At 44.0% G+C, this 42,204-nt stretch carries 38 protein-coding genes; 20 read left to right on the top strand and 18 right to left on the bottom strand.

Annotation, left to right across the window (positions count from 1 at the left end):
• Positions 1-1,542 (top strand): methyl-accepting chemotaxis protein (locus tag A142_RS02020; protein ID WP_029405603.1); only part of this gene is annotated, 1,542 nt, incomplete at its 5' end.
• Between the two features lie 141 nt (positions 1,543-1,683).
• Here A142_RS02020 and A142_RS02015 read toward each other — a convergent pair.
• Both A142_RS02015 and A142_RS02010 read right to left on the bottom strand, forming a co-directional pair.
• On the bottom strand, positions 1,684-2,571 hold the full coding sequence (locus A142_RS02015; RefSeq protein ID WP_019824648.1) for a mechanosensitive ion channel family protein: 888 nt from the start codon (positions 2,569-2,571) through the stop codon (positions 1,684-1,686).
• Position 2,572: 1 nt separating this feature from the next.
• Positions 2,573-4,918, bottom strand: coding sequence for an ATP-binding protein (locus A142_RS02010; RefSeq protein WP_019824647.1), 2,346 nt, complete (start codon positions 4,916-4,918; stop codon positions 2,573-2,575).
• A 451-nt stretch (positions 4,919-5,369) separates the two neighbouring features.
• On the opposite strand from A142_RS02010, the gene A142_RS02005 reads away from it, so the two are divergent.
• Positions 5,370-6,953 (top strand): ABC-F family ATPase, encoded by a 1,584-nt coding sequence (locus tag A142_RS02005; protein ID WP_029405602.1) that lies wholly within the window; start codon positions 5,370-5,372, stop codon positions 6,951-6,953.
• Between the two features lie 160 nt (positions 6,954-7,113).
• Here A142_RS02005 and A142_RS02000 read toward each other — a convergent pair whose 3' ends face one another.
• The gene (locus A142_RS02000; protein WP_019824645.1) at positions 7,114-7,959 is read right to left on the bottom strand and encodes a formate dehydrogenase accessory sulfurtransferase FdhD; all 846 of its coding nucleotides are present in this window, start codon (positions 7,957-7,959) and stop codon (positions 7,114-7,116) included.
• A 455-nt stretch (positions 7,960-8,414) separates the two neighbouring features.
• Here A142_RS02000 and A142_RS01995 point away from each other — a divergent pair, with 455 nt between their 5' ends.
• The 11 genes from A142_RS01995 (at position 8,415) to cobB (ending at position 20,032) form a co-directional block, all read left to right on the top strand.
• Complete coding sequence (locus tag A142_RS01995; RefSeq protein ID WP_019824644.1) at positions 8,415-8,879, top strand: DUF3305 domain-containing protein; 465 nt, start codon at positions 8,415-8,417, stop codon at positions 8,877-8,879.
• The gene (locus tag A142_RS01990) at positions 8,869-9,582 is read left to right on the top strand and encodes a DUF3306 domain-containing protein (RefSeq protein ID WP_019824643.1); all 714 of its coding nucleotides are present in this window, start codon (positions 8,869-8,871) and stop codon (positions 9,580-9,582) included. The genes A142_RS01995 and A142_RS01990 overlap by 11 nt, the downstream gene beginning before the upstream one ends.
• A gap of 299 nt (positions 9,583-9,881) precedes the next feature.
• A complete protein-coding gene (locus A142_RS01985; RefSeq protein ID WP_019824642.1) occupies positions 9,882-11,543 on the top strand; it encodes a 4Fe-4S dicluster domain-containing protein in 1,662 nt (553 codons plus the stop codon).
• 9 nt (positions 11,544-11,552) lie between these two features.
• Positions 11,553-12,191 carry a TorD/DmsD family molecular chaperone gene (locus A142_RS01980; protein WP_019824641.1) on the top strand — a complete coding sequence of 213 codons (639 nt, stop codon included), beginning with the start codon at positions 11,553-11,555 and terminating at the stop codon, positions 12,189-12,191.
• Between the two features lie 78 nt (positions 12,192-12,269).
• Positions 12,270-12,470, top strand: coding sequence for a twin-arginine translocation signal domain-containing protein (locus A142_RS01975; protein ID WP_029405601.1), 201 nt, complete (start codon positions 12,270-12,272; stop codon positions 12,468-12,470).
• Between the two features lie 10 nt (positions 12,471-12,480).
• Entirely contained in the window at positions 12,481-15,336 is a 2,856-nt protein-coding gene (locus A142_RS01970) for a formate dehydrogenase subunit alpha (protein ID WP_019824639.1), read from the top strand.
• A gap of 11 nt (positions 15,337-15,347) precedes the next feature.
• Entirely contained in the window at positions 15,348-15,956 is a 609-nt protein-coding gene (gene fdh3B / locus A142_RS01965; protein WP_004742271.1) for a formate dehydrogenase FDH3 subunit beta, read from the top strand.
• Between the two features lie 13 nt (positions 15,957-15,969).
• Positions 15,970-17,043: a formate dehydrogenase subunit gamma gene (locus A142_RS01960; RefSeq protein ID WP_019824638.1), complete on the top strand. Its 1,074-nt coding sequence runs from the start codon at positions 15,970-15,972 to the stop codon at positions 17,041-17,043.
• Positions 17,027-17,443 (top strand): hypothetical protein, encoded by a 417-nt coding sequence (locus A142_RS01955; protein WP_004742273.1) that lies wholly within the window; start codon positions 17,027-17,029, stop codon positions 17,441-17,443. Before A142_RS01960 ends, A142_RS01955 begins: the two co-directional genes overlap by 17 nt.
• 377 nt (positions 17,444-17,820) lie before the next feature.
• A complete protein-coding gene (locus A142_RS01950; protein WP_029405600.1) occupies positions 17,821-19,041 on the top strand; it encodes an ammonium transporter in 1,221 nt (406 codons plus the stop codon).
• Positions 19,042-19,297: 256 nt separating this feature from the next.
• Positions 19,298-20,032: a Sir2 family NAD+-dependent deacetylase gene (gene cobB, locus A142_RS01945; RefSeq protein WP_019824637.1), complete on the top strand. Its 735-nt coding sequence runs from the start codon at positions 19,298-19,300 to the stop codon at positions 20,030-20,032.
• Between the two features lie 95 nt (positions 20,033-20,127).
• On the opposite strand, the gene A142_RS01940 is transcribed toward cobB, so the two are convergent.
• The 5 genes from A142_RS01940 to potA all read right to left on the bottom strand — a co-directional run bounded on the left by A142_RS01940 (position 20,128) and on the right by potA (position 25,285).
• On the bottom strand, positions 20,128-21,165 hold the full coding sequence (locus tag A142_RS01940) for an extracellular solute-binding protein (RefSeq protein ID WP_029405599.1): 1,038 nt from the start codon (positions 21,163-21,165) through the stop codon (positions 20,128-20,130).
• Positions 21,166-21,376: 211 nt separating this feature from the next.
• A complete protein-coding gene (locus A142_RS01935) occupies positions 21,377-22,411 on the bottom strand; it encodes an extracellular solute-binding protein (RefSeq protein ID WP_017059628.1) in 1,035 nt (344 codons plus the stop codon).
• A 147-nt stretch (positions 22,412-22,558) separates the two neighbouring features.
• The gene (gene potC, locus A142_RS01930; protein WP_019824635.1) at positions 22,559-23,329 is read right to left on the bottom strand and encodes a spermidine/putrescine ABC transporter permease PotC; all 771 of its coding nucleotides are present in this window, start codon (positions 23,327-23,329) and stop codon (positions 22,559-22,561) included.
• Positions 23,329-24,186, bottom strand: a complete 858-nt coding sequence (gene potB, locus A142_RS01925; RefSeq protein WP_017632481.1) for a spermidine/putrescine ABC transporter permease PotB — start codon at positions 24,184-24,186, stop codon at positions 23,329-23,331. The genes potC and potB overlap by 1 nt, the downstream gene beginning before the upstream one ends.
• Positions 24,170-25,285 (bottom strand): spermidine/putrescine ABC transporter ATP-binding protein PotA, encoded by a 1,116-nt coding sequence (gene potA / locus A142_RS01920; RefSeq protein WP_019824634.1) that lies wholly within the window; start codon positions 25,283-25,285, stop codon positions 24,170-24,172. The genes potB and potA overlap by 17 nt, the downstream gene beginning before the upstream one ends.
• A gap of 329 nt (positions 25,286-25,614) precedes the next feature.
• Between potA and A142_RS01915 the strand changes: the two genes are divergently transcribed.
• From A142_RS01915 to ttcA, 4 genes are all read left to right on the top strand, one after another.
• Entirely contained in the window at positions 25,615-26,430 is an 816-nt protein-coding gene (locus A142_RS01915; protein ID WP_029405598.1) for a hypothetical protein, read from the top strand.
• Positions 26,423-27,274: a glucosaminidase domain-containing protein gene (locus tag A142_RS01910; protein WP_029405597.1), complete on the top strand. Its 852-nt coding sequence runs from the start codon at positions 26,423-26,425 to the stop codon at positions 27,272-27,274. The genes A142_RS01915 and A142_RS01910 overlap by 8 nt, the downstream gene beginning before the upstream one ends.
• 123 nt (positions 27,275-27,397) lie before the next feature.
• Entirely contained in the window at positions 27,398-28,048 is a 651-nt protein-coding gene (locus A142_RS01905) for a DUF2987 domain-containing protein (protein ID WP_019824631.1), read from the top strand.
• A 305-nt stretch (positions 28,049-28,353) separates the two neighbouring features.
• Positions 28,354-29,247: a tRNA 2-thiocytidine(32) synthetase TtcA gene (ttcA, locus tag A142_RS01900; RefSeq protein ID WP_017632476.1), complete on the top strand. Its 894-nt coding sequence runs from the start codon at positions 28,354-28,356 to the stop codon at positions 29,245-29,247.
• A gap of 122 nt (positions 29,248-29,369) precedes the next feature.
• Here the strand turns inward: ttcA and uspE are convergent, their stop codons facing one another.
• From uspE to ccoN, 10 genes are all read right to left on the bottom strand, one after another.
• Positions 29,370-30,320 (bottom strand): universal stress protein UspE, encoded by a 951-nt coding sequence (gene uspE, locus A142_RS01895; protein ID WP_019824629.1) that lies wholly within the window; start codon positions 30,318-30,320, stop codon positions 29,370-29,372.
• Positions 30,321-30,452: 132 nt separating this feature from the next.
• Positions 30,453-31,199, bottom strand: coding sequence for an FNR family transcription factor (locus A142_RS01890; RefSeq protein WP_017632474.1), 747 nt, complete (start codon positions 31,197-31,199; stop codon positions 30,453-30,455).
• 86 nt (positions 31,200-31,285) lie between these two features.
• Positions 31,286-31,960 carry a sulfite exporter TauE/SafE family protein gene (locus A142_RS01885; protein WP_019824628.1) on the bottom strand — a complete coding sequence of 225 codons (675 nt, stop codon included), beginning with the start codon at positions 31,958-31,960 and terminating at the stop codon, positions 31,286-31,288.
• Entirely contained in the window at positions 31,950-32,186 is a 237-nt protein-coding gene (gene ccoS, locus A142_RS01880; protein WP_019824627.1) for a cbb3-type cytochrome oxidase assembly protein CcoS, read from the bottom strand. The genes A142_RS01885 and ccoS overlap by 11 nt, the downstream gene beginning before the upstream one ends.
• Positions 32,186-34,558, bottom strand: coding sequence for a heavy metal translocating P-type ATPase (locus tag A142_RS01875; RefSeq protein WP_019824626.1), 2,373 nt, complete (start codon positions 34,556-34,558; stop codon positions 32,186-32,188). The genes ccoS and A142_RS01875 overlap by 1 nt, the downstream gene beginning before the upstream one ends.
• A gap of 5 nt (positions 34,559-34,563) precedes the next feature.
• Positions 34,564-35,043 (bottom strand): FixH family protein, encoded by a 480-nt coding sequence (locus A142_RS01870; protein ID WP_017059641.1) that lies wholly within the window; start codon positions 35,041-35,043, stop codon positions 34,564-34,566.
• Between the two features lie 108 nt (positions 35,044-35,151).
• Complete coding sequence (gene ccoP, locus A142_RS01865; RefSeq protein ID WP_017063857.1) at positions 35,152-36,126, bottom strand: cytochrome-c oxidase, cbb3-type subunit III; 975 nt, start codon at positions 36,124-36,126, stop codon at positions 35,152-35,154.
• A complete protein-coding gene (locus A142_RS01860) occupies positions 36,126-36,299 on the bottom strand; it encodes a CcoQ/FixQ family Cbb3-type cytochrome c oxidase assembly chaperone (RefSeq protein ID WP_004733679.1) in 174 nt (57 codons plus the stop codon). The genes ccoP and A142_RS01860 overlap by 1 nt, the downstream gene beginning before the upstream one ends.
• Positions 36,300-36,308: 9 nt before the next feature.
• Entirely contained in the window at positions 36,309-36,929 is a 621-nt protein-coding gene (ccoO, locus tag A142_RS01855; protein WP_017059643.1) for a cytochrome-c oxidase, cbb3-type subunit II, read from the bottom strand.
• Positions 36,930-36,940: 11 nt separating this feature from the next.
• Entirely contained in the window at positions 36,941-38,374 is a 1,434-nt protein-coding gene (gene ccoN, locus A142_RS01850) for a cytochrome-c oxidase, cbb3-type subunit I (RefSeq protein WP_009846707.1), read from the bottom strand.
• A 252-nt stretch (positions 38,375-38,626) separates the two neighbouring features.
• On the opposite strand from ccoN, the gene A142_RS01845 reads away from it, so the two are divergent.
• The 3 genes from A142_RS01845 (at position 38,627) to A142_RS01835 (ending at position 42,013) form a co-directional block, all read left to right on the top strand.
• The gene (locus tag A142_RS01845; RefSeq protein ID WP_019824625.1) at positions 38,627-38,992 is read left to right on the top strand and encodes a hypothetical protein; all 366 of its coding nucleotides are present in this window, start codon (positions 38,627-38,629) and stop codon (positions 38,990-38,992) included.
• 115 nt (positions 38,993-39,107) lie between these two features.
• Entirely contained in the window at positions 39,108-40,292 is a 1,185-nt protein-coding gene (locus A142_RS01840) for an FIST signal transduction protein (RefSeq protein ID WP_019824624.1), read from the top strand.
• A complete protein-coding gene (locus tag A142_RS01835) occupies positions 40,292-42,013 on the top strand; it encodes an ATP-binding protein (RefSeq protein ID WP_019824623.1) in 1,722 nt (573 codons plus the stop codon). The genes A142_RS01840 and A142_RS01835 overlap by 1 nt, the downstream gene beginning before the upstream one ends.
• Positions 42,014-42,204: the final 191 nt, after the last annotated feature.

The following is a 42,204-nucleotide window of genomic DNA, read 5'->3' as shown; positions in this document are numbered from 1 at the left end:
TCCACTTTTAATCTAATGCAACAGCGCGCTAGCTCCTTGGAAGAACGGCAAGATAAACTCAGTGCTCAAGTCGAAACAGCAGTAAGCTTAGCTCAACACTATTATGACCAACGAAATATCCTTGGCGAAGAGACAGCAAAGAAACAAGCACTTCAAGCCATTGAGACGCTTCGCTATGACAGCACCAACTATTTTTGGATCTTAAACCAACAACTCAACATTATTAGTCATCCCCTTAAGCCAGAACTCAATGGCAAGAATGCGGGTAACTTAAGAGACGGTGCGGGCAAGCACCACTGGCGTGAGATGGTGTCCATCTCTCAAACTGCACAACAGAAAGGCTTTCTTGACTACCAATGGAAGAGTCCGAATGGAGAGTTAAAAGATAAGATATCGTACGTACAACTTTTTCCTGAATGGAATTGGGTGCTAGGTTCTGGAATATTGGTCGCTGATATTCAAGATGCATTCTACGCGTTGGCGATTAAAGAAGGAATGGTTGCGGTTGTGTTGTCTGGCCTACTGTTTGCAATGGGCTACGCGATATCCAATAACATCCTTGTACCTCTTAATAAGCTTATCGATAACACCCATAAGATTGCCGATGGCGACCTTCGTGTACGTATGAACATGACGCGCAAAGATGAGCTGGGTGATATGAGCCAACAGATCGATACCATGCTTGATAAGCTGCAAAGTACACTACGTACCGCCAATGAATCTGCGGATCTATCGAGCAATATGGCAAGTCACATTGCTCAAGCGAGTGAAGAGGCGGCGACCAGTGTCAACTCGCAACATGCTCAGCTTGAATTATTGTCTACTGCGATGACAGAAATGAGCGCCACTATTTCAGATGTCGCGATCAATGCAGAGAGCACGGCGGCAAGTACCAATAAAGTCGTCGATCATGCCAACCAAAACGATGACAACATGCAGGTCACTTCTAAAACCATCTCTCAAGTTTCAGAGAACATCTCTACGGCTAACGAATTGGTAAGAGACCTACAATCCGGCGTAAGCGAGATAAGTCAAGTTGTGAGCGTCATTCGTGATGTGTCAGAACAAACGAACTTATTAGCACTTAACGCAGCAATAGAGGCGGCACGTGCAGGAGAGCAAGGAAGAGGGTTCGCGGTTGTCGCAGATGAAGTCCGTAATCTTGCTAGCCGGACTCAAAATTCAACGAACGAAGTTCAATCCACAATTGAAAAACTGACTCAACAAGCGGAACGCACCTTCAAAGCAATGCAAAGCAGCAATGAGAAGGTTGACCACAGTGTTGTCGCATCTAACGAGACTCGCCAACAACTTGATGTGATTGTGAATGAGCTTCACAACGCCAATGACATGGTCGCACAAATCGCAGCGGCTTCAGAACAGCAAAGTACGGTAGCCACCGAAATGAGTGAAAGTGTCACTGGGATTCACCTAGCTGCAAACGAAGTACTTCAGGCCTCACAATCGCTCGCAGAAGACAGCCAGAAAATGGCCAACACAACAGAGCACCTTACTGAACAGTTGAAATACTTTAAGGTATAAATCCAGCAGCGCTTACTCTTAGCGCAGACAAATCGAATAAAAAAACACCTCCGCACTCGAGATAAGTCCGGAGGTGTTTTCGTTTATTGGTATCTCGGGGATTAATCCAATCTCCGAACGTAGACCTTAAACCAGCTTCAATTAATGCGCTGCCACTGAAATCTTCGGTGGGTTGATGTTGTGCTTTTTGAACTCTTTCATCACACGCAAGGTAATGTCTGTTTCAAACAACTTTTCATAAGCTGTATCGACGACGTAAGCCTTACAAGTTAACTGTATCGCCAGGTAGTTATCCGTAATCGTCTGTTTAACCAGAACCGTAACAGGCTTAGGCAAGTGGATGTAGCGGCTTGAAGACGCAGCTTCTTGAATCAAGTCACGGGCTAGGGTGATGTCTTCATCCATTCCTACGTAAAACGGAATCACGACCTGCATATCCAATGCACCATAGTTACCGCTCGTCGTCACTTCATTTAAGAACTTGTTGTTCGGGATGGTAATGATGTCGTCATTCAAAGTTCTCATACGCACAGAACGCAAACCAATAGTGATAATGTCCCCGTAGTTACCTTCGAACGTGACGCGGTCACCTACTTGAAACGGTCTATCAATCATCACCGTAATACCCGCGATGAATGATGCCGCCAAATCTTTAAGCGCAAAACCAACGGATACAGCGAGGGTACCACCAATCAAAGCCAGTATTTGGTCGTTGATTCTAAAACTCATCATGAACACGATAAGACCGGTGCTCACGTAAATAAAGAACTGAGTAAACGACTGCAATTTCTGTAGCAACATTCGATATTGCACGAACTGACTACCAAAACTGGTCACCATCGAGTTGATGAACTTGAGCAATAACCACATTGCAGCAATAACAATCATGGAGAAGAACACGCCGCTCCAGCGCACAAGGCTAGCTATCTTTGAGATGTTTTCTACATTGGCTAACTCTTCTGTCGCAAAGCTCGGGAAACTGACAGCACTTGCCAAGCCAACAAATAGTAGGATAAATAACTTCTTCATTTTACTTCACCAGTAGATGTTGACGGTCGAGAACGTTCGTAATATGGCGGAACCAGTGCTCAGAAATCCGAGCCTTTTCTTCATGCCAACCAATATAACCACGGCTTTCAAAATAACGCAGAATACCCGTTATTTCTGCCGTGCTCAGTTGTGTACATTCAGACAACACTTCTGGCGAAGCGATTTCCAATTGCACGATAGAGCGTAATACAGCCAACATTGGTTTTGGCATATTCTCTAACTCCTGAGCTTCAGGAACATGGAAAAGGCGCACCACTGCTTGATCTGTCTCTTTATTTCGGTTCAAAGAGAGTCGGAAGAACCGCAGCGCAACGGTAGGGTTGCCATCAGAGTAGTGCCATAAAATTCGATAGAAACCTTGGCGTGCGCGTTCTTCTTCACTCATATCATCTTGGCCCCACTGTTTAGGGACTACTAAGCCATCAAAAGACAACGGCTTCTCAAGCTCCGTATTGATACGGCTATTTAGAAGTTCACCCACTTGTTTCTCAGTCCAACGCGGAAGGAAACACACCAAGTCAAACAGCAAACGTTCGCCACGCGCTCTATCAACAAACCGCCAGCTCGATTTGGCAATCGATATCACGACACGGTGGTTCTTTTTAGAGCGACGCAGAAGGTTGGTTAAACGAATCAAATCAGACAAGCCACCGACCATTGGTTTCACCAGTCGTTGTGCGTTATCAATCGCAATAAGGTAAGTCGTATTGCTCTTACGCAAATGCACCAAGATCTGAATCTCAGTGGCTTCTTCTTCCAAACCAATACTAACGGCAAGATGCGCTAAAAGTTCTTGGTAACCGGCATAAGGACAGCTCACATAAACGGGCTCTGCGTTAGAGACTTTGTGCAGTAAGGTATATAGCAGCGTTGTCGCGCCGACACCACGTTCGCCAGACACAATACAGATAGCCGGGCTGTCTGACATTAAGTAGCGTGATAACTGCTTAATTTCATCTCCCGCGTAATCTATCAACGTACTGTCGATGTTACCCGGAAGAATGTATTCATAGGTTTGATCGCCTTTGATTCGAACCAAGTTTTGCTGATTCTTATCAAGGTCAGACTGTTTAGCAACTTCAATTCTAAATAGATAAGCTAAGGCCTGGCTAAACAAAGTGTAATTGGATAGCAGGGCCATAATTCGATGTTGAAAGTTGTAAACACTCAACCACACGATGCCAATGACCGTCGCCAATATATTAAGTAAGAAGGTATCCTTGCGGTTTACTGCCCAATTCACCCAAACCGGACGATCAGAGATGTGTTGCAACGTATCGAAGACCTTCGCTCTCCATAGTCTGAGAACTGAGATCGTGACCAGCACAAACCAAAAAAACAGAGCGCTGTAAATCCAGCTGTAAATCGTACCTTTGCCTAGCGTAATACTTGATATCTGGAGAATCACACCCGCAACGATGAAGCTCCACACGTAACGACGAATAGTCGATAGGCGTAGTGCTATCACTTCTTGATTTGATGTACGACCTAAACGGTAGGCAAATTCCAAAATAAAGCTGATGGCAATCGAACCACCTAGAATCCACCAAGTGAAGATCTCCAGGAAAATCAAATGTTGAAGACTAGGGATACTAGAAAGCACTCTCAATGACAATGTGATGGCAATTAGCCAAGCAATCGCACGATCAGCGCGGCTGATATACCAAATCACGCGAACCAGAAAAGGAGGGTTCGTTTTCGCTTCAAGAAAGTTAATTCGAAACAGTTCAATCAAGCGGGTGCTGTTGGCAAGCCACCACACTAAACCGAAGTAGATGAATAACACTTTTAGTGAGGCACCAATCACTGGCACTGGCGAAATAAAGATGTCTTTAACAAGCGCTTTAAAGCTACGAATTTGGAAATAAACAAGATACTCAATATTGAGCTTGGTTAATTCCCACTCTTGCTTAAATTGGGTGACACCATAAGGGCCAAAACCGGTTAAGCGCTCTTTGTTTGCAGAGTTTGTCTGTTCTAAGAGGTGCTGCTTACTCACGTTCAAGCTATTCAAAGTGACGTAACTGGTTTGAACGGCAAACCATTGATCGACGTCGCTGTTATCTCGGTAAGCTTTTATCTGTTGCTCGAAGGTTTTGATCTCTTGCTTTTGGACTCGCAGAACTTCGGCAAGCAAAATGTTGACCTGACGTCTATCCGACGCTTCCATAAATAGAGGGTCGGGTAACGAATCAATTCGCTCATCAAGGGCAACAGCAGAATCGGATACCTGCGGCTGAGATTTTAAGTCATATTCCAAGTTGGCATGACTAGGCCAAGAGAGAATGGCCAAAGTGAGGATTAAGAAGCGCGATAGTGAACGCATAAAAGTCTCTTAGAATTATGAGGTTAGGATTACTATAGTTAGTTAATCTGACTTTGTGAAATCCAATCCGGTATTGGGGGCGAGTACTTTATTCCTGTTTCGACCGATTTTGTCATGAAATTGTCAGGGATTAGGCTAGTCTTGCCTATGTCTGCTGTTGCTTTGGTCAGGTTAGTTTCACTGCGACCAATCAGCATGCGATATATTCAATGGTTGGCATGATTTAGGGCGTTATATGCCGCCAATTACAGGGTATTGTTAGATATTTTGTTTTTCCTGAAAATCGATGGATTTTAGGCAGCAAATTGAAAATCAAAAGTGTGAGTTAGCTCAAACTATGATTTGGCTGGGTTATCACTCACTTAATAGCGGGTAAATGCAATCAATACTTGCAGTTAAAGCCCTGAACAAGTAACGTTGCGACGTTTTTCACATTAAGAAGGTAATGGCATTGATCTCCACAGCAAATATCACCCAACAATTCGGCGCTAAGCCACTTTTCGAAAATATTTCAGTTAAGTTCGGCGAAGGCAACCGCTACGGTTTAATCGGCGCGAATGGCTGTGGTAAATCGACGTTCATGAAGATCCTATCGGGTGAACTAGAGCCGACTTCTGGTAACGTAAGCTACGATCCAAACGAGCGCGTCGCTAAGCTAAACCAAGATCAATTTGCTTACGAAGAATTCACGGTAATTGATACGGTTATCATGGGGCACAAAGAGCTTTGGGCTATTAAGCAAGAGCGTGACCGCATTTACTCTTTGCCAGAAATGAGCGAAGAAGACGGCATGAAGGTGGCTGACCTTGAAGTTCAGTTCGCTGAAATGGACGGCTACATGGCAGAAGCTAAAGCGGGTGAGCTTCTTCTTGCTGTAGGTATTGAAGAGTCAATGCACTTCGGTTTGATGAGCGAAGTGGCACCGGGTTGGAAACTTCGTGTTCTATTGTCTCAAGTACTGTTTGCAGACCCGCATATCATGCTTCTTGACGAACCAACGAACAACCTGGACATGGACACCATCAAGTGGTTGGAAGATACGCTAAACCAACGTAACTGCACAATGATCATCATTTCGCACGACCGTCACTTCCTAAACTCGGTTTGTACACACATGGCTGACCTTGATTACGGCGAACTTCGTCTATTCCCAGGTAACTACGATGAGTACATGACGGCTGCGACTCAAGCTCGTGAACGTCTACTCTCTGACAACGCTAAGAAGAAAGCACAAATTGCTGAACTTCAAACGTTCGTTTCTCGTTTCTCTGCTAACGCATCTAAAGCGAAGCAAGCAACGTCTCGTGCTAAGCAAATCGACAAGATTCAACTAGACGAAGTTAAAGCGTCTAGCCGTCAAAACCCATTTATCCGTTTCGAACAGTCTAAAGAACTATTCCGTAACGCACTTGTGGTTGAAAACCTATCTCAAGGTTTTGAAGAAGATCTTTACAACAAGTTCGATGCCATCTTCGAAGTAGGTGAGCGTGTTGCTATCATCGGTGAAAACGGTGTAGGTAAAACAACACTACTTAACACACTAGCTGGCGCACTAGAACCTCGCACTGGTGAGTACAAGTGGTCTGAAAACTCAAACATCGGTTACTACGCTCAAGATCACGCACACGATTTCGAGACAGACATGAACCTGTTTGATTGGATGAGCCAATGGCGTCAAGAAGGTGAAGACGAGCAAGTTGTTCGTGGCTTCCTAGGTCGTATGCTATTTGGCCAAGACGACATCAAGAAATCTGTAAAGGTTATCTCTGGTGGTGAACAAGGTCGTATGCTTCTTGGCAAGATCATGATGCATAAACCAAACATCCTTCTAATGGATGAACCAACGAACCACATGGATATGGAATCTATCGAAGCGCTTAACTTGGCTCTTGAGAACTACAAAGGCACATTGTTCTTCGTATCTCACGACCGCGTATTCGTAGACTCTCTAGCAACTCGTATCCTTGAAATCAAAGATGGCAAGATCAACGACTTCCGCGGTACTTACGCTGAATTCTTGAAAGCTCGTGACTAAGCATTAAACGAGCCGTAGTTTCTAACTACATACGCTTGAATTAAAAAAACGCCGTCGTACTTTTAGTATGACGGCGTTTTTGTATTTATATGTTGTGAGCCACTAACTCTTCACATCAGAACTACATATTAAAAGCTGTTAGCGAATCACCAAATCGAACTCACGCTTTTTGTCCGGATGCTGATTGTTCACCTTTCACATCAAAATCGATCTTGTCTGCACCTGTGAACACTTGGAAGCGTAGACCTTTAGCACGAGCAATCGTGGTGATACCGAACTTCTGCGCCAAATCTAAGCCCATTTGGGTCACGCCAGAACGTGATAGAAGAACAGGGATACCCATCTGCGCAACCTTAATCACCATCTCAGAAGTCAAACGACCTGTAGTGTAAAAGATTTTGTCTTCACCTAACTCCTTGTTAAGCCACATCTCACCAGCCAATGTGTCAACGGCATTGTGACGGCCTACATCCTCCACAAACGACAATACTTGGTCGTCTTTGCAAACAGCACAACCGTGCACCGCGCCTGCTTTCTTGTAGGTATCGTTGTAATGAGTCAACGCTTCAAGCGCTGTGTAGATTTCAGATTGCTTAATCTTGTTTTGAGGCACCTGGTAATCTTCCAACTGCTTCATCACGTTGCCATACATGGTACCTTGACCGCAGCCAGAGGTTACTGTTTTCTTCTTAAGCGCTTGCTCAAGTTGGCTTGTATCTTCTTTGGTGATAACCGCTGCAGAGCTGGTTTCCCAATCGATGATAATAGATTCAACCGCTTCTGGGTCGGAAAGGAAGCTTTGGTTTTTCAAATAGCCTAATACTAATGACTCCGGACGAGAACCTAACGTCATTAAGGTTACGATCTCTTTCCAGTTCAACATCACGGTAAGAGGGCGCTCACACGCGATCTGTTTTGTTAGCTTTTCGCCATATTCATCAAACACTTCAACTTCGATTGTCTGAAGTGGGTTCTCACTGGTTTTTATTATGTTTGGTTTTACCACAGTCATTTCCTACTTAATGAGATAGCGATTTTATGAGATAAGAAGTCAACAAGAGCAATAAGGCTCTCATTCATCAATGCGCTAGTTTGTTGGTTCGCTATGGCCTAGGTTTCGATTATCGTTCTCGAACATGCCATAGATCTTTGAATACATAGCTCTGTGAATAACATTAGCGAATTAGCTAAAGCAAATCTTATTCCAAAATAACGGGGATTGATGGAAACATGAAGCATTAGATTAAAATAGCGCAAAATATGAGAGTTCACCGGGTGGAGTTGTCTGAAATAACCAGTATCGACTAACGTTATAGTGACAACTTGATAACGAACGCTATAGATACGCTCTCATAGGTAATCCGTATTGGCGTGTTTATTGCTTTATGGGGTGTATATGATTGCGCACAGTACAAAATGTCCTAAGTGCATTCAGACCAAAGAAAATCAATTGGGTGAAGTATGTCTGAGATAAAAGAATTCCAAGAACAATATGAAAAAACAGAAGCAGCTTGGCCAATCGGTGTCCAAAGAATAGAGAAAGAGATCAAAACAGGTATCTGGGTAACCACACAATGGGAATTGACGGGGTTTGAACTGTCGCCAGAAGACGATACTCAAGACGTTTGTTTACTTCAATTACATAAAGACGAGCGTACAGACTATCGTTTCAACCTTAGCTCTCAACAACCTAAGCTTTTCTTAGTGATGGATAACGTCGATTCTGGTGTTGAGCCAGTCATTCAGTTACTTACGGCATCACAAACGGTTGCTGGGCAATACATGGACGGTGACAACCAAGTCCTTTCATACGACATTCCTTTGCCTGTACAAGCTTGGATGGAAGCATTCATTGGCCGTCATGGCGAGTTACTAGAAGCAAGACGTAAGAAACGTAAAGGCGCGGGTCGATCAAATGGCAACTAACTTTTTTAGCCGTTGGTCTCAACGAAAGCTCGATGAATCGTCTGATGAACCATTAGAAGCGCAACAAACGCTTGAGGAAGCCGAGCTTATTTCTTCAGAGGCTTCGTCTGCTGCTTCATCTATAGGTGCAGAAACATCAGAGTCATTAGACCGTCAGATTTTAGAAAATAGAACTTTAGAAAATGGTTCTCCAGAAAGCAATGAAGAAACTCATGCTGTCGATTCTCAAGCTATTGACTCTCAGGAGATAGCATCAGAAACGACTGAAGACTTGTCTGTTGCTCAATTATTGGTGTCAGAAGCATCTGAGAGCGTAAAAAAAGCGGCCTTGCGTAAATTATTCCTCTCAGAAGAGTTCAACGTTCGTGATGGTTTAGATGATTACGACGACGATTACAGTAATTTGAAGTCTCTTTCTGAAGGGGTTGCGGAAACCTTGCGTGATTGGGTTAAAGACAAAACGGAAGACGAAACCACACCAGAAGAAGAGCAAGCCATTGATAATAAAGATGAAGGTGAGGTTTTAGGAAATTCTGAAAGCGATCTTGAGGTATCTGATAATGAACTTGAAACGTCAGAAATTGACGAAATAACAGAACAAGAAAATGAACTGTATAAAAATACAGTACCAGATATTGACGCTACAATGTCAGACGAAGCTGACCTGAAAAAGATGGGACAAAATATACCACACAAAGAATAGGTACATTTTGACTAAACACTCAATGAGCCGCTTGCGACAAAATGTCCCAAGCGGTTTTTTTATACGCACAATAAACGCTATAAATCATTAAACTACTGATATATTGGGATTATTAAACTGGCATGGCATTTGCTAAATAACGTTCATTATCAACTTTTTTGTAGATAGACGAGTTCATGGTCTGACGAACGGCACACTGGCTAAAGGGTTAGTTGTTAACGGATTACTCAGCAAGTTCTCTATCGCTTACTACAATGAAAGTTGAACAGATTATCCATGTCCAAAGATGGAACTGAGCAATGCTTAAACAATTATTAGAACAAGCAACTTCAAATAACGCTAAAGCAAGACTGTATGCATTTGAAAATACAGTTGAGTTAACAAATCTGATTCCACCTACTGTTAGCTACGAAAGCGGCGGTAATACTCTTGTTATTGGTCCAACTGCGATCATTGAAAGTGCTGCGGCGCAATTACCTCAATTGACGAGCCTAACCTTATTGTCGACAGACGGCGAAAAGGGCACAAACCCAGAACTGTATTTCGCGAATTCGGTTCAAGTCTCCGGTTTCCTTGGCACGTTTGAAGTTGTGATCGAAAGTAAAGGCACATCAAGCAACCTAGCGAAAGTCGCGATTAATCACGATTGTTTCGATGTTGTTCTAGACCTATGTCTGAATAGCTGCATGACAGAGGAAGTACCTGTACCAGGTTATTACCCAGTAGGTCGTGGCTATCCAAAACTGGCTGAAGCACTGGAAGAGATTCCAACGCTTATGGGCACCTTTGATAAACCTAAGTTCTTCCGTCTAGACACTGACCTTTGTGCGCACAGTTCTCGTGGCGTAAAAGGCTGTGAGCGTTGTGTCGATGCTTGTCCTGCTGGCGCACTATCAAGTGAAGGCTCGGATAAGACCGGTCATAAGATCGAGATTAACCCTTACCTATGTCAAGGCGTCGGAACTTGTGCGACAAGCTGTCCGACAGAAGCTATCTCTTACGCATTGCCTAATCCTGACGATACTCAAAAATTCATTGAACGTACGCTAGCGAATTACGAGCAAGCGGGCGGTCTTGATCCTATCGTGCTTATCTGTAGCTCACGTCATGAAACTTACAACGTGATGGCTCTTAAAGCGCTACCAGATAACGTGATTCCAATTGTCGTAGAAGAACTTCCATCTATTGGTATTGATACTTGGTTTGCTGCTTTAGTAAATGGCGCGACTCAAGTTCTGTTTGCAGCATCTCGCTTTATGCCAGAAACGATCATTCGTGTTCTGAATAACGAAGTAGGGATCGCTCAAGAGTTACTAGACCAAATCGGTATTCCAAAAGAAACCATCGATATTTTGTACTTAGAGTCTCTACGTGAAGGTCCTCCAACACTATGTGTGGATTCGTTCGACCTTGCACTTGGCGATCTTCAAGGTAATAAGCGCCAACGTCTATTCACAGCACTTGATGCAATGTCTTCAGCTCGTATTCCAGTTGAAAATATTGTTGAGCTTCCATCGAATGCGCCATATGGCACGGTTTCGTGTGAAAGCAAAGATTGTACTTTGTGTATGAGTTGTGTGGCTGTGTGTCCGACACGTGCACTTCATACCGACGGGGCTTCTCCATCACTTAAATTTGTAGAACAAGACTGTATTCAATGTGGCTTGTGTGAAAAGGCATGTCCTGAAAATGTTCTGACTCTTACGCCTCGTATGAACTGGGTAAAAGAAGAACGTCAGAAAGCGGTTGTGATTCATGAAGAGAAAGCTGCGGAATGTGTACGTTGCCATAAACCATTCGCACCTCAGTCTATGATCGACATGTTACAGAACAAGTTACGCGGTCACTCTCACTTTTCAGATGAAGCAGCGATCAATCGTATTGCTATGTGTGAGGACTGTCGTGTGGTGGATATGTTCGATTCAATGGCGCAAGACCCATTGAAACAATTGAAATACTAGGAGTTAGCCTTGGAAACTAATTTGGATCAGGCACAAGAACAGACACTAAGAACTGAGATCTATTTGGTCCTATCTGCACTGTTTCGTAGCGCACCTTCTGAAGAGGTGATCGACTTTCTAAAAACGCTAGATATTGAAGCGTCTGAAAGTGCAATGCAGAAAGCTTGGATTGCTATTCAACAAGCGGCAACAGAATCAAATCGCGAAGCGTTAGAAGACGAATATCAAGATCTGTTCATTGGCATTGGCCGTGGAGAAATTGTTCCATTTGGTTCTTGGCATCGCACTGGTGCCATGATGGAAAAACCATTGGCAGAGATTCGTCATGATTTAGAGCTTTTAGGCATTGAACGTGACGATCAAGTGAAAGAGCCAGAAGATCACATCGCAGCATTGTGTGAAGTGATGGCCATGCTAACGGCCGAAGAAGAAGCCCTGCAACAAGCGGTATTCAATAAGCACCTTGGCCCTTGGTTTAACTCTTTCACGCGTCAGCTTGAAGGGGCAGAAAGCGCGAACTTCTACAAATCGGCAGCTCAGCTGTGTGAAGCATTCCTAACGTTAGAACAAGTGCGTTTTAGCGTGAATACAAAAAGCAGTAAGCACAAATTAAAGATTGATGTGAAAAACGTCACTGATTACGAGTAATCGAGCAGTACGCGATTATATCGATAGAGGGGCATTAAGCCTCCAAAAAAAGATCTACCGTAAGGTAAGGAAGCAATGATGAAAGATAATAAAGATATAAATACAAGCCGTAGGGACTTACTCAAAGGCTTGACGACTGCAGCCGTAGCTGGTGCCGTTGTCGCTAGTACAACTAAAGTGGCAACCGCTTCAGAAACTGTTGAAATTTCGAAAGAAGACGTGAAGAAGACAGGGTATCGTGAAACGCAACATATTCGCGATTACTACGACACACTTTAGGAGATAACGGATGAAACTTGTCAAACGCTCCGATAGTGTGAGCAAAGAAACCAATCAACTGGGTGTGTCTCGACGTGCCTTCATGAAAAACACTTCATTAGCCGCTGGTGGCGCGGTAGTAGGCGCAAGTCTATTCGCACCGGGCATGATGAAGAAAGCACAGGCTAAATCAGTCGATCCAGAAGCGAAAACAGAAGTGAAACGTACTATCTGTTCTCACTGTTCTGTGGGTTGCGGTATCTACGCTGAAGTTCAAAACGGTGTTTGGACAGGTCAAGAGCCTGCATTTGATCACCCATTCAACGCTGGTGGACACTGTGCGAAAGGTGCAGCACTTCGTGAGCACGGCCACGGTGAGCGTCGCCTTAAGTACCCAATGAAATTGGAAGGCGGTAAGTGGAAGAAGCTTTCTTGGGAACAAGCGATTGAAGAGATCGGTAACAAAGCGCTAGAACTTCGTAAAGAGTCTGGCCCTGATTCGGTTTACTTCCTAGGTAGTGCGAAACACAGTAACGAGCAAGCTTACGCATTCCGTAAGATGGCGTCGCTTTGGGGCACGAACAACGTTGACCACCAAGCGCGTATTTGTCACTCAACCACAGTAGCCGGTGTTGCAAACACTTGGGGTTACGGCGCGATGACAAACTCGTTCAATGACATGCACAACTGTAAATCGATGCTGTTCATTGGTTCGAACCCTGCAGAAGCTCACCCAGTAGCGATGCAACACATCTTAATCGCGAAAGAGAAGAACAACTGTAAGATCGTTGTTGCGGATCCTCGTCGTACACGTACTGCTGCGAAATCTGATCACTACGTTTCTCTTCGCCCAGGTTCAGACGTTGCGTTTATCTGGGGTGTGTTATGGCATGTCTTTGCTAACAAATGGGAAGACCAAGAGTTCATCCGCCAACGTGTATTCGGCATGGACGAGATCCGTGAAGAAGTCGCGAAGTGGAGTCCAGCTGAAGTTGAGCGCGTTACTGGCGTAAGCGAACAAGACGTTTACCACACAGCAAAACTGCTTTCTGAAAACCGTCCGGGTTGTATCGTTTGGTGTATGGGTGGTACTCAACATACTACAGGCAACAACAACACACGTGCTTACTGTGTACTTGAGCTTGCGCTAGGTAACATCGGTAAGTCAGGTGGCGGTGCAAACATCTTCCGTGGTCACGATAACGTACAGGGCGCAACAGACCTTGGCGTACTGTCTGACACGCTTCCAGGTTACTACGGCTTGTCTGAAGGTTCTTGGCGCCACTGGTCGAAAGTTTGGGATATCGACTTTGATTGGATCAAAGGACGTTTCGACGACAACGCATACGGCGGTCAAAAACCAATGAACAGTGCAGGTATTCCTGTCTCTCGTTGGGTTGATGGTGTGCTTGAAGACAAAGACAAGATTCGTCAGCGCGAAAACATCCGTGCCATGTTCTACTGGGGTCACGCGGTGAACTCTCAGACTCGTGGTCCAGAGATGAAGAAGGCGATGCAGAAGCTGGATATGATGGTTATTGTTGACCCATACCCAACCGTTGCAGCGGTAATGAACGATCGTACTGACGGCGTTTACCTGCTTCCAGCAACGACTCAGTTTGAAACCTACGGCAGTGTAACGGCATCAAACCGTTCTCTACAGTGGCGTGACAAAGTTGTAGATCCTCTGTTCGAATCTAAGCCTGACCACGAAATCATGTACCTTCTTTCTAAGAAGCTTGGTTTCTCTGATCAGCTGTTCAAGAACATCCGTGTTGAGAACAACCAACCATTGATTGAAGACATTACTCGTGAATTCAACAAAGGTATGTGGACGATCGGTTACACAGGTCAAAGCCCAGAACGTTTGAAAGAGCACCAACAGAACTGGCATACATTCCACAAAACGTCTCTGGAAGCAGAGGGCGGGCCTGCAAATGGTGAGACTTACGGTCTTCCTTGGCCATGTTGGGGCAACCCAGAGATGAAACATCCGGGTACACATATCCTTTACGATACGTCTAAGACGGTTGCTGAAGGTGGTGGTAATTTCCGTACTCGTTTCGGTGTTGAGTTTGAAGGTCAAAGCCTATTGGCTGAAGACAGCTACTCAAAAGGCAGCGAAATTAAAGATGGCTACCCAGAGTTCAGTGACAAACTACTGAAACAACTGGGTTGGTGGGATGACCTAACAGCAGAAGAGAAAGCCTCTGCTGAAGGTAAAAACTGGAAGACTGACGTTTCTGGCGGTATTCAACGCGTGGCTATCAAGCACGGCTGTATCCCATTTGGTAATGCAAAAGCGCGTGCGATTGTTTGGACATTCCCAGACCGCGTGCCACTGCACCGTGAGCCGCTTTACACACCACGTCGCGACCTAGTTGCTGACTACCCAACATGGGATGACAAAGAGGCGATCTTCCGTGTACCTACGCTTTACAAGTCGATTCAAGAGCAAGACAAATCTGGTGAATACCCGATTATCCTGACTTCTGGTCGTCTGGTTGAGTACGAAGGTGGTGGTGAAGAGACACGTTCTAACCCTTGGCTAGCAGAACTTCAACAAGAGATGTTCGTTGAAGTAAACCCGAAAGACGCGAACGACATCGGCTTTAAAGACGGTGATGATGTTTGGGTTGAGGGTGCTGAGAAGGGCCGAATTAAGGTGAAAGCGATGGTTACACGTCGTGTGAAACCGGGGCTGGCATTCATCCCATTCCACTTCGGTGGTAAGTTCCAAGGCGAAGATTTGCGTTCTAAATACCCAGAAGGCACTGATCCTTACGTTATTGGTGAAGCTGCTAACACAGCAACCACATACGGTTACGACCCTGTCACGTTGATGCAGGAAACGAAAGTAACCCTTTGTAATATTCGTAAAGCGTAAGGAGTCTTAAAATGGCTAGAATGAAATTTCTTTGTGACACCAAGCGTTGTATCGAATGTAACGGTTGTGTCACTGCATGTAAGAATGAAAATGATGATGCTCTGGAATGGGGTATTCAACGTCGTCGCGTTGTGACATTGAACGATGGCGAACCGGGTGAAAACTCTATCTCAGTTGCGTGTATGCACTGTACTGATGCGCCATGTATGGCAGTTTGTCCTGCAGACTGTTTTGAACATACAGAAGACGGCATCGTACTTCACAACAAAGATCTGTGTATCGGTTGTGGTTACTGCTTGTTTGCTTGTCCGTTTGGCGCACCTCAATTCCCTAAACAGGAAGCGTTTGGTGAGCGCGGTAAGATGGACAAATGTACCTTCTGTGCTGGCGGCCCAGAAACAGAGCCAGGTTCTGTTGAAGAGCGTCAAAAGTACGGTGCGAACCGTATTGCAGAAGGCAAACTGCCAATGTGTGCTTCGCTTTGTTCAACCAAAGCACTGCTAGCGGGTGACGCAGAGAAAGTTTCTGATGTTTTCCGTCAGCGTGTAGTTGAACGTGGTGCGAAAGGTGCAGGTTGGACAGACGGCAACGACCTTTCTTACGATGCGACTAAGAGCTAAGTAGGAGAGACATATGCTTACAATGTTTAAGCGTCTCTTCCTTGTTGTGCTGCCGATGTTGGCAGCACTAACAATGCTTTCTCCTATGAGTCATGCATCTGAGACGAACTCATCACAAACTCAATCGAGCTCTGCTCAACGAGAAATCACTCAGCTTGCTGGTGCCGATTTTTGGCGACAAGTAAGAAATGGTGAAGAAGGTTACACCACATCTCAATCGGCTGAGCACGGTGTGTTAATCAGTACTCCAGGTCAAACGTGGTACATATTGAAAGAGAAGTGGATGTCACCAGCCGGTGCTGTCGCGATCTTTGGCAGTATTGCTTTTGTGACTTTGATGTACGTTGTGATTGGCCCGCTAATGCTGAGTGCACCAAGAACAGGTCGTAAGATCAAACGTTGGTCTCGACTTGATCGTGCATTGCACTGGAGCATGGCGTTTACCTTCTTAACACTGGCGTTCAGTGGTTTGATGTTGGTTTACGGTAAACACTTCTTGAAACCTTATATCCCGACGGATCTATGGGGTTTCATCGTTCTACTGGCTAAGCAGTATCACAACTACATCGGCCCGATTTTCTATGTACTGTTGATGGCGGTTCTTATCAAATGGTGGCGTAAGTCGATCTTTAAAAAAGTCGATATTCAGTGGTTCTTGAAATTAGGAGGTATGGTAGGGAAACATAAAGGTTCTCACCCGTCTGCAGAATTCTCAAATGCCGGTGAAAAAGCGCTGTTCTGGCTACTTATCGTAATGGGTAGTGTCGCTGCGATCAGCGGTTTGGTATTGGACTTCCCAATCTTCGGTCAAACTCGTCGTGATATGGAGCTTTCAAACTTAGTTCATATGCTGGCAGCTTTGATTCTTATCTGTGGCTTTGTGTTCCACATCTACATCGGCTTGTTCGGTATGGAAGGTGCACTAGAAGGCATGGTAACCGGTGAAGTTGATGAGACTTGGGCGAAAGAGCACCATGACCTTTGGTACAACGAAGTAATGGAACAAGAGAAAAACGGCGTTGAACAAAGCGCAAATGCCACAACAGAGAAAACGGAAGGGGTGAATAAGAATGAACAAACCTCATAAAGGTATTTGGGTTGCTTACATCCTAAGCTGCTTTACACCATTTACGTGTCTTATCTCTGGTGTGATTGCGATTATCTACGCAGGCTACCGTTTAGATAAAGGCGAAGATGGCGAAGTAGTGGATACCCATTACTACGGTTTGATCCGCTCGTTCTTCTTGAACCTGACGTTCTTCGTGGTGCTTATCGTAACGGTAGCAACCTCAAACGGCGTGTTAATTGGTGTGAACGATTACTGGTATCAAAACCATATTATCGATGACATCGCTTACTACATTCCATATGTAGGCATGTTGTTCGGTGGTGTTGCGATTGTGGTTTGGTTCATCCGCATGTATCAAGGTATGCAGCGTTTAAGTCAAAACCTACCGCAAAACCCGTCGACAGGACCAAACCTGTAGCGCTAACGCGTTAACGACATACCTAAAGAAAGCCCAGTGATTCATTTCACTGGGCTTTTTGTTTTTAAGTCTCTAGAACAGTAAATAGTTTTCGGCGGCTCCCTGCATCAGAACCTACTCATTGACCGCTTCAATATGGTGCAACTCCCTTATTTGGTGCAATTGTCGATGTGATTTTTTCTATTTTCAAGAACCATAAAAGTGCACCTAAATATTTAGACTCTAATAATCAATAAGTTAAAAATAAAACCTGTTGCACGAAAATTACCCTTCACACTTGGAACGCATCTTGCGTTCACTGTTGAGTCTTTAATTAATTACAACATTGAATCGCACGATATCAGTGCAAATCAGATAAAGCGAAGGAGAATGCTTTAATGAGTGAAACGGTGACTCAAGTTCATAGTGCAGTACAAACCCTTACCCAAAGTTCAGATACTTTATTCCTATTACTCGGTGCAATCATGGTCTTCCTGATGCACGCTGGCTTTGCGTTTCTCGAAGTCGGTACCGTCCGAAAGAAGAACCAAGTCAACGCGCTGGTTAAAATCCTTTCCGATTTTGGTGTCTCCGCAATCGCTTATTTCTTTATCGGTTACTGGGTTGCTTACGGCGCTCACTTTTTTGCCGACGCTGAAACGCTCTCACAAGGTAATGGATACGAACTGGTTAAGTTCTTCTTCCTAATGACCTTCGCAGCCGCAATTCCAGCCATCGTTTCAGGCGGTATCGCGGAGCGCGCGCGTTTCTATCCAATCCTAATTGCAACGTTATTTACCGTTGGTTTCGTATATCCATTTTTCGAAGGCATCATTTGGAACGGTAATTTTGGATTCCAAGATTGGTTAGAAGGTCAGTTTGGTTATGGATTCCATGACTTTGCGGGTTCAGTCGTGGTTCACGGCGTTGGCGGTTGGATCGCTTTGGTTGCCGTTTACTTCTTAGGTATGCGTAAAGGTCGCATCCGCGCGGGTAAACACACTAACTTCGCACCATCGAACATTCCTTTCCTGGCATTAGGCGCGTGGATCTTATGTGTGGGTTGGTTTGGCTTTAACGTGATGTCTGCACAAGCAATCAACGGCATCAGCGGCCTAGTGGCGATGAACTCACTGATGGCAATGGTTGGTGGTATTCTGGCGGCGCTTGTTGCAGGTAAAAATGACCCAGGCTTTATTCATAATGGTCCTTTGGCTGGCTTAGTAGCAATTTGTGCAGGGTCAGACTTAATGCACCCATTAGGCGCTCTGATTACTGGCGGCGTGGCGGGCGCTTTGTTTGTTTACCTATTTACTTACATGCAAAACAAAACACAGATTGATGATGTATTGGGTGTATGGCCTCTACACGGCGTATGTGGTGCCTGGGGTGGCATTGCAGCTGGTATCTTCGGCCAACAAGCTTTCTGGGGTCTAGGCGGCGTGAGCTTAGCTTCTCAGTTGATTGGTACAGTCGCAGGTGTTGCAGTTGCTGTCGTCGGCGCGTTAATCGTATACGGTGTGTTGAGCAAACTAACAGGCCTACGCTTAAGTGAAGAAGATGAGTTCAACGGTGCGGATCTTTCTATCCATAAGATCTCTTCTATCAACGAAGACTAACGTTATTCACTTGGTGGGTTAAAGCACATCAAGTAGACAACTGTTGAACAGAACTAAGCGGCTTCGGTCGCTTTTTTGTTTCTATGGATAGCAAAACAGAGAATTTGAGTAACAACCACCACAACTATCAAGCGAGTTATGTCACAAATAGCCAATGAATTCAGTTGCCTAAGACTATGGTCTAATCCCCAAAACTATTGTTGGAATTTGAACAGTGCTAAGCTGTTACAAAGTGACATATCTAAAAGGACGTTATATGCATTTCCCATATCGAAATATCGTAATTCTTACTGGCGCTGGCATCTCTGCAGAGTCGGGGATACAAACATTCCGAGCACAAGACGGGCTATGGGAAAACCATAAAATCGAAGATGTCGCGACACCTGAAGGGTTCGTAAAAGATCCTGACCTGGTACAAGCCTTCTATAACAAGCGTCGTCACGGCCTGCAAAGTGAGAGCATTCAGCCAAATTCAGCCCACAAGGCGCTAGGAGAGCTCGAAGACAAGCTTGATGGCAAAGTTACCATCATTACTCAAAACATCGACAATTTGCACGAGAGAGGCGGTAGCAACAACATTATTCACATGCATGGTGAACTTTTAAAAGCGCGTTGCAGTGAATCCAATCAAGTTGTAGAGCACAAAGACGATATTGAAACGGGTGAACTTTGTCATTGCTGCCAAATCCCTGCACAAATGCGTCCACATATTGTTTGGTTTGGCGAAATGCCACTAAGAATGGGTGACATCTATTCAGCACTCGAAGAAGCCGATCTCTTTATCTCTATCGGAACTTCAGGGGTAGTTTATCCCGCAGCAGGCTTTGTACATGATGCAAAAATGCATGGTGCGCACACAATAGAGCTCAATCTAGAACCAAGCGCGGTTGAAAGTGAGTTTGAAGAGAAACGTTACGGTAAGGCGAGTATCGAGGTACCTAAACTCGTCGGGGAATTGTTATGTTCAGAGAAAGGTTCTTTAACGGCCTAAGCCTTGTCTTTGATAAAGCACATCAGTTTCTGAATCTGAAAAAAATAAAGCGGCTTACGCCGCTTTATTTACTTAACTGATTAACTAACGATAACTTAGTTGTTCACTTTAAGTTTTTGGAAGTACTTGTCATAAATGACGCTCGCTTCACCAACTTCATCTTGCCATACACCGTTATCCATCACTGCTTGTGGTGGGAAAACGTTCTTGTCTTCAGCAAATTCTTTTGGAAGAAGAGGGTAAGCGGTTTTAACTGGAGTCGGGTAGCCGATCTCTAGAGCAATTTTCGCTGCGTTCTCTGGGCGAAGAAGGAAATCGATCATCTTATGAGCGGCTTCGATGTTCTTAGCACCAGACGGAATCGCTAGGCTGTCCATCCAGAAGATAGCGCCTTTCTCTGGCCAGATAATGTCAATCGTTGCGCCTTCTTGGCGTGCCATGTAAGCAGAGCCATTCCAAAGCATACCAAGTGACACTTCACCCGCTAGGTAAGGGTTCGCAGGGAAGTCTGAGTTAAATACCAATACGTTTGGCATCAACTTACGAAGTTCTTCGTACGCTTCTTTGATTTCTTCTGGGTTGGTTGTGTTTGGAGAGTAACCCAGTTTAGATAAAGCGATATGGAAAACCTCACGAGAGTCATCCATCATCATCAACTGACCTTCCCACTGTGTATCCCACAGGTCGCCCCAGTTTTTCACTGAAGACTTGTCTAGCATATCTGAGTTGATACCAATGCCCGTTGCACCCCAAATGTATGGGATTGAGTAGTTGTTGCTTGGGTCAAATGGCTTATCTAAGTAATTTGGATCCAAATCAGCAAAGTGGCTTAGCTTAGTTTTATCAAGCTCTTGAAGCATGCCTTCTTTACGCATCTTAGAAACGAAGTAAGTAGAAGGAACCACTAAGTCATAACCCGTACCTTGAGTTTTTAACTTAGCGTACATGCTTTCGTTAGACTCGTAAGTAGAGTAATAAACTTTAATGCCCGTCTCTTTTGTGAAGTCTTCTAGTACTTCATTTGGAATATATTCAGACCAGTTGTAAAAATACAGTTCTTGGTCAGCTGCGAAAGAGGGTGTAGAAAGTAAAGTAGCAGCACACAATGCGCCGGTATACAGTGTTTTTTTCATTACTGTTCCGTTCATTTGTTTGATTTGGAGCTGGGTAGTGAACCCAAAGTAAAAGGATTTCGAAAAATCGCGCTATATTATAGCAGCGATATAATAAAATAGGCAGCCTAAGCTGCCTATTCATTGATATTCTTATTTTTAACTTATTGATTCTCTACGTCGGCCTGTGAAGTAAACCAGTTACTTAGTCGCCATAAGATAATAAGCTAAATTACTGACCTGCTTTAAGTTTCATGAAGTAATCTTCGTACTTCACTGTCTTATCGCCAACCGCAGCTTGCCATTCAACACGATCAAGGTCTTCTTGCGATGGGAATAGCGCAGGGCTGTCTTTGAACTTCTCGTTAGACGCTTTAACGGCTGTTAGGTAGCCAGTATCACGAGAGATTTGCTCAGCAATTTCAGGGCGAAGTAGGAAGTCGATCATCTTATGAGCTGCTTCTACGTTTACTGCGCCAGAGCTAATCGCAAAGTTATCAACCCAACCGATACCGCCTTCTTTAGGGAAAACCAGTTTGATTGGTAGACCTTCGTTTTGCGCAGCAGCAGCAGAACCGTTCCACAGCATTCCTAGACCCACTTCACCAGACATGTAAGGCGCACCTGGGTTGTCTGAGTTAAATACTAGAACGTTCGGCATTAGTTTTTGTAGCTCAGCGTACGCCTCGTCGATCTCTTTTTCATTTGTTGTGTTACCAGAGTAACCTAACTTACGCAATGCGATGTGGAACACTTCACGAGTGTCGTCCATCATCATCAGTTGACCTTCAAGCTCTGGCTTCCATAGATCAGCCCAGCTTTGGAAATCTTCTGGATCGTACATGTCAGTGTTAACAGCAAGACCTGTGATCGCAACTACGTGTGGAATAGAGTAGTCGTTACTTGGGTCGTACGGCTTATCTAGGTAGTTAGTATCTAGATTCTTGAAGTTGTTCAGCTTAGTTTTGTCGATCTTTTGTAGCATACCTTCGTCACGCATCTTAGATACGAAGTAAGTCGACGGCACAACTAGGTCGTAGCCTTTGTTGTGTGTTTTTAGCTTTGCGTACAGGGTTTCGTTCGACTCGTAAGTCGAGTAGATAACCTTGATACCAGTTTCATCAGTGAACTGTTCTAGAATCTCACTGTTGATGTAAGGTCCCCAGTTCATGAATACCAATTCTTTGTTATCTTTTGCAAATGATGGTGCAGATAACATTGAAAGCGCACATGCACTACCAGCTAATAGAGTAGCCCATTTTTTCATTGACGTTAGCTCCAAACTAAACGTTGCCCGAAAGCAGTAGATAGAAAAACAGAATGGCAATTTACCATTCTGTTTATGATTAACACTTTGTAGAACATGAAGTTTGTTAACTTCTTATCAAGTTCGTCTCTGTATAGAGTAGGAGACTTACTTGATCTTCTCTCTCGCTAGTAACTGAGAAATAATCACCAGAACTAACGACACCACTAACATCACAGTTGCTAGGGCGTTTACCTCAGGAGAGATACCCACTTTAACCATTGAGTAAATCTTCAGTGGCAAGATTTCATACGTTGGGCCCGTTACGAAAGAGCTGATGATCACGTCGTCCAAAGACAGTGTGAAGCTCAATAACCAACCCGCAGCTACCGCTGGCTTAGCAAGAGGAAGGATGATCTGTTTTAGAATCGTCCACTCGCTTGCACCTAAATCTTTTGCAGCTTCTAACATCTTCACATCAAAGCCATTCAAGCGACTGTAAACCGTTACAACAACAAACGGTAGACAGAACGTAATATGTGCTGCAAGTAGGGTAAAGAACCCAAGTTGCACACCCATTACCAAGAATAGCGCAAGAAGCGAAATCGCCATTACGATATCTGGTGACATCATTACGATGAACAGCATGCCATTGACTACGCCTTTACCTTTGAATTGGTAACGGAATAGGGCTACTGCTGTCAGGCTTCCGACAATCGTTGCAGCTGTTGCAGAGAACACCGCTACGTTAATCGAGTGCCACGCAGCCTGCATTAGGCTGTCGTTGTTAATCAGCGCGTCATACCACTTAGTGGTGAAGCCACCCCATTTCATACCAAACTTATTGGCATTAAATGAGTTCGAAATCAATACGATAATAGGTAGGTATAGAAAAGCGTATACCAGCGCCATAAAGCTGAACTTAACTGTGCGACCCATTAGTCTAGCTCCACTTTCTTGTTCAATAGCTTACCTGCTCGGTAGTAGGCATATAGCATCACAGCCATTGCCATGGTCAGTGCGATACTCGTTGCTGCGCCGAACGGCCAGTCTCGAGCGTTGAGCACTTGGCTCTTAATCACGTTACCAATCAATAGGTTCTTAGCGCCGCCTAATAGGTCAGAGATGTAGAACATGCCTAGCGCAGGAAGCAGTACTAATAAACAACCACCGATGATGCCAGGCATCGTTAGGGGAAGTACCACTTTCAATAGCGTTTGCAGTTTGTTCGCACCTAAATCTTTCGCGGCTTCTAAATACGTATCATCCAGTTTTTCAATCGCTGAATACAACGGCAGAATCATGAAAGGCAGTAGGATATACACCAAACCGATCATTACTGCGGTTTCTGAGTACATGATACGTAGCGGCTTATCGATAATGTCTAATGCTAACAAGCCTTTGTTCAACACACCTTGAGTACCTAGCACCACTTTTAGTCCGTAAGTACGGATCAACGAGTTCGTCCAGAATGGCACAATCACTAGGAACAACATGATTGGACGCCATTTCGCAGGCATTTTTGCCACGATGTAAGCGAACGGGTAACCAATGATTAAACAAAGTAGGGTTGCGACAATCGCCATATAGAAAGAGTGCATCAGCACTTTAAAATACAACGGGTCAGCCAAACGCACGTAGTTATCGAGAGTGAAGGTCATCTCGATCAAGTTCGCTTCGTCACGAGTTAAGAAACTAGTACCGATGATCATGATGTTTGGAATCATCACGAACAGCACTAACCAACCTGTGATTAAAGCAACAATCGCGTTTTGTAAATTAAACTTCTTGCTCATCTTTTAATACCACTTCCCAGCTCTCAACCCAAGTTACTGCAACTTTTTGGCCCAGAGAGTGATCAACATCAGGGTCATCTTCGTTGAAGAATTCGCTAACCATGACACGCATACCAGATTCAAGTTCTACCACTGAATCCAATGTCATGCCTTTATAGGTTCGCTCGACAATGTGGCCAACAATACCGCGTTGCTCAGACTCTTTGATTTCTTCGATACGAAGATCTTCAGGGCGAAGCAATACTTGCAGTTTTTGACCCGGTGTTACGTCTTTATCGTGATAGATAACCGACTCTTCACCTTCGATTGTCGCAACAATGCGTTTTTCATCTAGACGAGATTTCGCTGTCGCTTCGAATACGTTAATTTCACCAATGAAGCGCGCTACAAACAGGTTCTTAGGCTCTTCGTAGATCTCTCTTGGTGTGCCATCTTGTTCAATCACGCCATCACGCATAACAATAATACGGTCAGACATAGACAGCGCTTCTTCTTGGTCATGCGTTACAAAAATGAACGTGATACCAAGTTGACGCTGTAATTGTTTTAGCTCGATTTGCATCTGTTTACGTAACTTGTAATCCAGAGCAGATAGAGATTCATCCAATAGAAGAACTTTTGGCTTATTAACGACAGCACGAGCGATTGCGATACGTTGCTGTTGGCCACCAGATAGCTGGTGTGGTTTTCGTTGTGCCATTTGTTCTAGGCGCACCATTTTTAAAGCATCCATTACACGAGGTTCAATCTCGCTGCTTGGTACTTTCTGCATGCGTAAGCCAAATGCCACATTGTCGAAAACGGTCATATGCGGGAATAGGGCATAGCTTTGGAATACAGTGTTTACATGCCTTTGTTCAGCAGGAACTTGGGTTACGTTCTGTTCAGCTAATAGTATTTGACCACTATCTGCCGTTTCAAAACCCGCAATCATTCTTAGTACGGTTGTTTTACCACAACCTGATGGGCCTAAAATCGTGAGAAACTCACCATGATTTACGTTTAAATCAAGATTGCCGATGACTTCCTTACCATCGAAACTTTTACTAATGCCAGTTAGCTGTACTACTGGCTTTCCTACTGATTTTTTAGCGTTCAACGTCTGTTTTTCTCCACCTTGGTTCTATTTGAGACCTGTTGCTATACACCTTTAAGGCGCGCATCATAATCACCAAAAACGTGAATTCAAAGCATTTTTTACCTTTCGAAGATAAAAAATTTCGCAGGTAAAAGTAAACATCCTTTACCATACTGTTATTTACTGGGTTTACACCCCGACAAGTGTCTAATTATTAACCATTAAGACGCAAAAGCAAGCCTTGTTACAGATTCATATTTTAGTTTGTATCCGACATATGAGTATAATGAAGGTAATTTTTTATCAATAAGTTAGGTCGCTTCGTTTAATTGGCGCACCTAGGTATCAATATGAACAACGACATCGAAAAAGATTTTAATTTGGGCGGTAGTATCAACCGTGCACTTTCCGGCGATTATGAGCTCAAAGCAACGGCTGTATTCCAAGAAGCTTGGAAACATACGATAAGTCACTTTCTTTCGTTTTCCCCTGCGATTGTTGCTCTGATGTTCGTGCAACTGGCTATCTTTTATATCGCACTAAAACTGCAACTGGGTGACCCTGCGGTTATCTTAGATGCGGTTATCGATCCTGAGGCGTTTACACCACAAATCGTTGAATCCATTTTTATTGCCAACTTCAGCTACGAAGTGATCAGCGCGCCTATCTATGCTGGCATCTGTTTGATGGCGATGAGCCACGCAGCTGGCCTACAAACTAAAGTGCGTCATATTGGTAAAGGTTTGCAGTTCACGGTTCCTGTTATTCTGGTGACTTTGTTTAGCCTAATGCTGCAAGGCATCGCAGGTATGATTCTGCCGTTCTTATCGATTTACTTCTCGCTAGCGTTCAGCCATTCAATTCTGCTGATTTGTGATAAGAAAGTGCCGCCAATGCAATCGCTGCTGCTTTCATTACGTGCTGTGAATAAGAAAATCTTCACCGTTGCATCTATCTACTTACTCGTTATGTTGATGTTCATCGTCGCTGCAATGATGTACGGCATTGGTCTGATCTTCGTTTTGCCTTTCTTCTTCCATGTGAAAGGGATTCTTTACCGCGAAATGTTTGGTATCAAACTTAAGGTGATTGCTTCTGAGCACCCGAAGAGTGATGACGATAATAACGACGATAACAATAAAAACCCGCAGGTATTCGATGCGTAATAACGTTCAAGCAAGCTCAAGTAAATCTCTTGCACTAAAAGTGACGGCACTTGCCCTTGTTGGCTCGATCTCATTAGTTGGGCCACTTATTTACCAACAAGAAGAAGAGCGACGTCGTGCAAGTAAGACAAGCCAAGATTCTGAACAGCAGTTCGGCAACTTAACCGAGGCTTCAAATACACCGAACTTTGCAGCCATTGAAGATGTAAACGAGAAAAAAGACACCTTCTTTTCGTATTTACGTCCAAGTATCAATATCGAAAACAAACGCATCACTAAAGAGCGTGCGTTTTTAACTAAGCTCTCTGAGTCTGGTTTAAGCAATATTGATTCTGAAGACACGTCTTATGCGAAAAGGTTAGGGAAGTTGTACAGCCTGCCAGTACCTAATGAAGGTTTGGATCAGGCATGGCTGACAGAGATGCTTAACCGCGTGAATGTGCTGCCAGAGGCGCTTGTACTGACACAAGCTGCGAATGAGTCAGCTTGGGGAACGTCACGTTTCGCTACTAAAGCCAACAACTATTTCGGACACTGGTGTTACACCAAAGGTTGTGGCCTTGTTCCGCTACAACGTAACGAAGGTAGCTCGCATGAAGTCGCAACATTCTCTTCAAGCCAAGAATCTGTACATCGTTACTTCATGAACCTTAATCGTAATCGTGCTTACGCCGATCTAAGAGCGATTCGAGCAAAACTTGCTGCCCAAGGTGATGATCTTTTAACAACCACAACGGCGACAGAGCTCACCAATGGCTTGTTAAAATATTCTGAGCGAGGTTCCGACTATGTGACTGATTTACAAGCTATGATCCGTCACAACGAGGTATACTGGAAAAAGTAACTCATTTTGATACCAACTTGGTTGCCTTCGGTAGTCGGCTTACACCAAGTAATATCACAAAAAGAGCAGCTCATTGGCTGCTCTTTCTATTTATAAACGCTCAACTTCGACAAGATTATAATAATGAAAAAGACAGCACTCGCTTTATTAGCCTCATTAAGCCTTGGGGTTTCTCTTCCTGCTTCAGCGCAAGAATACATGTTCACGTATTCTAAACTTTATACTCAGCTGAAAAATAACACCAAAGAAGGGCATGATGATGTCAAAGTTGCGGTCTTCTTTGTTGATCAACAAGCTCAGCAAACCTGTCACATCAGCAAAGCTTGGATGGAAAAAGAAGAGCACTACGAAGAGCTAAAAGTCTCTTCATCGAATGAACTGCTTCTGCCGGTAGATCAAAACCTGCGCTCAGCCAACCCTCTTATTTTTGTACAAACACAAGAACAAGAGTGTGCGTACTCGTTGGTCGTTATGACACAAGAACCTTTAGTTGGAACTGTTGAAGTTGCACAGATAGAAAGCCTATTACCACAGATGCAGGCGATGCTTGAAGACGTCAGCGGCATGTTCTCTGGCTGGTTCACGCCAGATATCCAAGGGTTAACGCTGGAGTTCGCAAATAAGCTTGAAGGTAACATCGAGCTTTCAAACGGCAAACAAATACCAATCAAAAAAGGGCGAGCGAAATTCACCTTAGCGGAGTTGAATGGAACTGAGAGCATCACGCTGCCAGAATCAACAGTTCGCGTATTGCCGTACATTCCCGCGCAATAGTTTTTTATGGAATAATTGTTAGCGAAATCATTTCCCTAAGCTTTCGTTACATACTTTAAAGCAGCCTAATCGAATAAGAGCAGGCTGCTTTTCTTTATCTGCGATAGAAACCGAGATCTTGCTAAGACACGTTTCTCCATCCGCAGAGAGAGCTTATCGCACAATAAAAGCAGAATCTTTCAAATACTCAGCTTGTTTATCCTACCGTTACTATTTCAACATGAAATAAAAATCCGTATAATCCACGCCCTAAAACAGTCCCACTAGCAATCTACAGTCGGTAATACGACGGTGTGAGAGTCGCAATGAACCAAAACGATAATAGAAAAGAAACACTTGAATTCAACAAACTTCAGAAACGTCTGAGAAGAAATGTTGGAAATGCCATCATCGACTACAACATGATCGAAGAGAATGATGTGGTAATGGCATGTATTAGTGGCGGTAAAGATTCATTTGCGATGCTAGATATTTTGCTACGTTTGCGTGAAGCAGCACCAATCAAATTTGATGTTGTTGCGGTAAACCTAGACCAAAAACAACCTGGGTTCCCTGAGCACATTCTTCCTGAGTACTTTGAAACGCTGAACATTCCTTACTACATCGTAGATAAAGACACGTACTCGGTGGTTAAAGAGAAAGTGCCAGAAGGCAAAACAACGTGTGGCCTATGTTCTCGTCTTCGTCGTGGTACTTTGTACTCATTCGCAGAGAAGATTGGCGCAACTAAGATCGCACTTGGTCACCACCTAGACGACATCGTTGAGACCATGTTCCTTAACATGTTCCACGGCGCTCGTCTTAAGGCTATGCCTCCTAAGCTTCGTTCAGATGATGGTCGTAACGTTGTTATTCGTCCACTGACTTACTGTCGTGAAACGGACCTAATCAAATACGCAGAACACAAAGAGTTCCCAATCATTCCTTGTAACCTATGTGGTTCACAAGAGAACCTACAACGTCAGAACATCAAAGCGATGCTGATTGATTGGGATAAGAAAACACCAGGTCGTGTTGAGAAAATCTTTAAATCAATTCAGAACGTAAGCCCAAGCCAACTGGCTGACCGCGAATTGTTTGATTTCGTGAACCTTCCACTAGACCGTAGCGGCGAACGTGAAGAGTACGAATTCCAAGAAGCTGAAATTTCATCTTCTAACATCGATGAGTCAATGTTCATCGACGTGACTAACGTATAACGAGATGAATATCGGTTGAGCTATTTAGTATAAGTAGCGATAGACAAACAAAAACGCCTCAGCAATGCTTGAGGCGTTTTTTTATGAGTTGAACTTGTAGTGAAGTTCTGTGCTTAAACGACTTAGCCTTTCGAAAGGTTCGGGTCTAACGGGCTAACATAACCAGACGGCTTAAGAGCCAACACGTCACAGTTAATCTTATCGATCACATGCTCTGCAGTATTACCAATAAACACGGCAGATAAACCAGTACGACCCGTTGTCCCTAGAATTACCATAGCGGCGTTATTTTCAGACGCGACGCGTGGAATCACATCTTCTGGTAAGCCTTGCTCAACGACAGTTTGCTCTTCACACATACCGTGTTTCTGACGCAGTGCCTTCATTGCGGTTAAGTGATGGCCGCGAACGGCGTCAGTGTAAGACGTAGGATCAAACTCAGGCAGTTCGATAGTGATATTAGCCGGTGTCACAGGATATGCGTTAACCAAGAGTGGTTCTGCATCCAAACGACTTGTGATTTCAAGTAATCTATCAACCATCGTATCGTTAAGCTCTAGGTGAGCTTCTGTCTCTGAGCCTACGTGAACTGAAGCAAAGATCTTCGCGTTATCAGGCCAGAAATCATTTTTAACCAGTAGCACAGGGCTAGGGCACTTTCTCAACAGGTGCCAATCAGTTGGTGTGAAGATAACTGATTCTAAGGTGTCGTGTTTACGCGTCCCTTTAATCAAGATGTCGTGTCCACCACTGTAGACCTCAGCAATGATCGCTTCGTATGGGCGATTATGCCAAACCACTTGAACGTTAAATTCGATGGAATCATCAAGGTAAGGTTCTGCGACTTTATTCATCCAGATTTCGCGCTGGTGAATCACGCCTTTACGCATTGCGTCTCTCTCATCGACAGAGAGCATAGATGTCATTTCATACGAGAAGTCATATATAGACAAAAAGAAAGTGATGTGGCTTGTTGAGGTGCTTTTCTTGGCAAGTTGGATAGCACGAACTAGAGCAGGTTGCTCATCGTGATTAATGTCTGCGACAACTAAAATTTTGTTATAGATACTCATAACTAAGCCTACTTTTCAGACCGAACATATAAATAATGTAGCGTAGTTATGGGGAGATTAAGAGAAATAAAAGAGGTTTTAAGAGAGAAACATGATGTAGCTCATTATTGAACTACATCATTGATATCTAGACTATTCTTTTGAAACGCCAGCAAGTTCCATCAACGCATCGTGATCTTCGATAGTGATATATTTGCCTTTAACGCTCAAGATGTCTGCTTTTTGGAAACGACCTAAAAGACGGCTGATTGTTTCAACAGTCAAACCAAGGTAGTTACCAATGTCGCCACGAGTCATCGTTAGGCGGAACTCGCGTGGGCTGAAGCCACGTTGAGAGAAGCGAGTAGAAAGGTTGTAAAGGAATGCAGCAAGACGCTCTTCCGCGTTCTTCTTAGAAAGAAGCAGAATCATTTCTTGGTCACCTTTAATCTCGTTACTCATCAGGCGCATAATTTGCTGACGCAATTTAGGCATTTTTCCTGATAGGTCATCAAGAATCTCATATGGGATTTCACATACCATAGAAGTTTCTAGCGCTTGTGCGAAACTAGGGTGTAGGTCACCAGTAATCGCATCGAAGCCAACAAGATCGCCCGCTAGGTGGAATGCAGTAATCTGCTCATCACCTTGCTCGGTAATCGTGTAGCTCTTGATCGTTCCAGAGCGAATAGCGTATAGAGATTTAAGCTCGTCACCGGCTTTAAATAACTCTTGGCCTTTTTGAATAGGCTTTTTTCTCTCAATGATCTGATCAAGTTGATCGAGTTCAGATTCATTCAAAGTAAACGGAATACAGAGCTGGCTAATACTACAATCCTGGCAATGGATCGCACAACCACCAGACTGAACACGTTTCGTCACAGGCTTTTCAGAAATCATAACAATCTTTCACTATTTGATATACGTCAATATTTTAGCATTCCTTAATCCTAAAGGGTAGTAAAAAAACCGGATTTAAAGAATGACTATACGGTATAAATAATGAGCTGTAGCGCCATATATCCGGTATAGAAGCCGTAAATGAGGATTAAAATTGCGCCTAGTTGGCGAAATAAGTCAGCTTGTTGCAGTTTTTTGAGGAAATTGGCACCCATGCCAACTGTTAACATTGCCGGAAGCGTGCCTAAACCGAAAGCAAGCATGATACCTGCGCCGTTGTACCAACTTCCTGATACGGCCGCCCACGTAAGCATTGAGTAAACCAACCCGCATGGTAGCCACCCCCAAATAAAGCCAAACGCTAAAGCGTGGCTAGGGTGCTTCAAGGGTAGAAATGATTTACCTAAAGGAGAGATATAGCGCCATAGCTTCTGTCCGACTTTTTCAAAGAACAACAAGCCGAACCACCATTTACCGATATACAACCCTAAGACGATCATAAAGGCAGCAGCAAATAATCGGAGCCAACCCAGCAGAGCGTTAAAATCGCTTAGCTGACCTATAGAAGAAATTGCACCGCCAACCACACCACCAATCACGGCATAACTTAGCAAGCGTCCTAGGTTATAAAGTAGGGGAATAACAGGGGAAGGTTTACTGTTGCCAATCGAAAGAAGCGACGCAATACCACCACACATTCCCATGCAGTGGCCTGCGCCGATCAATCCAACAACAAAGGCTCCGATCCAATCAGGCGTCATCGTTCTTTTTGTCTACGTTAGTTTGGCTTTCGCTGTTAGCTTTCTCATTCTTGGTAGGTTTACTATCAGAATGGTTGTGAGCCTTTTCGTCTTCATCAAACAGAATGTTGTGGCCTTGACGTTCTAGGTCTTCAAACTGTTCGCTCTTCACCGCCCATAGAAAAATACCAACAGCGATGCACACCAGAACAATCGCAATGGGGATCAGAATGTATAAACTTTCCATTATTTACCTTGCTCTTTTAAAAGCCTTAACGAGTTAGACACAACAATAATAGAGCTGGCAGACATGCCAACAACGGCAATGTATGGAGCAACCAAACCTGCAACAGCCAATGGAAGAATGAGTAAGTTATACCCTAATGACCAAGCTAGGTTTTCACGGATTATCTTACGCGTTTTTAACGCCAAAGTACGCGACTTAAGTAATCTATCGAGCTTATCACCCAACAACACCATATCCGCAGAAGCTTTCGCCACATCCGTACCGCCGCCCATAGCAACGGAAAGGTGAGCACCCGCAAGAATAGGGGCATCGTTAATGCCATCGCCAACCATCATGGTAATGTCACTTGCATCTCGAGAGTTCAAGTAAGCAAGTTTATCTTCAGGCTTCGCGTTAGCAACAATGTCTGTAATACCGATCTCTTCAGCAACAGGCTTCGCGTTAATCAAAGAATCGCCAGTAAGCAGAGTCGTTTTGATTCCCGCTTCTTTAAATTGCTTAATAAACTCGATGCTTTCTTTGCGGATCGGATCTTCATATGTAAACGTTGCGATATGACGGCCCGCCATCGACAAGTAAATGCCGTTGCTTTCCGATGGTTGAGCTTCACCTAGAATGAATTCGCTACTACCAATCGCAACTTCTTGGCCGTTCCACTCACCAGTGATACCTGAACCAATCACGTTGTTGACTGACTCTACTTCGATATCATCTGAAATATGAGTCTTGAACGCTTTAGCGATAGGATGGTTAGCGTGTTGCTCCAGGCTCGCCGCTACTTTGAGACAGGTGTCTTTATCAAGCTCAGCGAAGGTTTCAACTTGGCTGATACGAATATCACCCTCAGTCAATGTGCCCGTTTTATCGATGATTAAGTGGTTCACTTTACATAAGGTTTCAAATACGTGGCCTTTGCGCAGCAAAATACCAAAGTTACCCATGCGAGAAGTGGAACAGGTAATCGCCGTCGGTGTTGCCAGTGACAGAGCACAAGGACACGTTGCTACCAATACCGAAAGCATGATCCAGAAAGCGTCTTCTGGTCGTGTTTGGTGCCAGTAGAACCAAGTACCGAATGAGATGATTAAGATCACCGCAACAAAGTATCGCGCTACCACATCAGCAATTTCTGCGATGCGAGGTTTAGACAATTGCGCTTCGTCTTGCAGGCGAACGATATTGGAAATAACCGAATCCGCTTTTGACGTCATTACTTCCAATTCAAACGATTCATCACCATTCAATGTACCAGCGAAGACGGTATCGCCTTCGTTTTTGACCACATGGATAGATTCGCCAGTCAGCATCGATTCATCGATATGGACTCTGCCAGATAATACTTTGCCATCGGCAGGAATGTGTTCACCCGGAAGAACGCGAATTTGGTCGCCAACTTTTAAGGTTTTTACCGGAACTTGTTCGCCATCTAACGTTGTTGCCATAGCCGGAACAAGCTTAAGCAGGTTACCACTAGCGGCTGCTGCTTTACGACGAGCGCGCATTTCAAGGAAACGACCAAGCAGTAGGAAGAAGGTGAACATCGAGATAGATTCGAAGAAGACTTCACCTTTCTCTGTCACCGTTGCGACCAAACTTGCAACATAGGCAAACAACAGAGCAATCGACACAGGTACATCCATACCCAATGTTCGACCTTTGAGGCTACGCCACGCATTGATATAGAAAGGCAATGCAGAGTAGAGCAGAACCGGTGTTGCAAAGATTAAGCTCACCCAACGGAAGTAGCTTTTGAATTCGGGCTCAAGGTTACCAAAGACTTCAAGATAAAGCGCCACAGCCAGCATCATGACCTGCATGGTTGCTAAACCAGCAATACCAAGACGATAGAGATAATTCTTCATCGAACGATGATAGGCGGCTTCTTGTTGATCAGCCTCGAATGGTGCGGCTTTGTAGCCTAAGGTATGGATTGCAGATAACAGCTCGCTCAGTTTTGTCTTACTGTTGTCCCAACTGATCAGGGCGCGGTTAGTCGTGGTATTAACACGAATACTCACAACCCCTAACTTTGAAGAGACTTGCTTCTCAATAAGCCACGCACAAGCAGCACAAGAGACACCTTCTAGTGACAATGTCACTTCAGAGGTGTTTTCAGAGTTACGGACGAACTCCAATTGAACATCTTCGTTGTCGTAATGACTGAGTGCCAGAAGTTGCTCTGGCACGAGATCCGCTTTTTCAGCTGGAGCGGTACGATATTGGTAGTAAGAGACCAAACCGCTATCAACGATTGTCTGGGCTACGGTTTCGCAACCCGGACAACACATAGGTCGCACCGATCCTAAGATTTCTACTTTAAAATCCGTTTCCGCTGGTACATCTTCACCGCAGTGATAACAGGATTCACACATAAGCTTTAGTTCGTTAGTTGAGTAGGAGTATCAATAGGGAAGTTCATGCGACCTTGCACCAACCATTCAGAATCATGCGGAGAAAGCTCGATAAACCATGGACCTTGCATTTCATGGTCCAGAGTCAACGTGTAGTTGCCTCTCGCATCAGCGGTCAGTAGCTGAGTAAAATCACGGTCAGGCAGCGTTCGGTGCACGAACATTGCGCTAATAGCAGGGAAGTGGTCTAGCTTGCCTTTGTCTAGGGTAATGATAACTGAGTTACCTTTCTCGCTAACTGAAGCTGATAGGCCAAGCTCTTTAGCAACATTTACTTTCGAAATGTCGACATTAATACCTTTACCTTTTTTATAGTAATCTTCAGTGACAACGTTAACTGAATGGTTGGTAAGTATCGCGACTCGAACCAATGTCAGCATAGAAACGCCAACGGTTAGGAAGATCAAAAACCACGGCCAAAACTGCTTATACCAAGGTTGTTCCATATTATTATTCTCAATATATACAATGAAATAAAACTAATTTTTACAAACACTTAAGGTTATAACTGTAAAAGAAAGACAGCCCCTTAAGAAGGGGCTGTTATTATTATGTTACTCTTTATCTGAGTTGCTGAGGCTCCAGACGTAGGCAGAGACGAGCTGAACCTTATCCTCACCGAGGATGTCCTTCCAAGCCGGCATTACACCAGAACGTCCGTACATAACTGTTTCCGTCACATCAGCGCGAGAATCGCCGAATAGCCAGTCGCGGTCAGTCAGGTCAGGGGCGCCAACAGCAGGGTTACCCTTACCATCAGTACCGTGACACGCTGCACACACTACAAAGCGCGCTTTACCAGCTTCTGCTTCACGTGCGTTTACGCTACGACCAGAAAGGCTAAGCGTGTAGCTAACTACTTCTTTTACGCCTTCTTCGCCAAGAGCGTCTTTCCAACCTGGCATTTGACCGACACGACCATGCATGATGGTAGTAACGATAGCTTGTGGTTCACCACCATATAGCCATGCGTCATCAGTTAGGTTCGGGAAACCTTTCTGACCACGTGCATCAGAGCCGTGACACTGAGAACAGTTTTGTAGGAACAAACGTTGGCCCACTTTGATTGCATCAGCATCTGATGCAATGTCAGGGACAGAACGTAGACCGTTTTCGTCGTGAGCTAGCTTTCTGAATGCTTCACCAAAGTAGGTGTCTGCATCATCAAGCTCTTTCGCGTATGCGTCTAACTGTTTGTTTGCTTGCGCAGCAGCGATTGCAGAGCGAGACTCTTCTACGCTACGAACTGTTTGGTTTGAACTCGTCCAACCTAGTAGACCTTTAAAGTTGCCAAGGCCTGGGTATAGAGCTAGATAAACAGCTGCAAACACAATTGTGCTAACGAAAAGGTATGTCCACCATTTAGGTAGCGGGTTATTAAGCTCACGAATACCATCGTATTCATGGCCCATATCCTGACCTTCTTCTACACCTGTTTTATCGTTGGAACACCAACGAAGTAAGGCTGCACAGCCAATCAATGTACCGATTGTGATTACTGTTACCCAAATACTCCAGAATGTACTCATTACTTCGTCACTCCTTGATTTTTATCTTTCGCAGGTGCTTCATCAGCGAACACTAGGTTTGCATCTTCGTCGAAGCGCGACTTACGATTTTTACCGAAAGCCCACCAAACGATACCGATGAAACAAGCAAAAACAGTAACAGTCCAAACACTTTGAAATGTAATAATGTCCATAATTATTCCTTATTTCATTGCGTGGCCAAGCGATTGAAGGTAAGCGATGATTGCATCCATCTCTGTTTTTCCTTCAACATCTTGTTTAGCGTTAGCAATTTGTTCGTCTGTGTAAGGAACACCAAATTGATTACGGAAGATTTCAAGCTTCTGTTTAGTCAATTTGCCATCAAGTACATTCTCAGCAAGCCATGGGAAACCAGGCATGTTTGATTCAGGAACAAGTTCACGAGGGTCGATAAGGTGAACGCGGTGCCACTCATCAGAGTAACGATCACCAACACGCGCTAGATCAGGACCAGTACGCTTAGAACCCCATAGGAATGGGTGTTCCCAAACACTTTCGCCAGCTACAGAATAGTGACCGTAACGTTCAGTTTCAGAGCGGAAAGGACGAATCATTTGGCTGTGACATACGTTACAACCTTCGCGAATGTAGATATCACGACCTTCCATTTCCAGAGCAGAGTAAACACGTAGATTTTCTACAGGTTCAGTAGTCTGCTTTTGGAAAATAAGTGGGGTAATTTCTACTAAAGCACCAAAACTGATAGCAATAACGATAAGAATCGCTAGTAGGCCAACGTTCTTCTCTACCAACTCATGGCGATTATTTGAATTTGAGCTCATTCTAAATCTCCTTAAGCCGGTTGAGGGATAGCTTTAAGGCTATCTTTAGGTGCAGAAACAGTTTTGTACGTGTTGTATGCCATTAAGAACATACCTGATAGGAAGATGAAACCACCTAAGAAACGTACAAAGTAGAACGGGTAAGACGCTTCTACAGATTCAACGAAGCTGTAAGTTAATGTACCGTCAGAGTTAACAGCACGCCACATCAGACCTTGCATCACGCCAGAGATCCACATTGCAACAATGTAGAAAACCGTACCAATCGTTGCCAACCAGAAGTGAACATTGATTAGAGATACAGAGTACATACGCTCTTGACCAAATAGTTTAGGAACTAAGTGGTAAACCGAACCGATAGAAACCATTGCAACCCAACCTAACGCACCAGAGTGAACGTGACCGATAGTCCAATCCGTGTAGTGAGATAGTGCGTTAACCGTTTTGATTGCCATCATTGGGCCTTCGAAAGTCGACATGCCGTAGAATGATAGAGAAACGATTAGGAAACGTAGGATTGGGTCGTAGCGAAGCTTATGCCACGCACCAGATAGAGTCATAATACCGTTGATCATGCCACCCCAAGATGGAGCAAACAGAACCAAAGACATAACCATACCTAGAGATTGAGTCCAGTCAGGAAGTGCTGTGTAGTGTAGGTGGTGAGGACCAGCCCAGATATACAGAGACACGAGAGCCCAGAAGTGAACAATCGACAAACGGTAAGAGTAAACAGGGCGACCAGCTTGTTTAGGAACGAAGTAGTACATCATACCTAGGAAACCAGCTGTCAATAGGAAGCCTACCGCATTGTGTCCGTACCACCATTGCACCATTGCATCGATCGCTCCGGAGTAAATCGAGTACGATTTAAACGCAGAGACAGGAACAGCAAGGCTGTTAACGATGTGCAACACGGCAACCGTGATGATGAAGGCTCCGAAGAACCAGTTTGCTACGTAAATGTGTGATGTCTTACGTTTAATCATGGTTCCGAAGAACACGACCGCATAAGCTACCCACACAAGAGTAATAGCAATATCGATTGGCCATTCAAGTTCTGCGTATTCTTTACCAGAGGTTAAACCTAACGGTAAAGTAATTGCAGCGGACAGGATAATCGCTTGCCAACCCCAAAAGGTAAAGGCTACGAGAGGGCCACCAAAGAGACGCGTCTGACAGGTACGTTGTACAACATAATATGATGTTGCAAACAGCGCACTTGTACCGAACGCAAAAATAACCGCATTAGTATGCAGGGGACGTAAACGACTGTACGTCAACCACGGCGTATCAAAGTTTAGCTGTGGCCAAACTAATTGAGCGGCAATCAAAACACCAACGCCCATACCGACAATACCCCACAAAATTGTAACTAGGGTAAATTGACGGACGACCGTATAGTTGTAGTTTTGTTCAAGCTGCTTTTCTTGGCTCATTTGCATGCTTCCAATTTCTTATTTACTACACTTTACTTCCAACACGACTCACGTCGTAATGCCACCCAAATTAGAAAAGGAAATTCAGCCTATTCAGGGCTTTATTTCCACTTGCTGATTTTAAAAAAAAGTGGCATTTTCAACGCGACACTATACTTGAATTAACAAATCAATGACAGAGTAGTAACCTTACGCTTGGTCTGGAATTGGATTTTTATTTAAAAACTTTGAACTTTGTAACAAGGAGTAAAGATTATAATGGCGGCACAAAAGCTAACAAAAGGCAGGCTTGTTCAAATTATCGTCATGTTGGTTATTTTAATAGCTGCATTTACTTGGAGAACAGTAACATACGATAATAACGAAACAGCAAACTGTATAGTTTCAAAACCTTGTGAATTTGGTATTGATAATCATAATGTTTTAATTTCGAGCGATAAACTAGGGTATTCGATCGAAACATCTAAAACTGGCAAATTTATCATTAGCTATAATGAAAGCGGAATTCTGGAAGAAAAAGGGCCATCAAATTGGCTGTTACAAACTAATGATAAGACCTCCTCAATAACGGTTACATTTCCACAACAGGTGAGCACGTTTTCTGTAAACTTGTCCAAAGAGTAACAGAGATAAAACTGGGGCACGCCTCGGGTCTTTTGATAGAAATATGTACCAAATCAGTGAAACACAATGCATTAAAGTGTTATAAAGAGAGCATTAATAAAGTTACCCAGAATCTATGAAATTTCTATCAAAAGTCTCTTACTCCCTAGACGATAAAATCGCAGTAGATGAGTTGCTCAGCGGGGTGGAAAACCCTGAAGATATTGCTTGTCTTATTTGCTACTGCACAGAAGAGTATTCGACACTCGCTGTGCAGAGATATTTCGTAGATGCTCTCCCGAACACTCCCATACATGGCTGTACTACTTGTCACGGCATTATGACTGAAACTGGTTTTCATTCTGGTCCAGTCATTGGCGTCCTCATTATTTATGACTCGGGGATCAACGCCTATGGTACGGGAATCGAACATTTCAGCGACTCCATAGGCCGCAGTACCTTCAACGCGATAGACAAAGCACTCAAGAACGCCAACCGAGAAGGTGAAATCCCTGATCTTATCTTGTTGCATTCCACACCGGGTAACGAAGAAAAGGTGATGGCGGCTATCGATAAGAAATTTGGTACTGAAGTGCCAATTATTGGTGGCAGTGCTGCAGACAATCAGGTTTCCGGAAATTGGAGCATCTTCACCGAAGAGTCGCTGTCGATAAATGGCGTATCTTTAACGGTAGTGTTTGCGTCTCAGTCCATCTACTCCTCTTTCAGCGCCGGTCACACACCTACGCGATATTCAGGCACCGTGACAAAAGTAAGAAACCGAATATTGTTGGAGATAGACCACAGGCCAGCCGTCACTGTTTACAACGAATGGACTAATTTCCACTTAGGTGGCAGTGATGATGGCTACATATTCGAAAAGTCGTCAGTCTACCCATTGGGCAGGAAAGTCGGCTCTTCTTACGATTACCCATATTTCAAATTGTCTCATTCGATCAGAGAGACTGAGTGTAATGGGATTGAGCTATTCACAGACATCAGTGAAGGTGACACCATCTACTTGATGCAAGGTTCTAAGCAGCAGTTGATTAGCCGCGCCGCTAATATCATTCAATCCTCATACTACAACGACATGGATCTTGAAGAGAAACTAGGGGCGATCAATATCTTTTGTGCCGGCCCAATGCTCAATCTTAAACAAGATATGGATGAGGTTTGCGAACAAATAAATCAAGCACTTAATGGGCTTCCGTACATATGTCCATTCACGTTTGGTGAGCAAGGCAGGCTCTCTGGTGGTGAGAATGCACACGGGAATTTAATGGTATCGTCTGCAACGTTTTATAGGTTGAAAAAATAATGGGTTCTGAAGGTCAAGAAGCGCTGCAAGAAGCACGTATTGAACTGCAAAAACTAAAAGCCCGTGAGCGAAAACTGGCTGAAGAGAACAGGGTGATCTTATCAACCATCTCTGCGATCAGTAAGGCAAGTAACATATCTGAGATATTCTCCAGTCTTGAGTTCGTGCTCAAAAAATACATTAAGTTTGATGACTTTATCGTGGTATCAAGGGTAGGGAACGAAGGCAGTTTCAAAACCCTGCTAAGCAATAACAAAGTCTTCGAACAGATGAATTGGAGCGATTGTGGCAAGCTATCGCGAGTCATCAATGGTGAATGCGCCATCCTTTTCGAACCCAAGTCTCTTGGGGAATTTAACTCCCTGCACCCCATTGTTCTCGACCAAATCAATTCCGTTCTGATTACAGGTATAGATAGCGGACTAACACAATCCGTCATCATCTTTATCCACTCAAATACCAAGCACTTTAGTATTGAAACCAAGGCCACACTAAACCGTTTCCGACCGTTGATAGAGCGTGCTGTTTTCGATATTGAGAACAAAGAAAAGCTTGAAGCAACCGTTCGAGAACGTACAGCAGAGCTTGTCACAGCAAGAAAAGACGCAGAAAGAGCCAACAAGGCCAAGTCTGAATTCCTCGCGATGATGAGTCATGAACTAAGAACACCGCTAAATGCCATTATTGGCTTGATAGACACTCTAAAATCCACATCACTGAACGAAGAACAACAGTCTATACTGCTTAATATGAGCACATCATCTGAGCTTTTGTTAGCAATTATCAGTGACGTGTTAGATTTTTCTAAGATTGAATCTGGATGCTTCTCACTAGCACCTCAGTGGAGTAATGTAAGAGACACTGTAACTTTTGTATTATCTGAACAAAAGAAGACAGCAGACGATAAAGGTTTGGCGCTAACAATAACCAGCGATATCCCTGAGGGTGAACTTCATTACATAGACCCAAGCCGCTTGGCACAAATCCTATTTAACCTGATTGGTAACGCGATTAAGTTCACTGAGCGTGGGCATGTCCATGTTTCTATCAAGTACCAGCAGAGCTCTTTCTATATAACGGTGGAAGACACAGGGATTGGCATCAGCTCGCAACAACTTTCGTCGCTGTTCAGTCCATTTGTGCAAGCTGATAGCACAATCACACGTAGATTTGGTGGCACAGGTTTAGGCTTGGCTATCACTAAAAGACTGGTTGAGCTGATGCGTGGGCGCATATCGGTAGAGAGTGAGCCTGGAAAAGGTTCCAAATTCGAAGTACAGCTGCCAGTGCTTACTAGAGTTACGAATAATCTGGCTAATGACGAAGATGAATCTTCACGAGAGTTAAGAAGCCGTTATTCAGTGTTAGTTGTCGAAGACAATCCAACGAATCAAATGGTGATCAAATTAATCCTAACGCGACAAGGCCACGAAGTTTTCATCGCAAGCAACGGTGAGGAAGCGATTGGCTTTGTGGAAAGAGCCAATGACTCGATAGACATTATTTTAATGGATGTGTCGATGCCGGTAATGGATGGATTAACCACAACCAAATATATGAGAGACGCGAACATCAAAACGCCAATCGTCGCGCTAACAGCACACACATCAATAGAAGACAAATGTTCTTGCTTAGATGTCGGCATGAATGATTTCGTGACCAAACCAGTAAGAACTAAAGAGATCACAGAAGCAATTGATCGATTAATGCTTGAAGTCTAATAAACGTATTCTTAATCGAAGATTAGGAAATATGTTTATTAGGTATTTTATGGTAAATAGCCTTACTGTTAAATAGAACGTCGATTTGGTAGATAAACAAGAGGCAGGGCATCACATAAAGATACCTGCCTTATAAACATCAAACCCAATTTAACATAATATACATAATACGCACTAAGGCGTAAGTTCTT

Origin of the sequence: Vibrio splendidus 12E03 (assembly GCF_000272105.2) — a bacterium.
Lineage (GTDB): Bacteria > Pseudomonadota > Gammaproteobacteria > Enterobacterales > Vibrionaceae > Vibrio > Vibrio splendidus_I.
The sequence above is the reverse complement of the archived record's forward strand: the minus strand, read 5'-3'. Positions and strand labels throughout refer to the sequence as shown.

Bases quoted from the DNA above. Each gene is read 5' to 3' on its own strand.
- A142_RS01970 (WP_019824639.1), top strand. From the start codon at position 12,481: ATGAAACTTGTCAAACGCTCCGATAGTGTGAGCAAAGAAACCAATCAA.
- A142_RS01960 (WP_019824638.1), top strand. From the start codon at position 15,970: ATGCTTACAATGTTTAAGCGTCTCTTCCTTGTTGTGCTGCCGATGTTG.
- A142_RS01915 (WP_029405598.1), top strand. From the start codon at position 25,615: ATGAACAACGACATCGAAAAAGATTTTAATTTGGGCGGTAGTATCAAC.
- cobB (WP_019824637.1), top strand. From the start codon at position 19,298: ATGCATTTCCCATATCGAAATATCGTAATTCTTACTGGCGCTGGCATC.
- A142_RS01985 (WP_019824642.1), top strand. From the start codon at position 9,882: ATGCTTAAACAATTATTAGAACAAGCAACTTCAAATAACGCTAAAGCA.
- uspE (WP_019824629.1), bottom strand. From the start codon at position 30,320: ATGAGTATCTATAACAAAATTTTAGTTGTCGCAGACATTAATCACGAT.
- A142_RS01910 (WP_029405597.1), top strand. From the start codon at position 26,423: ATGCGTAATAACGTTCAAGCAAGCTCAAGTAAATCTCTTGCACTAAAA.
- ccoS (WP_019824627.1), bottom strand. From the start codon at position 32,186: ATGGAAAGTTTATACATTCTGATCCCCATTGCGATTGTTCTGGTGTGC.
- potC (WP_019824635.1), bottom strand. From the start codon at position 23,329: ATGGGTCGCACAGTTAAGTTCAGCTTTATGGCGCTGGTATACGCTTTT.
- A142_RS01975 (WP_029405601.1), top strand. From the start codon at position 12,270: ATGAAAGATAATAAAGATATAAATACAAGCCGTAGGGACTTACTCAAA.
- A142_RS01995 (WP_019824644.1), top strand. From the start codon at position 8,415: ATGTCTGAGATAAAAGAATTCCAAGAACAATATGAAAAAACAGAAGCA.
- A142_RS01835 (WP_019824623.1), top strand. From the start codon at position 40,292: ATGGGTTCTGAAGGTCAAGAAGCGCTGCAAGAAGCACGTATTGAACTG.
- ccoO (WP_017059643.1), bottom strand. From the start codon at position 36,929: ATGAGCTCAAATTCAAATAATCGCCATGAGTTGGTAGAGAAGAACGTT.
- A142_RS01955 (WP_004742273.1), top strand. From the start codon at position 17,027: ATGAACAAACCTCATAAAGGTATTTGGGTTGCTTACATCCTAAGCTGC.
- A142_RS01890 (WP_017632474.1), bottom strand. From the start codon at position 31,199: ATGATTTCTGAAAAGCCTGTGACGAAACGTGTTCAGTCTGGTGGTTGT.
- A142_RS01935 (WP_017059628.1), bottom strand. From the start codon at position 22,411: ATGAAAAAATGGGCTACTCTATTAGCTGGTAGTGCATGTGCGCTTTCA.
- ttcA (WP_017632476.1), top strand. From the start codon at position 28,354: ATGAACCAAAACGATAATAGAAAAGAAACACTTGAATTCAACAAACTT.
- ccoN (WP_009846707.1), bottom strand. From the start codon at position 38,374: ATGCAAATGAGCCAAGAAAAGCAGCTTGAACAAAACTACAACTATACG.
- potB (WP_017632481.1), bottom strand. From the start codon at position 24,186: ATGAGCAAGAAGTTTAATTTACAAAACGCGATTGTTGCTTTAATCACA.
- A142_RS01940 (WP_029405599.1), bottom strand. From the start codon at position 21,165: ATGAAAAAAACACTGTATACCGGCGCATTGTGTGCTGCTACTTTACTT.
- ccoP (WP_017063857.1), bottom strand. From the start codon at position 36,126: ATGAGTACATTCTGGAGTATTTGGGTAACAGTAATCACAATCGGTACA.
- A142_RS01845 (WP_019824625.1), top strand. From the start codon at position 38,627: ATGGCGGCACAAAAGCTAACAAAAGGCAGGCTTGTTCAAATTATCGTC.
- A142_RS02015 (WP_019824648.1), bottom strand. From the start codon at position 2,571: ATGAAGAAGTTATTTATCCTACTATTTGTTGGCTTGGCAAGTGCTGTC.
- A142_RS01950 (WP_029405600.1), top strand. From the start codon at position 17,821: ATGAGTGAAACGGTGACTCAAGTTCATAGTGCAGTACAAACCCTTACC.
- A142_RS01870 (WP_017059641.1), bottom strand. From the start codon at position 35,043: ATGGAACAACCTTGGTATAAGCAGTTTTGGCCGTGGTTTTTGATCTTC.
- A142_RS01860 (WP_004733679.1), bottom strand. From the start codon at position 36,299: ATGGACATTATTACATTTCAAAGTGTTTGGACTGTTACTGTTTTTGCT.
- A142_RS01990 (WP_019824643.1), top strand. From the start codon at position 8,869: ATGGCAACTAACTTTTTTAGCCGTTGGTCTCAACGAAAGCTCGATGAA.
- A142_RS01905 (WP_019824631.1), top strand. From the start codon at position 27,398: ATGAAAAAGACAGCACTCGCTTTATTAGCCTCATTAAGCCTTGGGGTT.
- A142_RS02010 (WP_019824647.1), bottom strand. From the start codon at position 4,918: ATGCGTTCACTATCGCGCTTCTTAATCCTCACTTTGGCCATTCTCTCT.
- fdh3B (WP_004742271.1), top strand. From the start codon at position 15,348: ATGGCTAGAATGAAATTTCTTTGTGACACCAAGCGTTGTATCGAATGT.
- A142_RS01885 (WP_019824628.1), bottom strand. From the start codon at position 31,960: ATGACGCCTGATTGGATCGGAGCCTTTGTTGTTGGATTGATCGGCGCA.
- A142_RS01840 (WP_019824624.1), top strand. From the start codon at position 39,108: ATGAAATTTCTATCAAAAGTCTCTTACTCCCTAGACGATAAAATCGCA.
- A142_RS01875 (WP_019824626.1), bottom strand. From the start codon at position 34,558: ATGTGTGAATCCTGTTATCACTGCGGTGAAGATGTACCAGCGGAAACG.